This is a genomic window from Catalinimonas locisalis, assembly GCF_038039535.1.
In the GTDB taxonomy this organism is placed as follows: domain Bacteria; phylum Bacteroidota; class Bacteroidia; order Cytophagales; family Cyclobacteriaceae; genus Catalinimonas.
Genome location: NZ_JBBPHP010000025.1, coordinates 57,672 through 103,863, shown reverse-complemented (window position 1 = coordinate 103,863; position 46,192 = coordinate 57,672). Strand labels below are relative to the sequence as shown.

Here is a 46,192-nt window from a genome sequence, read left to right as displayed (position 1 = left end):
TGTCGGGGCGGCAGCCCTACACCCAAAATTATAAAACCCTTGTTAATCAGTAGCTTACGATTTAAATAAAATCAATGGACCACGATTTGGACACAATATTATTTGTGGTGATTTGCACCGTTTTAAAGATATAAAAAGAGACATAAAGTACCTAAAGGAATCCTGTCAAATCTATCATGTTATGTAGATATTATATTAATCCTGGTGTTTGTTACTAAAACTTTGAGGCTTAGAAGTACTCGAACCTTGTAGAACATTTTTGCATTGGCTTATCCAATCAACTCAGTAAAGGAAACTTATAATATACTTACGAATTAACATTTAAGCGTTCATTTAATCATTAGTGGTCTAATTCCCCTAGGCTCTGCGGCATCGGCCGTCCGACTCGGAAAGTTGGGTCCAGGGTTCTACCCTAGGGTTTTATACCTTTTATTTAAAAAGATAAAGGATTCATTATCAACTGGCTTTTATCCTCTACAAGAGTTCTGAATGCTGATTAAATTCTAATATTAATTCTCATAACATAAAAAGCCTCCCTAGCTATTCGCTCAATAGGAGGCCTTCATAGTCTTTTACCGGGATCACGTATGTACTGAATTACTTATTACAGCAGGCAGAGCCATCTTCAGGTTGAGCACAACATTCACCTTCATTCTCTTCTGGTGATTGACTTGGACTGCAACATGATTCACCACTAGCAGGTTGGGCACAACACGAGGCAATGGTTTTTGCAGATACTTTTCGTGTGCCTTTACTTTTTTGTAATACGGGGATGTTTAAAATAGTCTTTTCCATAAGAAATAAATTATAATGTTTTCAGAAGTAAAGACGCGCATCTTTAAGAAAAGACGCATCATCCTTCACAAGAATTACAGCTATTTTCAGCACAATTATTTTTAGGCAAGACCTCCAGAATTTCCCCTCTTTTATTGATCTCTATCTGGCAACAATCGGTAAGCATCTGCTTTAATTTATTTCGCCCTCTTTGTACCCTTGACTTAAGCGTAGAATAAGGCATGTGGTATTGTTGAGCAAGTTCGTTCTGCTTTTCACCCTTTAATTCAGAGGCAATTAAAAGATGTTTGTCTGTATCAGGAAGTTGGTCTATGAAGCGTAGCAAACATGCCTCTAAGCCTTGAGCAGGAGCAGTTGTATCAGTGGTGGCGAGGTTATTTGTAGAAACTTCCCCAAGCTTCTCATGTTGCCCAATGCCTTTGCTGCGATAATAATCATAAACAGCATTTCGGGTAATGATGAATACCCAATTTTTTAGATTTTCTTTCTGAGCCAATATGTCTTCATGACCTGCGATCTTAACAAATACATTATGCAATATATCTTCCGCATCTTCTTTAGAATCTGTTTTGCTTCTGATATAGGTCAGGAGCGTTTTATGAAAATCTGTATATAAAGTGGCTAATTCCATGACAATAACTTTTTAAGTAAATGCTTTGAGTCTTTGAGATGCAAGCAGAGTACCATCAGTAAAAGCATCACTGCTAGCATAAATATACGATGAAGGTGATCGGATGATAAAAGCAAGCCTCCTGCCAATGCTCCTAAGGCAGCTCCTATGTCTCTCCAAGTGGCGTTCTCTGCCACAGCTTGCACTTTATCTTCTTCTCCCTGTGATGCTCCACCCGGAGCAAGAGAAGCGTTAATGCTGTTGGCAATGAAAATGATGGAAAGACCAAGAAATGAATGATTAAAGCATAACAGTATAAATCCTAAACAGATCAAAATTACAGATCCGCTGAAAAGCCTGTCCAATCCCCACTGATCTGCCAGATAACCTCCAGCCGGAGCAAATACCAGAAAACTTACTCTTCTGAATACTAGCCAGGCTGCGGCTAGTGCTATAGCAGAAGTTGCTGTTAGATGATGATCTGTTTCCAGCAACAGCTTGCCAAGTAAGACAATCAGCATACCTTCTACCAGAAAAGTCGTGATCAAAGTGAGCAGGTTAAAAGTAGATGGTATACTGAGCAAAGGATATTTTTTAGTTGGTGGAGCATGCTTCAAATCAGGCAGATGCCAGGCAAAGTAAAGCGCAGGTAAAGAAGCTGCTGCCAGCATCAGAAAAGTAACAGCAGGATTCCATGTTTTGATCAGGAGCGGACCCACCAGCAAGGCAAACATAGGTCCCAGCTCATAAATGCCTCTGCTAATTCCCAGCGAAAAGTCCGCACTTGGATGTTGTAAAGCATATCCCAAAGAAGAGAGGCGTAAGGCAGAAAAGGAAATGCCCCACAAAACTCGTAGCATGAGCCAACCCATCATCTCTAACCCCATGCCATAACCTGCCGTAGAGATTATGGCCAGGATAACAGCCACTAAAGTCATCCACTTAAAACCATAGCGGCTGAAAATCTTTACCAGTAGGGGATTGGAGAAAATGCGGATGAAACGGTTGATGGACAGCAGTAAGCCTACCCAACCTATTTGTATTCCTATCTCTTCTGCATGAACCGGTAGAAAAGGGTAGAAGAAAGCATCGCCAAAACTGGCAAAAGCCAGTGCAAGAGAAGCGTACACTGGCGTTTTGAGATTTGTCCATGGCTTGCTGATCACCCGCAACATGCAGAGGCTAGCTTTTCAGGTTCAGCAGGGGTTCCGCAACAGGCCTCTTCTGCATTATTCAGACTGCATACGCCTGTTTTGGGTAATTCCAGCTCTACTTTTCTGGCTGTTTCCCAATCTCCAGCAATAGCAGCAACCACCGACCTTACCTGTTCATATCCGGTAGCCATTAGGAAGGTAGGCGCACGCCCATAACTTTTAGAGCCTACGATATAAAAGCCTTTATCAGGATGACGGAGCTCCAGTTCTCCATGAGGCCGGACAGTGCCGCAACTATGGATGTTAGGATCTATGAGTTCTGCAATCTCTGCCACACTTTCCAGGGCGGAATCAATGCTGAGCCGGACTTCTCTTAAAAAAGAGAAATCAGGACGGGAGCCTGTGTTGCTGATGATTTCATCTATGCCGGGTAAAGCCCTTTGCTCATCATATTGAGAACCAATAAGCGTAAGCTTACCCTCTTGTCCTATGATTTGCTGCACCTGAAAGGGAGTGTAGACATTTACCCTGTTCTCATTGACCAACTGTTCAATTTTAATACCCAAAGCCCCTCTTGCAGGTAAGGTGTCATCTTCCTTTCCACCATACACCTCACTGACATGCTTCTTGCGCAGCACCCAGTGAATTTGTGTGTCTGGATAAGAGTCTTTGAGTTTATTCAATTCCAGAATGGTGTTGATTGCCGAATGACCACTGCCTACCACCAGCACGCTTTTGTTTATGTATCGCTGCTGGTGTGTAGCTGCTATGTCAGGAATGCCATTAATGATATGCTCACGGTGTTCTGTTTCCCCTACAGCATAGACCCCACCAGAACCGACAGGATTGGGTGAGTTCCAGGTACCTGAAGCATCTATGACTGCTTTGACCTCATAGTGTTTGATGTTTTCATTTTGATGAAGTACCTGCAAGACAAAAGGTAAAGCTTCTCTGGCCTTGGTTTTGACTTTATCCAGATTCTTCCGGCCAATCGCAATCACCTTGCTATTCAGTGAGACAAAAGGCTTGATGGCAGGAAGCTGAGAAAAGGGAAGAAAGTATTTTTGATACAGTGCTTTGCCGGTGGGCAATGCTTCATCATCAGGAGCTTGCCAGGGGGAGGTTTCCAGTAGTTGCCGTGCTGCTTTGTCTATATTATAGCGCCAGGGAGAAAATACCTGCACATGCTGCCAGGAAAGAATACTACTGGCTACCGTAGTGCCTGCCTCAAAAAGTAAAAAAGGTTGGTTTCTTAAAGTTAAATGGGCTGCAGCTGCCAGACCTATCGGCCCTGCTCCAATGATGGCTACAGGAAGATTATTCATAAGATTCATGTCTTTTTAAACTGAAGACTGGACCGCAGGTAAAAAGACGCAAAAATCTGAAGAATTTTTAAATGCCTACCGTAGTGCTCCTTTTTTCATAGATTACCGTATCTCTCCAGATACTATCGAGTTGAGCGATTTTCTCCCGGTAACCTACTTTTCTAAAGCCAAGAGATTCATGTATACGTGCACTGGCCGTGTTTTCCGGAAATAAAGAAGCAAATAAGCTCCAGATTCCTGCCTTTTCACTTTCAGTAATGAGATGCTGCATCAACTTTTTACCTATGCCATGTCCTGCAAAATCAGGATGCATATAAATACTTACTTCAGCCACACCTGCATATACTTTTCTCTCAGATATGGGCATAAGAGCTGCCCATCCTACTACCTGCTTTTGCTGAACAGCTACCCAGCGCAGGTGTGGATGGAATTTTTTATCCCAGACTTCAAAGGAAGGGACTCCAGTTTCAAAGGTTGCATTGCGGCTTAGTAGCCCATGCTGGTAAATTTGAGCAACTTCAGACCAATACTCAGGTTTGAAAGGCTGTATCTGTATATCCATAAATGATGACTAGGTAAATGTTTCTTTGGTCAATGGTGTGTCTGATACTTAAACAAATTTATGCAAGATAATTTTGCTATTTCAAAATACTCATCGTTACTTTACGATAACAAAAGTTCATTATGGGAATCAGTAAGACAGCAGTATTTAATGAGCAACAGAATAAGGTTGCTCAGTATGCTAAAGCTTTAGCACATCCAGCCAGAGTAGCTATTATTGAGTTTTTGCTCAAACATGAAAGCTGTTTTTGTGGAGAGTTGGTAGAAGAGTTGCCACTTTCACAATCTACCATTTCTCAGCATTTGCGTGAGTTGAAGAACGCAGGTCTTATCAAAGGAGAAATTGAAGGACCTAGAATCGGCTATTGTATCCATGAAGAAGCCTGGGAGGAAGCCCGTGATATGTTGATCAACCTGTTTGCTTCTTTGACTCCTAAGAAAAACTGCTGCTAAAAAAATTTATGTGTTCTTATCGTAAAATTACAATAACACAATCAAATGATGTTGACTATGAAAACTTTTTCCCTAAGCCTGTTTATGCTTTTAATCTTAAGCGCTATGACTTCTAAAGAAATCACTCCCAACAAGTTGAATGCACCGCTACAACCTTATGTGCAACAAGTAATCTCTGAATTTGACCAAATCCCTGAAGAGCGGAAAAGGGCTCTGACCAAGCTGGCATTGTATATCAAAAGCAAGCAAAGTTCCAAAGAGGAAGTACAGCTGACTTTTATTTGTACGCATAATTCCCGTCGCAGCCATATGTCTCAGCTCTGGACACAGGCAGCAGCACACTACTATGGTGTGGAAGGTGTGGAGACCTATTCAGGAGGAACAGAAGCTACTGCTTTTAATCCTCGTGCCGTAAGAGCCATGAAGAAAGCAGGTTTTGATATCAATACTGTCAAAGAAGGAGATAATCCGGTGTATGCTGTAAATTATGCTCAAGGTGTTCCTACCGTGGAAGCTTTTTCCAAAAAGTATGATGATGAAATCAATCCTCAGAAAGACTTTGCCGCCATCATGACATGTTCTGAAGCTGATAAGAACTGTCCTTTTATTCCTGGTACTTCATTGCGTATTCCTATTCCTTATGATGATCCCAAAGACTTTGATGGAACAGCGCAGGAAGAAGCTAAATATGATGAGCGTTGTCATCAGATCGCAAGAGAGATGTTCTTTATGATGTCTAAAGTGAAGTCGTAGTTTTATGTTTAAGAAGCTCATTCTTACTGCATTGATGCTGTACATGCTCATCCCTGTGCATGCACAGTCAGTTTTTGATACCATGAACAAGTGGGTAGGAGAGGAACTGGCAGCCTCTTCTGGCATAGGCAGCTATTTCTTCTTACTGCTGGGAGGAGTGCTGGCAAGTCTGCTGCCTTGCGTGTACCCTGTCTATCCTTTGACGGTAAATTTCCTTAGAGGCAGGCAAAGCAGCCTTGGAAAATTTGCGCATCCTTTGATCTATTATATTGGATTGGCAGCCATATATTTTCTATTTGGGGTTTTAGCCTCCCTGAGTGGTGGTATGTTCAATGAAGTTTTTCGGCTGCCTATCGCTAATCTTTTGATTGGGATACTGCTCTTTATCATGGCGCTTGCCACGGTTGATTTGCTGCACCTCCCTTTGTTTGGTGGTCAAGTAGATAGCAAGCAGCAAGGTTTAGCAGGAAGCTTCCTGATGGGTGCCGGGGCAGGCATGTTATCTTCTGCCTGTGTAGGTCCTATTGTGGTAAGTATTCTCTTAGCCATTGCAAGTTCATCAACTATAGTCACCCTTGGCATGACCTTAAGTGCAGCATTCAAGATGTTACTGTTTGGAATGGGCGTAGGGCTGCCGGTATTATTACTTGGTGTATTCGGTTTGGGTCTGCCTAAAAGTGGTAAATGGATGCTGTATGTACAGTGGATATTTGCTTTGCTTATTGGCTACTTTGCTCTTGGCTATGTGGTAAAAGCACTAAACATATGGGGCTTTGAAGATACTACAGCTACTTATCTGGTATTGAGCGCACTTCTTTTTGTCTGGGCTATCTACAAACTACAAGCTGATTCAGCAATGAAACAACTCAGAATGCAGAAGTCTCTATTTGCTTTGGCAGCTGTACTTGGTTTTTTCCTGATGGGTTCACAAATGTTAGTGCTACCGGTCTCAGCAGGTAAAGCTGGTAATGATGCTGCGATAGCCAGTACTTCTTCCATTGAGCAGAAAGGAGCGTTAAGCTGGTATTTGGATAAAGAATTAGCCTATCAACAGGCGGCTCAAAGCGGTAAGCTGGTGTTTGTAGACTTTCATGGCGACTGGTGTACCAACTGCAAAGCATTTCAAAAAATGACGCAGGAAGACAAGGCGCTCAACGAGGCACTGCAAAACGCAGTACTCTACAAAGTCTACGATACCTCTGCTGAGTTTGAGAAATACAGAAATGATGAGCGTTTTCCTGAGCTAAAGATTGGCATACCTTTCTTTCTCATTACTGATGCTGAAGGTAATGTCATTTACAAAACCAATGACTACACCAAAACAGAAGAGATGATGCTCTTTCTGGAGAGTAGTTAACAGACAAAACACGATGAAAACGAAAACCACTATACAGCAAAATCAACCCAAAAGACTTTCCCTGCTTGATAGATTCCTGACCCTCTGGATCTTTCTGGCTATGGCTATTGGTGTGGCTTTAGGCAACCTCGTTCCTGATATAGAAGGCTTTTTTAGTCAGTTTCAAGCTGGTACAACCAATATCCCTATCGCTATTGGTCTGATTGTGATGATGTATCCACCGCTTGCCAAAGTGCGCTATGAGCATTTGGGTAAAGTCTTCAAGAACCTGAAAGTTGTAACTCTGTCATTGGTATTGAACTGGATCATTGGTCCGGTGCTGATGTTTCTGCTAGCCGTTACATTTTTAAGAGACTATCCCGAATACATGATCGGCCTGATCCTCATTGGCCTTGCCCGCTGCATTGCGATGGTGCTGGTCTGGAATGATCTGGCACAGGGAGATAAAGAATATGCTGCAGGACTGGTGGCTTTGAACAGCATTTTCCAGGTCATTTTCTACAGCTTCTTTGCATGGTTATTCATTACTGTGCTGCCGCCTTATTTCGGTATTGAAGGCTCAGTGGTAGATATCAGCATGGGAGAAGTAGCCGAGAGTGTATTTCTCTACCTTGGCGTTCCGTTTCTAGCAGGTTTCTTGACACGTTACTTCTTTGTCAAGACAAAAGGAGAAAAGTGGTATGTAGAACATGTCATTCCCAGGATCAGTCCACTGACCCTGATTGCGCTGCTCTTTACCATAGTGGTGATGTTTAGCTTTAAGGGGCAGACGATTGTAGATATCCCACTAGATGTACTGCGCATCGCAATACCTCTGGTGATTTACTTCGGGCTAATGTTCGTGCTGAGCTTTCTTCTGGCCAAAAAGCTAGGCGCCAATTACGCAGAAAATACTTCCATCTCCTTCTCAGCTACCGGCAACAACTTTGAACTGGCCATCGCAGTGGCCGTAGGGGTATTCGGCATAGAATCCGGGCAGGCTTTTGCCGGAGTAGTAGGCCCGCTCATTGAAGTGCCGGCATTGATATTACTGGTCAATCTTGCTTTTTGGTTTAGAAAAAAATTGTACGGAGCCCAGCCTTCTAAAGTAGAATCTTAATGGAAATCTACGATGTCATCATCATTGGTGGAGGACAAAGTGCTTTGGCAGTTGGCTATTACCTGCGAAGAACTGATCTCAAATACCTTATCCTGGATAAAGAGGAAAAGCCGGGAGGAAGTTGGCAACACTACTGGGAGTCCCTTTGGCTGTTTTCCCCGGCAACTTTTAGTAGCCTTCCCGGAACAATAATGCCCGGAGGGGCGGATTACTATCCCAGTCGGGAGGATACGCTGAATTATCTGCGCAAATACGAAGAGAAATACCAGTTGGCAGTACAAAGACCTACCCATGTGGAAAAGGTTGAGAAGGTAAAGGGCCTTTTCCAACTGAAGACTAACCAAGGTGTTTTCCAGACTAAAGTAGTAGTGAGTGCTACGGGAAGTTTTACCAAGCCTTTCATTCCTCAGATTCAGGGAATGGATGATTTTGAAGGTGAGATTTTACATTCTGCTGCTTACCGTTCTGCTGAACCTTTCAAAAATCAGCAGGTGATCATCGTAGGAGAAGGTAATTCTGGAGCACAAATCCTTGCTGAAGTGAGTCAGCTTGCACAAACTAGCTGGCTTACTTCCAAAAAACCTTCCTTTCTTCCCGATGACGTAGATGGAAGAGTACTCTTTGACAGGGCTTCTGCTTTATATGAAGCCCAAAAGCAGGGGAAAGGCTATCGTCCTCCTTCTTTAGGAGATATCGTCATGGTGCCCTCGGTTAAAGAAGCCAGAGAAAGAGGAGTGCTTAAAGCTAAGCCCACCATTGAGTATTTTGAAAAGGATGGAGTAGTACTTCAGAACGGAGAATTTATAAAAGCAGATTCGGTCATCTTTTGTACCGGTTTTCGCCCTGCGCTGGAGCACCTCAAACCATTGAATGTTATAGAAAACAATGGCCGGATACTCAATGAAAATACCAAAGCTTTGAAGATAGAGGGTTTATGGCTGGTAGGCTACGGTAGCTGGACTGGTTTTGCTTCCGCTACATTAATTGGAGTCGGACGAAGTGCCAGACAAATAGTGCAGGAAATTGAGCAGTATTTATCAATATCAACTTAAACTATGGTTGAGATATTCATCATTGGAGGCAGTGATGCCGGAGTAAGTGCTGCTCTGCGTATCAAAGAGGTTGCTCCTTCTTTTCAGGTTCATATGTTACTCAAAGATGAATATCCCAACTACAGCATCTGTGGGATTCCTTTTTACTTAAGCAAAGAAGTAACTCAGCCAGATCAGTTGGCTCATAGGTCACTGAAAGAATTAAAAAGCGCAGGTATTGACGTGCTGCTGCATCATGAAGTAGAACAGATTCATCCTGAAGACAAGAAATTAACAGTCTCTACTCCTTTAGGTAAAGAAGTATTTGCTTACGACAAGCTGCTCATGGCCACTGGAGCAAAATCTGTTACTCCTGCTATAGAAGGGCTTGACTTAGTTGGTGTTTTCCAGTTACGCTGGATAGATGATATGCTCATCATAGCATCTTACCTGCAAGAGCATCAAGTAAAAGAAGTAGTGATCATTGGTGCAGGATACATTGGTGTAGAAATGGCAGAAGCATTTACCTTAAGGGAGTTAACTGTCCATATGATTGAAGCGTCAGATTATCCACTACAGACTTTCGACCCGGAGTTGGGGTTGGTGGTTCGTGATTATTTGATGTCAAAAAAAATACACCTCTATCAAAACCATCTGGTCAAGAAGATAAGTCAGCGTAATGGAAGCCTATCTGTGGAGACTAACAAAACCGAGGTAAGAGGCCAAGTTGTACTGGTGGTAACTGGTGCACAGCCTGCTTCCGAACTTGCGCATCAGGCTGGAATCCATACAGGAGCCAGGGGTGCTATCAAAGTTGATGGATTGATGCATACGAACCTGGAAGATATTTATGCAGCAGGAGATTGCTGTGAAACTTATCACAGACTGTTACAGCAATATGACTATTTACCCCTGGGAACCACCGCCCATAAGCAGGGAAGAGTAGCCGGAGAAAATATAGCAGGTGGTAAACGCTATTACGGAGGCTCTCTGGGCACGCAGGTAGTCAAAGTATTTGATCATGTGGCAGCAAGAACAGGCTTGAGAGAGGGTGAAGCCAGAAAAGCCGGAATACCTTGCTTTTCAGCAGTGTATGAAGCGTATGATCATAAATCGTATTATCCCGGAGCCTCTTCTATCCTGATCAAGCTCACGGCAAGAAGTGATAACCAACAGCTTTTGGGAGTTCAAATGTGGGGGGCACAAAAAGCAGAAGTGGCCAAACGCATAGATGTGGTAGCAACGGCTATTCACCAATTCTCCACAGTAGAGCAGCTCAATGATCTGGATCTAAGTTATAGCCCACCTCTGGGTACTCCGTGGGATGCTTTGCAGATGAGTGCTCAGCATTGGCTTAGAATCTATAATACTTCTATACATGCATAGTTGGAAACTTATATTAGTGTTGTGCTCAGGCTTGTTTTATCAGGCCAGTTTTGCCCAGGAGATTTTGGAGCTGCGCTATTGTGTGCTCTTTGATACTTACCAGGAGCAGCAAGTCTTTCATGACTGGCAACAGGGAAAAGGGGTAGATTTACTTTCCATGCTGTCTGCCTATGATCCTCATTTAGACAGCATTACTTTCTCAAGTTTTTCAGATAAACTACAAAAAGAACTGTTGAAGCTACAAAGGAAACAAACCCAAGTAAACGACACGCTTTGGCTTATCAAGAGATTATTTTATCAGCTGCATCAGAAATTTCTCAAAAGATACCAGGCGCAGGCCAGCTTTGCAGATCTTATCCGCAAGGGAGAATATAATTGTCTGAGTGGAACGATGCTCTACGCTTATGTACTGGAATATTTGAATATACCCTATATGATTTATGAAACCCCTCAGCATGTTTTTCTAAGGGTATTTCTAGAGGAAGAAACACTTGTCTTTGAGGCCACTGATCCTATGCATGGTGTACATACTCAACAAAAAATGCTTTTCAAAGGAGAACAGGCTGTTTTGTGGATCTCCCTCATAGGATTGCAGTACTTCAATGTAGGAATCAAATACTATGAGGAAGGGCAGTATCTGAATGCCCTGCGTTCATTTAGAAAAGCACAGTTATTATATCCAGCATCGGAAAGGATCAGAAAACATCTGGCATATACATTTAACGTCTATGAGCAAAGTGATTGGCTGAGTTTAAGAAAGAATTAAAGTTTATCCCTGATCCACTATTGTAGAATATTCTAACTTAATTTTTCAAGATGAAAAGCTTAAGCAACTTCTTTACTTTTTTGAATTCAATTCAATTGAATCGGCTAAAAATTGCGTTATAGAATATTTATATATTAAAAATCACAAGAATATCTGCACTCCAAGTCCCACTGCCACAGTAAAAAACAGACAGCAAATCCATACAAAAGACACTAACCGAGAATAGGTATGCTTATCGGAGGCATCCTGCTGAAAGTACATGGGAACAATGATGCGCAGATACACTGCCAAAGAGATGACGCTATTCAATATAGCAGCAATGGCGAGCCAGGTAAACTGGCTGTCAATGGCTGCGCCAAACAACAGGAATTTACCGGCAAAACCTGCTAAGGGAGGGATACCTACCAATGAGAACAAAAATATCGTCATAGCTACGCCAGGCCAGGGAGATGATTTTCCAACCCCCTTGAGGTCTTCTATCTTTTGACCATTGGCTAAGACAATGGCAAAAGCTCCGGTATTCATCACAGCGTACGCAATGCCAAAGATCACCAGCGACTGCTCAGCCAGGCTGCTTTGCTGCATAGCTACTACACCTAACAAAAAATATCCTGCCTGAGCAACTGTAGAATAGGCCAATAGTCTGATGACATTTTGCTGCCATAAAGCTACCACATTACCGAATGTCATGGAGAGCACAGCAAGAATAGCAAGCATAAGGGGCCAATCTAAAAGTTCTGTAGGGATCTCACGGGCTACCTGAGCCAGTGCATAAATAGCACCTATTTTGGGGATCACAGACAGATAAGCTGCAATGGAAACGGGTGCTCCCTCAAAAGTATCGGGAGTCCAGAAGTGAAAGGGAAAAATAGACGCTGCATAGCTGATGCCTACTACCAGTGTTACGAACCCAAAAATCACTGGCAAAGGGGGTAAAGCCGGATCATTTAAGGCTGAAAGCAGGGTACTACCACTAATGCCTACCCAATAAGTTAAACCGAAGATCATAATTGCACCGGTCACTGATCCGTATACAAAGTATTTCATGGCACCTTCCGTAGCCTTGTCGGTTTTGGGGTAGGCAGCCAGGGCAAAACCGCTCAGGCTGTTCATCAGAATCCCCAGTACAATAAACATCACATCTCCGCTTCCCGCCAGTAAGAGAGAACCTAGGGTAGAAAAACCCAGCAGGCTGTAGACAGTTCCTTCACGATCTGTGCCTCGGAGTTCGCTCCGGGCCAACAAAGCGAAAAGAACAGAGGCAGGGCAAAGGATGATGACTGACCAGTGATTGAGCGCATCTATCCTGAAAGTTTGGGAGAAAGCAGTAGTGTCTAATCCTAGTCTGCTGATGCTCAGAATGGAAGCTGCTATCATGCCAATTGACAAAGTAAGCAGACTACCCAAAGGTTTTCTGAACATTTCCCATATCAAAGCTACCACTGCGGTGAGCAGGACGATGATCTGAGGCAGGATCAGGATTAAGTCTCTGGCCATCTGGCTCATATTCCAAGTATTTTTGTGGTTTCATGAATTACTGAAAGTAGAATTTCAGGAAAAAGACCAAGGGCCAAAATGGATAGTATTAGGGGGACAAGTGCCCATAGTTCATAAGCATGTAAATCATCCCGGCTTGTTAGCCCTTCCGGATTTTTGCCCATAAATACTTTTTGAATCGCCCTCAGGTAAAGCCCGGAGGTAATGAGCAGCCCGATGATGATAAAACCTACAGCTATCGGATACACGCTGAACCCACCCAGGAAAATTTGAAATTCGGCAGGGAAATGCGCTAGTCCTGGAAGGCCAAGTGAGGCAAAAGAAGCCAGTATAAAGAGTCCTCCCAACACGGGAGATGTATGCAGGATGCCATTGATGTCAGCGATCTCACGGGTCTTTATCCTATCTTGCAAAGAGCCTACTAAGAGAAAAAGCGCCCCTGTCACTACGCCATGGCTGACCATTTGCAGTATAGCCCCATCTAGTGCTTGTGCACGGGCGGTGTTTCCTGCTACGGCAGCTACCGCCACACCAAATACAAAATACCCCATATGGTTTACACTGGTGTAGGCTACCATCCGCTTTATATCTGTCTGTGCCAGGGCTACAAAAGCACCGTAGAGCGCCGACACTACAGCTATCACCATCACATAGGGCGCAAATTCACGAAAGGCTTCAGGTGTCATTTGCAGAGCAAAGCGGATGAAACCATAAGCACCCAATTTCAGTAAAATACCTGCCAGGATAGCGCTACCGGGAGCAGGGGCTTCAGTGTGAGCTGTAGGCAACCAGGTATGAAAAGGGAAAAGCGGCGTCTTGATAGCAAAAGCTAGGAAAAATCCCCAGAAAGTAAGCGCTGCTGCCAGTCCCTTAAGCACAGGTGCGGCTATAAACACTCGCATATCAAAAGTGTGCGGATCTGCATGCAGGTAGAGGGAGAGAAGTGCCAGCAGCAGGAAGAGGCTCCCTACCAAAGTGTAGATAAAGAATGTCAGGGCCGCTTTCTTGGCATGTTCATGTCCCCAGCCTGCAATGATAAAGTACATGCCTACCAGCGTGATTTCAAAGAACACATAAAAGAGAAGAAGGTCCAAGGATAAAAATACGCCCAGGCAGGCCGTTTCCAGCAGTAATACCAGGGCGACATAGGTTGGGGCTTTGTCTTTGATCTTGGTGGAGAAAATAAGAGAGGTCAGAAATAGCAGAGTAGTGAGTAGCACCAAAGGAAAGCTGATGCCATCCACGCCCACCCGATAGGCTGCTCCCAGGGAAGGAATCCAGGCAAGCTCTTCCACTTGTGAAAAGCTACCTTCCACACCTTTGATCCATATCAGGATAGCGCTTAGCAATGAAAGTGCGGAAGAAGTGATACCGATTCCATAGGCAGGTTTAGACTGATCAGGTTTGGTAAAAAGTACCACCAGTGCCCCGATAAGAGGGAGAAAGATGGTGATAGAAAGTAAAGGAAAAGAAAAATCTTCCATAGTTTATATCATTGAAAAAATGAGAATTATCATAAGTGCCAGCATGCCGCCTACTGACCACACCAACTCTTTGTGCACCATACCGGATTGGGTTTGTTTGCTGTACTTACCCAGTTCTTGCACTGATGAGGTAAGGGAGGCTATCCACTGCTCTATACCACTTTCCTCCAGCTTACGGGATAGGACGCCCAATTTTAGGTTGAAGCTGCCGACCTGGTTTGTGAGTTTGCTAAAAAACTGGTCAATCTCCTGGGCAAAGTGGGAGATACCGGCAAAAGAAGTTCCTACTTTAAGCACTGTAGCATGAATCGCCTGATCAAGCCGGTCTGTCCAGAATGCAAATTTGAGTACAGGCTTTACAATGATATACTGGTAACCCCCTGCCAATTGGTAATTGTTGGCCAGAAAATCACTTGCTTTCCCGAAAAGAGACTGCGTATTCACAAACCAACCCGCTGCAAGACCAGCAATTGCAGCGGCCAGTCCGCTATATTTGGCTATTTCATTTTTAGGAATTTCGTATTCTGCAAATTTCACTAAAGGCTCCAGCCAGAATCCTCCGATAGCCACTACCAATACCAGCACGAGCAAACCCGCCCGCATCCAGTTAAGCTTTTCAATAGAATGGTCATCCGGTTCGTGCTCAGGAGCATCACTCCATAAAATTCGGATGGCCCTGCCCATATAGATTGCAGTAAAGAAAGCCCCGATAAGGGCTACCGGAAAATACCATCCGGTTGCTGAGGCTTGAAGTCCTGCAGCCAGTATACCATCTTTTGACCAGTAGCCGATGAAAGGAGGAATACCTGCCAAAGCAATTCCAGCTATAGCAAAGGCGAAAAATGAAATTTTAAGTTTCTTCCCCAGTCCTGCGATATCGGCAAAAGCGGTGGAATCTTTTGCATGCTGATAAATGCCCGATCCAAGAAAAAGACTGCTTTTCATAAAAGCATGTGCCAGCAGGTGTGCGAAAGCAGCGCCCGGAAACCCGGCTCCTACCGCTACCAGCATAAAGCCAAGCTGACTGGAAGTGGAAGCTGCCAGCATCTGCTTAACATCTCTTGAGACAATAGCTGTCATTCCGGTCATAAGGATGGTGATGCCGCCTACGATGCCTATCCAAAGCATAGCGCCTTCGGACAGCAGGGGAAAAGCTCTGAGGAGTAGGATGGCTCCCGCAGCGACCATAGTGGCAGAGTGCAGCAGAGCAGATACAGGAGTAGGTCCGGCCATGGCTCCAGATAACCAACTCTGAAAAGGTACCTGGGCGGATTTGCCCATCACAGCCAGTAGTATGGCCAAAGCTCCTAGTGTAGAAATTCCTTGCGTAGATGTTGCCGAAATCTGGCTTGTGCCCTGTGCGATAATGATAATAAAAATACCGATGTACAATCCCAGATCTGTGAAGCGGGTAAGTAAAAATGCTTTGTTGGCACCCTCTTGGGCCTGCTTTTCCCAATGCCAGGTGCCTATCAACAGATAGGAAGCAAAACCCATGATTTCCCAGCCGGTAATGAATAATATCCAGTCTCCTGCCATCACCAGCAGTTGCATGGCAGCCACAAACAAAGACATGCCTGCCCAAAACCATACTTTCCCTTTTTCTGCTGCCATATACCCTCTGGCGTAGAGGAAAATGAAGAAAGCAACGACAGCGACTACCACCGCAAGTATGGCAGAACTTTGGTCGGCTTCTAGCAGAAAAGGCATTTCAGGCAAACCAGTTATTTCTACCTTGACCGTACTTCCGCCCTTTACCCTGAATACCAAAAACAGGGAAGCTACCAGACTCAACAGTGCTCCTGCCAGGGCGAATACATCTGCTTTTCTTCTGAAAAGATAGATGCCTATGCAGGCGATGAAAGGAGACAAAATTAGTGTTGTTATCATAGCTATCCTTTTAGATCGCTGGCTTCTTCAGATTCTACCGAACCTTTGGTGCGAAATCGCTGAGTAGCAATCCCAAATCCCACGGCTGCTTCCAGGGCCATGACGGTCATCACCACCAGCACAAACATTTGTATGGAGAAGGTTTCAGGATGCAGAAAGCGCCAGAAAGCCACCAGATTGAGCATGCTGGCCCCTAGCATCAGTTCTACGCCCATCATGATCATCACGAGGTTGGTCTGCCCCAGGGCTCCATAAAGTCCTATGCCAAATAATATGGCGCTTATGATTAAAGTAATGGTCAGTTCCATCGTATTACATTTGATTTTTTTTGTAAGGCAAAGCAGTTGCCGTGGCAGCAATCATAGCGACTAAAATACTTACCCCGGCTGATTCAAAAATCATCATAGACCTCTTCATAACTTCAATGCCCAAATCATGATTCTGCTTTGACGGCAAGGGGGCTTCCAAAGCCATTCCTCCCCAACTGGTGAGTACAGTTACCCCGATCGCAAATGCTCCTACCAATATGCCACCGCTGATGGAAGCTGATTTCTGGTGGCTCATGTCCATGCCCATCAGGCCACCGGGGTCCATCATATACATCATCATAAAGATGGCCATGATGCTCATTTCCGTAGCCATCATCATGATTTGCAGTACGCCCAGAAATTCTGCTTCCATCGCAAAAAACATCGCACCTATGGCTGCCATAGAAGCCAGCAGGGAAAGGGCAGAGCGTACCATAGAGCTGGTCATGAATACCCTCCAGCCAAACCAGATAGCCACTAAGCCAAAAAATATCAGGAATATGAGACGTGTTTCATTCATAACAATAAAAGTATACCTACCCAAAGAATATTAAATAATGCAGCAGGCGTGGCAAATTTCCAACTCCATTCCAGCAGGCTATCGAATCGGATACGTACGGCAAAGCGGCTGACCCCGAAAAAGCTTGCGGCTACTGCTAATGTTTTCAGAAAAGTCCAGAGATAATCCGGCAGCCAGGGCCCATGCCAGCCGCCTAAAAAAAGTATGGTAGTAGCAAGTGAAAGCGTCATGATCAAAGCGAGCCTGCCTATGCGAAAAACCAATAAACGTTCAGCTGTAAACTCAGCCCATACTCCCCCGGCTAAGGTTCCTGGAGCTGTAGGCAAGTCAAAAGGGGGTAGAAAGGCCATAGCCATTGCTGACAGATAGAACAACAAAAATCCCACTGGTTGATAGATGATGTTCCATAAACTTTGCTGGGAATTTACTATTTCAGTCAAAGCCATAGATTCAGCCCGCATCACCGTGGCGGTGATCGCCATCACGATAGGCATAGAGTATGCAATAAGTTGTCCCAGAAACCGCCATCCACCGATCATAGCATATACTCCGTTAGGTGCCCAGCCAGCCATTAATATAGATACCATAATGTAAGCCAGGGCTGCATTGATAAATAAAGCACCGGTAGCTAAATCTATTGCCGGGCTTCCTTTGCCAAAAGGTAATATCATAGCTGCCATCAAGGTAGCTACGATAAACAGCAGTGGGGCCGTTTCATAAAATACTTTATCCATTTTGCGAGGAGTAACAGACTCTTGTCCCAGTAGCGCCAAGCATCTTCTGAAAGGAGCCAGCAGGTCAAATCTGCCATAGGTTATCCAGCGTTCCATCACAGCCAGCAGGTACAAGCCTGCTACAAATAAAATTATGGTTACTATCCAGTAAATAGTTTGGCTCATTGTGGTATATTTATAAATCTATTTCCCAGGGGGCAATGTCCAGGGAGGCTATGCCTATCAGCGCATCACCCAATTCCTGGCCTTTTGCTACTTCCGGAATAAATGCCGCATGGGAGGCAGAAGGAGTGGTTAGATGAAATTTTTTTACTTGTCCTGCACTGATTTGAACGGTCATTTCTGCTACGCCTCTGGGAGTCTCTACTCTTGCCCTACCTTCGCCCGAACTTTCATTATAGGGTATTGCCTTTTCATGTCCGGTGACAGATAGTTTTTCATTTGCTTGAATTAGCTTAAGACTTTGTTCTATCTCAGCCAACCTCATCAATAATTTTCCCCACGCATTGTTGTGCTTACCTTGCAAGGGGGAAAAGGAAAAGTTCTCGTAAGTTTTATCCTGCATTCTGGCATCATGAGTCACCCCTCCGGCTCTGGCGATGCTTCCGCTGGCATGATGAAGCAGGTTTTTAGGAATCATACCTACTGGCTTCAATCTCATTTTCAGATGGGAAGATTTTCTAATTTGTTTTATGAGCTTTAAAATAGCCTGTTCATTATCCCTCCCTCTTTGATACTGCCGGTGTAAGTCTATAGCTTTCAAGTGCATGACAGGGCTACCTATTGTTTGACTGAAAACTGCCAGCCAGTTCAGGTGACTTAAAATTCTTTCCTTTTCCAGCAGGACAAGATCGTTTATACCTTTCTGCTCATCATCTTCCATTTTCAAGGCATTGGCAACAGCTTTTTCTGCCAGTATACGGAAGGCTACCGGGGCTAAAGGGTTGATTGTAGCAATATGCCCTACAAATGCCTTGGGTTCTGAGGGGAAAGTCTCCATCAAATTCCTGCACAGAAGCCCTTTTTCTATTTCTGCCTGCATCACCGTATCACCATCCAGCATCATGGAAATACTTAAGCCTCCCGGAAATCCGGGGAAGAAAGGACCGAAATGGACGGGGTTCATTTCCATAGCCAGACCATCCATACTGCGAGGCATATCTTTGGTCATGGCTACCATAGACATGAAGCCTCCACCACCATGATTATGTCCACCGCCTCCGCCATGCTGATGCTCATGCTCTTCATGATCGTGATCTTCATTTTCTTCCTGCTGGTGTTCATCCTGCTCATCTCCATCATTATTTTTTTTATGATGTTCATGTCCATCATGCTCTTGATGCGTATGCTCTTGGTTATGTTGATGCGAAGCATGTTTTTTATTCTGCTCATTTTGCTGGTGAGCATTTCCATGCTCATGCTCTCCTTGTTTTTGATGGTGCTCCTGATGTTCTTCTTCCTCTCCATGCTCCTCATCCTGCTCTCCTTCATGTCCATGATGCATGTGGCCGTGGTCTTCATCTTTATCTTCTACCGCTTCTTTTATTTTTTCTGTAGCAAATGGTTCGGTCTCTTTTCTCCAGGCATGTTGGGTCAATAGCTTTTTGATTTCTTCCTGTAAATTTTCAGCTTGTAAAGAAAGCTTTATATCTGGTTCTGGAAGAGGATCAGCTTTATCAAGTCCGGCAAAGACCAATACCCTGGGCCGGGGAATTTGAGCATAAGCCATAGCTGCTTTTTCTGCCAGAATTTCAGAAACAGGGCCCACGAGAAGGAGCACACTGGCTTCACGGGGCGTAGCTGCAATGTTAATACCTTTTTTTTCGAGATGAAGACCATAGCTCCTCAATACATCTGATCCGGGCACAGGAAATACATACAGCTCATGAGCCATCGCTTTGGCAGCCCATCGCTTTAAAAAATTCCAAGTGCCTTTTCTGGCACCGTATTTCATCCTGTGTTCCATCATCAAATATTATTGGCGTTTTAGGCCTCCCTGATTCCAGGTGTAAATCAATCCCAGAAATAAAATCATCAGAAACACACCCATGTCCAGCAGGGCCATGATGCCCAACTCCTTATATACTACTGCCCAAGGATACATATAAGCCATTTCCATGTCAAAGGCCAGAAAAAGTAAGGCGAAGCTATAATAATGGACATGATAGCGTCCCCAGGCAGGCTTGGGCGATAAGTTGCCACTTTCAGCAGGCACTATCTTTCCAGGCTCTTCCATGGTTTTGCCCAATGATTTTTTGATCAGGTAGATCATGCCTACAAACCCGGCGGTAAATACCAGCATGCCAAATAGAATCAGGTACTGCTTAAGAGGAGACATAGTTTGATAAATTATTGATACGTTTTGAAGTTCATGTTTTCAATTCCCACACCGAATCTGTAAAATATCGCTTGCTATCAAAGAAATTATGCACTACCTGAAAGCCCGTAGCCTGAGCTAATTGATCAATATTCTGGAGACTGAATTTCCGGGATTGTTCCATATATATTGCTTCCCATGCCTCAAAGTGGACAGTAATATCCAAAGCCTTGATATGTACTTCCTGCGCTTGCTGGCTTACCAGATAGCTACGGACAACTCCTTCCATAGGATCGTACATGGGGAAATACTGAAAAGATTGAAGGTCAAAATCCGCATCCAACTCTTCGTTAATTCTGTGTAACAGATTGAGATCAAACCTCTTGGTAATTCCCCCTTTATCAAAATAAGCATTTAGAATTGTAGTTGGATCTTTTTTTAGATCAAATCCAATCATCAGGCGGTCACCGGGTGAAATATGTTCGGAAACCTTATGCAAAAACTTCTTAACTTCTTCTGCACTAAAATTGCCTATGTTGGCTCCCAGAAACAACACTACTTTACGTATTCCTCCTTTATATGTGTGATTGAGTTGCTCAATGGCGCTGAAATAATCATCACTTATGGCTTGGACTTCTAATGCTGGCAAATGGCGCTGTAATTCCGAAGTGAGTTCTGACAGTATGTTGGCCGAAATATCTATAGGGATGTAGTGGAAGTTAGCCTGCTGTGCCACAAAGTGCTGCAGTAAAACTTTGGTTTTCATTCCATCACCTGCACCGAATTCAATCAGTTGGAATTCCTCTGCTCCCTCACTGAATTTTTCCAGAATTTCAGACTTCTGACTAGAGAAAATTTCGTACTCTGAGCGTGTCAGGTAGTATTCAGGCATAGCCATGATTTCCTGAAAAATCTGATCTCCTTGTTTGTTGTACAGGTACTTTGAAGGTAAGTACTTTTGCTCCGCAGTTAGTCCCTGTGATACGTCTTGTGCAAATTCCCGATGGGTCTCTTTTGGAAATTTGATTTCTTCAACAGCTTCTGTTATTTCTAAAGACATAGTGATTAAAAAATTACTCTTTGTAGTAAAAAATTATGTCTCACAATCTATGACTGTAACAAATGAACCTCATTACCCAAATCTAGAGCTATCTGGATAATGAGGTAGTTGTATTGATTAGAAATAGATTAGCCTAAGAACTGTTTGCAGGCTTCCTCACAGGCCCGACAAGCTTCGGCGCACTCTTTGCAATGTTGAGCTTCATGCTTGTCACATTCATCAGCGCAAGCTTTACAGAGGGTTTGGCAAAAGCGAACTGCTTCTTTTGCATGGCTACTTCCCCTGGCGACGAAATTAATCGCTACATGGCAAGAGTCTGCACAGTCATGGTCTGTACGTATACAGTCAGCCATTTTAGCAATATCATCTTCATTTAAACATTGGTCAGAGCAGTACTCGCAGGCTGCGGCACACTCGGCTAATTTCTGGATAAAATCCTGATGTTGTCTCATGGTAAAAAAATTATTAAATGTTAAAAAAATGTATTAAAAAATAGACCTCTAATTTAAAGACTTGTTATTGATAAGCTGTATAAAATTATGGTTTTATGTTTAGATATATTGATTTTCTACAGGCCTACGCGGCCAATTATTCTTTTCTTTTATATTCTACTTCCATATTCATCATATTTACGACTAATCCGGCCCATGTGAAATCATTTGCACCATAGCCTTCACCTGTAAAAGGGTGATAATACTCCCTGAAACCGCTTTTTTTGATCAGTTTTTGGATACTTTCTACCAAGAGGTGAGCTTCTTCTTTATAATTTTTTTCTAGTAAGAATTGGTGCATAAACCAGTTAAATAAAATCCAGGTAGGCCCTCTCCAGATATATAGGGACTCTGTAGGATTGAAAGAAGGATGGTTTTTAGCCACTGAAGGAATTGGAAAAGGCACGTCAAATTCTGTTTTGTTAAAAAAATGAGTATCTATTACTTTTTTGCAAATTTCATCAGGCATGCCTTTGATCACTACTGGAAAAAAAATTGTGGGAGTCAATATCCGGATTTTTGTATTTGCTTTGCCATATACATCATAAAAAGCTGCTGTCTTGTCTTCATACATGATACTGATCATGCTTTGTATGGTTTGGCTAGCCCTGGATCTGAAGGTATCTGCATCCGGATCATCAAGCTCCTCGCATAGCTCAGCTAATGCCCTTAGGTTTTGGGCATAGATTGTATTGAATCCTGCATCTTTGACTATGAAATAATCTTTATTGTAGAGTGATTCAGTATTGTAGCGATGCCAGAAATTACGCACATCTACCCATATCACTCTCCAAAATAGCCTCCAGTCTGCTTTTTTCTGCGGAAAACCTACCACTACATCAAAAGTTGGTTTCCAATCTATTCCTGACTCAAAAGGAGAAATAATAGAGAGCAATCCATCGCCCTCAAAATCTCTGTTGATAGCCAGCCAGTGATAATATTTCTTTAGTTTGGGCAGCATAAGTTCAAGAAATTCGCGATCGCCAGTGTCATGATAAACTTTCGCTACAGCCTGAGCTACTAAAGGAGGCTGGATTAAAGCACTCATATGGGTTTTGAACAACTTCCATTTCAGGCCGGGGCGAGACTGAAAGATATCGGTAAATCTACCGGGTGTTATATTGTTCCAATAGATCATATGTCCCACAAACCCATTTTCTTCCTGCAAAGCAAAGAGACTAATAAGGTGTTTTTTAGCCATATCATGCTCGCCTAAAGCAGAAAGGATGAAAACATGCAGGCATGTGTCCCAAAAAAACTGAAAAGGGTATGTGCCCGGTGAAGGTTTGGTATAATGAAAATGAGTATTGGTTGACTTGGAATAACCAGTGACCATATTTTCATACATCACTTCCCTGGCTTTCTTACGAATTTCATTTTCTGTCATTTTATTGCTCGTTTTCTGAAGGGTAAATGTCTTGCCAATTCCATCCGCCATTTTGTAATAAACCGGAAAGCAACATTCTTCTTTGTTTTATAGTATCATAATTATTTTTTATCTCATCTGCGGATATAGACGGTTTAATGGGCATTCCCTCTAATGAAGAAAGGTTGGGAAAAGCCTGTTCACCATCAGTGGCTTGAATGAAAGGGCCTTTTAATGAAGCAAGATAAAAGTACAAAGCATCTCTCAAAGGATGTACATCATCCCTAAGCCCTTGATTGGTTTTGTCAGGTTCACCAAATAACAAAACTATACTGAGTGCTTCATCCAGATTAGTGATATTGACAGCTATAGCATCTTTCTTCCGGCCGGTATGAAAAAAATGTAAAACCGGAAATGCCATGTGATTCTGAACATGACTGTTGATCTGCTGCTGAAGTTGAGGAACATAGGTGAGCAGGCGGGAGAAATCATTTCCATTCCAGGTATTAAGCAATATTTGCTGGGGGGTGTTACCCAGGTTACTGATGGTAAGGCTCAGCGTTCGCTTGTTGATGATAGCAGAAGAAACAGAAATGATGTAGCTGATACCGGTGGTGATAAAAATGAAACCTGCAAACGAAAAAACAGCAGTAATGACCTGCCAAAGTTTAGCTCCCGGTTTGAAGTCGCCATTTCCCATGGTTGACAAAACATAACCACTATAATAAAACTTATCAAGCAGGCTAGCTGATAGTTCTTTGCTAGAGGTGACTACGGAAATTTCTTCACTGATCAGCATGACAAACAAACCTATCCAGAGCAGTATGATCCACATGCTAAATAGAAATAGCATGATGGTAATCCCAGAGAATTTCAATACGCTTCTGTTACCCCATAGCTTGCTTACTTTTAGAAACAAGCTCCAGATAGCTTTAGTGATCTTATGCGTGATTATTCCAGCTCCATTGGAAGAAAGGGTAGTATAAAAAAAGTCGTGTGCGGTTATCAATATGATGCATAAACCCACTAAAAATATGATCACATTCATTGGTATGGAATCTTTTTATCCGGAAATTTACTCTTCATTGGTAGCGCAAACTACAACGCCTTTCCAGAAAAAAGTAATCTTAAATTTTTCACTACTGATAATTTTAAAACCTGCTCTTCCAAGAATTTCTTGAATTTGATGAGGACTATAAACTTTATGATGCATGTTGTCTATGCGTTTGATAGCCCATTCAAAGTACTTTGCTAGAAATCCGCTTTTTATATAATCTAACAAGATCAACATGCCGTCTTTTTGCAAGTGTGCTTTAAGGTTGACCATCTCTGAATCAGGGTGCTGAAGATAATGGAAGACACTTGTAGATACTATGAGGTCATATTTATTCTCAAAGTTTTTTTGATTTTGCAGTTTTACCTTATCTCTTAAGTACCCAGGGAGATGTTGAATTTTCTTCCGGGCCTGTTGCAACATATTTTCTACAGGATCATAACCCGTAATATGACCCAGATTAGGATGTTTTTCCAATGTCCTTCTGATCAGCTCACCTGTGCCACAGCCAAAATCAAGTATGGTTTTTCCTTCCAACGATTCAGGGAAGTACTGAAAGGCTTTTTCTAATGTATTGTCTGTATAGCTCTTCCATTTCTTATCATAGGAGTCTGCTATATTTATGAAGTAGTTGACTGACATTTTTATTAGATGTCTTTTGCGCTAAAAAGCTGCAAGCTTCAGTATAATGATACACAGAGAGCTTGCAGCTAAACTCCAAAACTATTTTACATACTTATCCCATAGGCCATAGCTTTCTTTTTTAGGACCTCGTGGTATAGCAAGTCCGGCGACAAGCAGCCCTGTAATAGCACTGCTCAGGTTTAAAGCAAAATTACTATCCTGCAAAAACCAGGGAATTACAGCTAATGCTAAGCCCAACAAGACATTAAGATAACGCCCCCTTCTCACTACTTCTCCCATACATATCACAGAGACCACTATTATTAATGAACCTCCCAGATGGTTGATGTCGGCTGCTGAAGTTTCTATGCTAACTCCAAATGCAGCCGGAGCAAACATTAACCAGGCACCGAGAAGGGTAGAAATAGCCAATGTCCAGGGAACAGACATGCCCCACACCGAGGCTTTAAATACTTTCCAGGGACTTTGAGGAAGATCCATCAATTTAGGAGAACGTTCATCCTGATTATGTTCTACAGGTTCACCACCTTTCCAGAATACTTTCCAGAAGTTATCGCCTCTTCGTTTGGCCTGCACCATGTGCTGCCCCATTGCTATAACCTCATCAAACTCCAGCGGAATCATGGGCAACATGATAGCTGCGGCCAGCAAACAGGGGGTACACCAGTACCCTACAATTACCGGTTGAGAAATCACCAGGAAGATATGAACCAGGCCGAGAGGAATTACCAGAATACCAAATAAAGCTACCATCCAGGGCATGGTGCGCCAGCGGGAAGGGCTTCCCATCCAACCCATCAAAAACTCAAAGGTATAAGCTAAAGAACCTAATGCACCGTCAGAGACTGGCAATGAGTGAGACATGTTGGAGTTGAGTACCAAACGGCTCCCTTCACCAAAGAAAGGGTCCCATACCTGATCTATATAACCCAACTGAAAAGCCCCCAGGTAACGGGATACTATCCATCCGGCAAAAGCAAGTACAATCATAATCCAACGTTGGGGCCAACTGGAAGGGTTATAGCTCCACCCTGGAGGTACCTGTGAACCCATTTTCATGTACATAATCATGTTGGGCATTCCTGGTATCAGGATAGTCAAGGCAATTACCAAAGCACCAACCAGGGTATCGTTGAGGTAAGCTACTGCTGTAGGTGCCCAGAACAAGACCGGGGCTATGTTGAGCCAAACCCCAATAAAGCAGCAAAGCCATAAGCTCACAGGGCGGTTAGGTGTGAGTGAGCGCCAACCAAAAAAAATCAGCAGTAATCCACTGATGATGTCGCTCCATTTAAGTACAGTAATTCTTTGAGATAATGAAAGCCAAACTTCCCGCCCCCCGCTGGGCTCTACTGTTCCTGATCCATAGCTGAAAGTCAAGGGCGACAAAACCAGCCAGAAACCTAAAAGTACGAGCATCCAGTAGATCCACAAAGTTTGCTGGTGGTGCATGTGCAACATTTGCAGCCGTTGTTCCTGATCCATCTTATGATGTTCGTGGTCACCATCTTCATGGTTCTGATGGTTGTTGTTATTTTGATGCATATCCATAGGGCGGACTACTCCACGGGAACCCATACCTCCGGAGTGCTTGTCACCTTTACTTGTCATAAAAATCAGTTTATATAAGGTTAAAAAATTAAATGCCTATTATAAGATAAACACTATTTCCTGATTTGCTTTATCATCCACATAATCAGCAAAACAAGCACGATAAAAATCAAGATGCCAAACACCCACATCCAGATTCCACCTCCCATACCCATATCGTTTTGATTCATCATTATTTATGAAATTTTTTGTTATAACATCTTATTGCTCGTATCCATCAGGTAAAGGAGTAGCTTCCATAGCACGGGACATACCCTGTTCTACAAATTCACTTACTGCTCGCTGGGCGTGTTGTTGTATCAATTTTACTACCTGAGGATTATCGGAGGTTTCCAGTACATATACGCCTCTTTCTGTATTTTCAATTTGCATTTTAATCTCATCAGCATGTTCAAAAATTTGCCTGAAAAGTGGGTCCATCTGCCGAATCGGGCGATTGTTCTCTACTCTTTCTTTCATTTGTCGTACATGAGTTTGTATAACTGGTACCAGCTCAGGATCATTGGATTCTGTCCAGGTTTTGACGCCATTGTCCAGGTTTTCAACCCGGCGTTGGATTTTCTCATGATTTGTTAACAGCTGATGAATGTTGCGCATATCACCCATCATACTCTCGTCCATCTTGCCAGACATCATGGCCTTTCGCATTTCTTCATTCATCATTTCATTACCCCCTACCATCCCTTCCCCCATCATTTCATTCTCTTTCTGTTCCTGCTCTTTTTCTGTTCCAACACAATTCGCTACGATAATGGTAAAACTGATAACAATGACGATGTAAATACCTGTATATGAGAGCTTCATGAGCTAGAAGTTAATTATTCTACATAATTCAAAATGGTCTCAAATTGTCTTTTTATCCTGTCATCTTTTGGGGTAGTAGCTTTAGGATTACCCATAATTGCCAGAGCATTTGGGCCAACTAATGTTATTTCAACAAACTGTCTCTTTGCTTCCTCTATGATGATATCATTGCATGATGAAAGTGCTAAATCACTTATTTCAGATAATTCCGATTTATCTGCTGCAAGTACAATAGAACGACCTACTTCCTCCTCAATTAGCTGATAGTAATATTCATCCAGTATATATTCATGGATGGTGTCAAACTCTGCCTGTATCAGTCAATATTTTGATTTGCGTACCACTTCATCAAAGCTAAGTTTACTGTACCTTCTGTTTATACTATGATTGTATTCCATAGAAATACATGATTCAGCGCGGTAGAAATGCTTCTGCATTAATATCTAAACCATTAGCTCAGAGCATAATAAAATAATAGCCACTTAATTGTTTGGTAATTTGCCTCTAGAAATGTTCAGAATTCTGTATTTTTTGTATGAAATTATTTTAGATCCTAAATCTAGGAGGCTTAAAGTCAATTGCCATGTTTAGTGGCTGTGTGCTCCTGTTTCTAAAAAATCTCCCTGTGGCCCTACTCCTTCAATGTATACTAATTGTGAGCCATAATGTGCTGCATGACTTACAGTATATGCACCTCCGATAAGAATAAGAGCTACTGCTACCATAGACCAACGTTTTCCTTTGATTATAAAATGGTGGATTAGCTGTGCTATCAAGGCAGCAATTGACAGATAAATTGTCCAATCAGCATACAAATCATGTTGCTCCAGCACCAGTTTTGCTTGTGCTGTGAGGTCATGGGTGTGGGGATGATACCAACGCCCTGCTGCGTAAGCACCTAAGGTAGCTACGAAAATTACGATGGTTAAGACCCAATTCAACTCCTGTTTCAGGAAAAAAATGTTAAATATTCCCAGGATAGCTGCTAAAATTAACAGTACTATCGGAAAGTGAACAAGAAGGGGGTGCAGATTAGGAAAATCATCAAAATCAGCGCCGACCTTTCCTGAACCAGAGTGTTCGGCACCTCGTTGTTTTGTTTCATCTTTAGAATGATGGCTTTCCTCATGTTCTGTAGTTTCTTGCTGAGTTTGTTGATGGTTCTCACCTTCGTGTGCATGAAGTGGATATGTACATAGGAATAGGATAAATAAAGAGAATATCAAAGTAGCTTGTGTCTTCATGTTAAGCTTGCAAATAATGGTTTTTATGTGATTATTATATTTTATAGATTTTTATCCAGTCTATTTCTCAGAAGCCTCCATATTTGTACTCTTGGGCATGTTACAGAACCATAAGTACAGAACACACAGCATTCATACTCTTTTACTTTGATGGTTGAGGAGCAGTTCAAGCATACAAACTCCGAAACTGATTTTTCCAGAGGCATCCTTTTCAAAACTTGATATTTACAAACCGGACATGTAAGGGTGGAAAGTTTTTTTACCTTCATAACCAGAAAAAAATACCTAAATCAAGGTAAATGATTATAAGAGAAATCAGTAGTCTAGAGCATAAAACATTGTATGGTAATATGTCTTTATTGTATGTTATTTTATCTCTAGGTAAGGGCACACAAAAGCTTTTAGGCATGGCCGGAATCTGATACATCATACTATAATACCACCGGAAAATTAATGGCTATGGTGTTATCTCACTACTCTATACTGTATTCACCAATCAATGCACTTTCTCCTCCAATACTCGCATTGTTGATGGCAATATCCAGACTTCCAAATTTGTCCTTGATAATTTTTACCCCTTGAGAAACATCTTCAGCACTGAATGTATCCACTTTGACAAAAAGCGAGCCCACATCGTGGGGCTTCAGCTTTTCTACTACTGCTTTCTCATCAACCTCGGCTACTAATTATCTATATTGATCCCGTTTTTGGCGAGAAGTATTGCAGTACTTTTACCAATTCTTTATGAAGCTATTGTGATTATTGTGGAGTTTCCTTATGATAATTGTTCCATTTTTCTGTTTTTTTAAATATTCAAAATGTGATTAAAGATTCTCTATTACTGACTTTAGCTTAGACTGAATTTCTTTGGCTATTTCGGCCAAGTCTTTGTTGTCAACTGCCTGCATAGAAGCCACCGGGTCCACAGCCGCAACTTCTACGCTATCAGCATCTACCTGCTGTACAATTACGTTACAGGGCAGCATCGCCCCTATTTTATCTTCAGCTAACAATGCTTTATGCGCAAAAGGCGGATTGCAGGCACCCAGGATCTTGTAAGGTCGAAAATCTTCATCCAGCTTTTTCTTCAGGGTTTCTTTTACATCAATCTCGGTAAGGATTCCGAACCCTTCTTCTTTCAGGGCGTCTGTTATTTTTTGGATCGCTTCTTCGAAGCTTGCGCCTTTCAATATTTTTTCGTGGTAGTATTTCATGGGTTTATATTTTTTAGTGTTTCGTCCTATGAGATTATAGTGATTTGAATTGTAAAACGATGTAACAATTGTTACACATCTGGATAGCTAACCCTTAGTAAATGATCCCTATCACTTTGAGACGATCAATTTTTACCTCACAAGCTTAGGTCAGGCTGCTATTCAGTCAGGTTTCGTGTTTCTTCTTCAAGCAAACCTTCAAACTCAGGCAAGGGCCTGTTTTTCTTTTCCTCTTCTGTTTCTACCACACCATTTTCTCTGATGTCATTGATCAACCATTGCATTTCCATAATTTCCCTACGCTGGGCTTTGATGATCTCATCAGCGAGTTCCCTTACCCTTATATCCTCAATTTGAGCACGCTCACTCGTCAAAATAGCAATTGAATGATGGGGAATCATGCCTTCCATGTAGTCAATACCCGTAACAGTGACCTGGCTTCTTACCAAACCTATACCACCGGCAATCAATACGATACCCAATCCGATGGTCGCTATGTTTGCCCCTCGATTTTGATACATATTCAGCATAAACAGGAGCATTATGATGATCATGGAACCAGTCATGATCAGCGTCATAAAAAGCCTCGTTTCACTGAACCAGAAATGATCAATAATCTGATAAGAATGGGTATACATTAAAAAAAACATTGCTACCATAGCGGTTGCAATCATTGCGAAAAATTTAGTGTAATTGTTGCCGTGTTTCTGTTCGCTTTGCATCTTTTTAAGTTTTTCTAATTTAATTGTTTTAAAAGTTTATTTTTAGTCAAAATCTTAAGGATAAACCTCCACCTGCTCCAAAGCGGTTGTCATAGCTACCCATTAATGAAAAATTTCTGTTCAGGAAATATTCCACACCAGCTGACCAGGTGTTTTCTCCCTTATAATCTACCGGCACATCAGTTCCTTCTTCAGTTAAAGTGTTTACCCAACCAAAGTCTGCCTGATACTCATAGTTCCCAAAAATAGCGGTACGGGGAAATATCATGATCTCTCGGCTTATTCGGATTTCAGGCCGTAATTTATTATCCACCCTGAGGTCAAGATTGAACATGTAGGGTGTAAAGAATCGGATACCGGCAATAGCGGTTGCTGAAATTTCATCCAGGCTATTTTCTATCTCGTTTTCTACGTTCATCCCAGCAAATACCCTAAAGTAATCATACAGATAGTACTCATAGGTAAGTTCGGCTTCCATATTTTGGTTGTATCCATACTCGGCATTCAAATTGAATTGGTTTCTGATGTTGGAAGAAACGAGGTTCAACTCTGACATATGAGAGGCGACATCAGCCAATCCCCAACTATAAAAGTGGTTGCCTTCCCCAAATAAAATTTTGGCTGGAAATTCTTCCATTCGTGGATCGCGCTCTGTATCGTAGCTTACGGCTCTGGCCATACCTCCTATCATGTGATAGAGTACGTGGCAGTGCAAAAACCAGTCGCTGTCTTCAGTGGCATCAAATTCAATCACCGTTTTTTGCATAGGGGGTACATTGACGGTATGTTTTAAAGGAGAGTATTCTCCATGCTTATTAACCACTCTAAAAAAGTGACCGTGTAAGTGCATGGGATGATGCATCATCGTCAAATTGTTAAAAATAATGCGCACCTTTTCTCCCTGGGAAATCTTGATCATGTCCGCTTCAGACAAAGGGACACCGTTCATGCTCCATATATAGCGCCACATATTACCTGTAAGGTTAAGGAGGATATTTCTTACCGGTTGATCTTCGCCTATAGTGGTACTGGTAGGGGCTTTTAAATAGTCATAGTTGTATTCTGCGAACATATCCATACCTGCCATCTGATCACCTGATGTCGACTCGTTCATCTCTATACTATTTTCATGATTCATTTGAGCATGATCCATTTGTTTGGGTGTATCCTCATCAGGCATATCCATGTCCATGTCTTCATTTTTATTCATATGGTGGTCCATGTCAGCATGATCCATACCCTCCATGTCCATTTCGCCATACATCTGCATGCCCCAATTATTCATCATTTCCTGTGGTTCTTCTTCACTTGGGTTATACTTCATAGCCGGAGCTCCCATCCGCATATCCATTTTTGCCATCTGTTGCATCATTTTGATTTTATCAGGACGTGGAACTTCCGAAGCAGGAATAATGTCACCGGTCCCAAGGTAAGCCACAGAGTAGCCGGAACCATCTTGTGCAGTGGCTCTAAACTCTATCTTCCCTTCATCAGGAATTGTAACGATAAAATCATAAGTCTCAGCAATGCCAATAAAGGTTTTACTGCGTTTCACCGGTACCACGTTTAAACCATCTGCTGCTACCAACAATGGGTCTTCTCCACCAAAGGTCATCCAGAATTGCGATGAGGCTGCACCATTGATAATCCGCAGACGAACCTTATCTCCCGGCTCAAACTGGGGATATTCCTGCACTACCTGACCGTTATTGAGAAAAGCCGGGTAATAAATATCTGCTATATCTGCGCTTTCCATCCTCTGTCTCCAGAAGTTCAGCTGGGCACCGAAAGCACCCCGGGCGATCACCTGGTTCAGCGGTGTGGCCGTCCCTTTCTTGATATTGTACCACTCATTGCCACGTTTTAGGTTCCGCAATACATTCATTGGCTTCTGGTGAGTCCAGTCAGACAGTATCATCACCAACTCCTTGTCATAATCCAGGTTCTCTCCCTCCTTAGGTTCAATCACGATAGAACCATAGACCCCGCTCTGCTCCTGCAACATGGTATGAGAATGGTACCAATAAGTGCCCGATTGTATCAGCGGAAACTCGTATTTCTGCGTCTGACCGGGTTCAATAGGAGGAGTAGTTAAGTAAGGTACACCATCATAGAAGTTGGGCAACAATAGCCCATGCCAGTGGACAGATGTTTCTACATCCATCTCATTTTTTACATAAATAACAGCATAATTTCCTTCCTTAAAGCGAATTGTAGGACCGGGAATGCCCCCATTGACCGTCATACCCATAGATTCTTTTCCAGCCTTCTTCACCATCTCTTGTCTGATGGTAAGATTATACACTACTGTATCTTGTGTATCCTGGCTATAGACAATATGTGAAGTGAAAAGTAATAAAAATGATAAGGATAAAAAGTAAATATGTAATTTCATTATGCTAATTGTATATCTAGTATAACAATCCCTCAGATAAGGAGCTGTTTAAAGTGAGCTTGAAATAAATGTTAGAAATTCTGTATTTTTTTTATGAAATAAATTCAAATCCTGTTGAGATAAGTCCTACCTATCTTTTCTGCGTTCTTCTTATAATCAGAAATTGACATGCCGGTAACTTTCTTAAATTGGGCGGATAGATAATGTACGCTACTATAACCCAGTTTTCTGGCTATTTCACTCACATTGAGTTCACCATAATCCAAAAGTTCTTTAACCCGTTCTATTCGCAAATGGATGTAGTAACTTTCCAATGTCCTGCCTTCGTGCTTTGAAAAAAACTTGCTTAGATGCGCATAGTTCTTTCCTATCTGAGCGATGAGAAAGGCAGAAAAAATTGGTATTTCTTTTTTCGGCCCTGCCACAGTTTCCTGAAGCAATAAGAAATCAAGGACGGCAGTTTTTAATTGTTCAATCAACTTGCTCTCCGGGTCGTTTAACAATTCAAATCCATGATTGCAAAGTTTTTTCTCCAAAGTAGTGAGGTTAACTGAATCAGGGATTACGACTGTAGCATAACCGGGCCTGAAGTCTATCACTTTGATCCCTAAAGATTTCATTTCAATGCGTATGACTGTTTCGCAACGCGGACAGATCATATTCTTTATATGCAGTTTCGTTTTCTTCATAACAGTATCATTTAACCAGTGCTTTCTGCTTAGGCTTTTGTAGTTTAAAAAAGACAATGTGATAGCCAGACGGGATATGGAAGAAAATATTAGGATGCTTTGTAACCAACTATCTTATTAACAGCATATGAGCCGCGAGAACACCCGCACCTTCTATAATGCATCTGTGGTTAGCAATAAAAATTTACTTCGCTATGAGATATAGCAATCCCAGGCTATCCAAGAAATGATATAGCAATGGCTAATTGAGAAAAGATTGGATAAATATCCGTATGTCAGGCACTTTAGGAGGAGGATATTTGTACCTGATGTTTGGAATATCAGATCCCAAACTACTATTACGCTTTATCCGATAGGACAGAATGAAAAGAGGAAGAAATGCCTTATAGGTTTTTGTTCTTTCAGATGAATTGTCTTTAAGTATCAGTTCCTTTCCGAGAAGTGATTCTGAAAACTCACTACAACACTTTTCAGTATGATCATATGGAAGCTTATCGTCCATATCTCCATGAGCATGGGTGGTATCATGACCCTCCTCAGAAACGCTTGAATGAGTATCAGACTTTTCAAAGATCTCATTATGACAAAAACATATACCAATAACACAGTTAAAACTAATGCTCCCAAAGCAAGCATAAAGAACCAGTAAAGAACTGGCAATATTTATTCGTGATATGTTATTTTTTCTTCGCAACCTCTGTACAATTGATTATTATAAAACTAAAGGGGGCGATAAAAGTTATATATCTAATTTAATGTAAACTAATCTACATTTCAATTATAAATCCCTTTAATCTTAATTACTACTTTCTTCACAAAATATGGAGATGACTTACAACAAATAAAAATAATATCTAAAATTCCACTCTAGTATTGTCATTTCCTGTCAGACTAACTGAGCCTATCCATAGGCTTTCAAAAAGTATTTACTTATCAGGTAAATCCAAATGGGTAAAACTAAAAATTGTAAGAATGGGGAAAGACCAACTTCAACAACAGGAATGATGGGCATGCTTTCTGCGTAAGCCCAATGATCAGCAGAGACATGGCTCATTTCAGATAGAATTGCCCCCGTTCCACCAACCAACATTACTAATACAATACGTAATTTTTTCAATTTTTGAATCCAAAAAAAGTCTCTGTAAATCAGGGCAAAAAGATTGTAAAGTAGCATCACCCACATAGCATCTGCCACTGAGGCTAGTGCACAAATTGAAATATGCTTAATATTGTATTGGAAACCTTCATAAAGAGGCCCTTGTAGAACTTCTCAAACTAGATTAAACAGAAAAGCCAAAATCAGTATATGGATTACCAACTTCTTATATGCTGTTTGATCAGACACTTTCCTTAAGAAATACACATAGCCTATTACCAAAAGGATCAGGGCAGCTACTGGTACGATGAATATGTCAGGTTTTATTTTATCCACTTATTGGAAGATTATAGTTAGTTTCATCTTTTTTATTTCTGAAGGCATTATTGAGTTCTTTTGTGAAAATTTTTGCTCCTTTTTCATTTAAATGCTCTTCATCAAAAGAGTACTTCTTCTGATAAAATGATGGATAAAGTTCCGGTGAAGAAAGGTCAATTACCTGACCTCTTACAAAAGCTCTCATTGTAGCGATGTAAGCCAGGTCATAAGGTTTTCGCCGAGGAGTTATAATATAAAAAACTTCGATATTCCTATCCATAAGGCGCTTTTCTAGGTGGAGCCAATCATCAATATAAGCGTCACTAATAGCTATCTGTTTTGAAATGACAGGTTTGGATTGGCGGATTATGATTTTAAGAGTTTGTTCCGGGTTTTGTAGGAATTGTTTTCTTCGTGCCTTTACATTTTCATTTAATACGGGATCATCCTGATAAGGCTGAAAGCCCCTGGTTTCTTCTAAGCTATAAGATAAAGGTTCTAATTCTGTTTCATAGTCACTTATAATAAGCCCGATATACTTTTTTAAACCAAACCCTAAATACTTGTAGAAGAAAGCCTGTGAATATCTAAGTAAGTAGTAAACTTTAAATTGTATAGGGTAATTTGATTTTATGCTAAAATCCCATATGCTAAAGTACTTATCATAATCAATAGAAAATAATGCAGGATTTGCATTGTAATTGCCGCCAATCCTTGAAGGAGGGATAAGCTCAATAAACAGGTATTTACATGAACTGTCAATTTCCAGGTACTTGATGTAATCAAAAGTTCGGTAAGGCCTTAAGTTATCATAAGCAGCATTGTATGAAACTGTAGCGCCATGATTCAAAGAATCAAATAGTGCTGGTGTTATCTGCCGGTAAATTCTACTGGTTCCAACAAAAAGTGTATTAATCTGATTTTTATTTTCCTGGTAAAAGTTGATTTTATGGAGGATAGGATCTTCTTCATAATGAACATACGCATTCTCTACTTGTATGGAATAAATGAATGTGCTAAAACTGAGCATAAATATTAACCCAAAAAAAAGATAGAGGAGGGTTTTGATTATTGTTGTTTTCATACTTCTGACATTTCACTCCTAGAATTGGAAATAAATAAATTCTTTAAGGTCATTAGGCGTATAGATAATGATCATACAAAAGACCAGCATGTATAAGGGCCTTCTTAAGTACTTGGGGGAATCATCTAGATATAAGGGGCAGATTTTATCTCTTTTCCACCATTCTATGGTTAGAAAGAGAATAAGTAAGGGCAGAGGAGTAAAAAAGTATACATCCGGAAGAGAAAATAAAGAAGTACTCCACATCCCCTTAATATATGACCATGACTGCTGAATATTTTCAGCTCTGAAAAAGACATAGGTAAGTGTTTTTAAGACAAATGTCAGGGCAATGAGCGCAAAATCTTTTACAGATGGGAAGAATCTCCCTTCAGCAATAGGCCCCATATGGTTACGGTGTACACCGGAAAGAATCAATGGTAAAAAGTACAAACCATTGACAAATCCCCAAATGACAAAGGTCCAATTGGCTCCATGCCAAAAGCCACTAACCGTAAAGATGATGATGATGTTGCGAATGATCATCCACTTTCCCCCCCTGCTACCTCCCAAAGGGATGTACAGATAATCTTTGAACCAGGTAGATAAAGAAATATGCCATTTCCGCCAGTGCTCAGCTATGTCCCTGGCAAAATACGGATAGGCAAAATTTCTCATTAGCTTAAAGCCAAACAGCCTGGCTACACCTATGGCTATGTCAGAATAACCGGAGAAGTCACAATAGATCTGGAAAGCAAAGAAAGCCAGTCCGATAAATAGCTCACTTCCTGAGAGTTCAGGATGATTATCAAAAATTTCAACTACAAATGTGCCCAGATAATCTGCAATCGCTATCTTCTTAAACAACCCCCATAGTATCATCCGCAAACCTGCTTGTCCATCCTCATAACTAAACGTCCTTTTTTCGTCAAATTGGGGAAGCAGATTAGCAGCCCTTTCTATAGGCCCTGCTACCAGTTGTGGGAAAAAGCTGACAAAAGTAAGGAAGTTGATAAGATCTTCGCTAGGCTTTAAATTTCCCCTGTAGATATCAATAGTATAGCTCAAAGTCTGAAAGGTATAAAAACTAATACCCACAGGTAGTATAATGTATAGGGTATACACACTGGCATTTGTATAACCAATAGTAGCGAAGGCATTCAGTAGCGAATCAATAAAAAAGTTGTAGTACTTAAAGAAGCCCAGTAACCCAAGGTTGCTTAGCAAGCTGATCCATAAAAAAAGTTTCTTTCTCTTTTTCTGTACAGACTTGTAAATAAAGATACCCATGGTGTAATCCACCAGAGAGCTAAACGCAATCAGCGACAGAAAGCGCCAGTCCCACCAGCCATAGAAAAAATAGCTGGCAATGAGCAGCATTACATTCTGTTTTTTGATACTGTTTTTGAATATGAACCAGTAAAAGAAAAAGCAGATGATAAAGAACAGGATAAACTCCAGTGAATTAAAAAGCATTCTTATTTTGTCAGGGACTGGTGATGAAGATGAAAAGTGGCTTCTGATTTATAATAAGAGACTTGATTGTCACTGCTGGGTTGGAGTATAATAAAAGCCTCTGATTTGTCTATCATCTCTCCCGAATAAGGGTCAGTGGCGTATCTTACCTGAGCATCATTTTGAATTCTGCCTACACACATCTGACAGCAGCCATAGTATGTTTTTCCTTCATAGGCGACAGGAATCTGCTTCTTACCTCCCATATAGGCATCATTGACCATGCATACCAGTTCAGGAGAAATTCCCTCCTGCTCTATATCCTGTGCTTGTTGAACAGGTAGGATCTGCTTATCTTCATTCAGCTTAGTGAAATTGAAATAGGTGAAGCCAAATAAAGCAATAACCAAAACGGATAAAGCTGCAATGGTAGTAATTACACCGCTTGTGTTGTTCTTTTTGCTTTTTTTCATGATAACAGGATTTTATAGGGTGGATTAAGAGGCACAAAAAAGAGTGCCTCTTTGAAATACTCAGCCTTACAGGCTTTCTTTGACTGTTCCACACTTCAGCATCTTATCACCGAAGTAAGGATTGCGGATTTCCTTATTGTCGCTGAGCCAGTAAGCACCTTTGTTGTTATTAGCCATTGGGCAGTACTGATAATAGGCTTCTTCATCACCTATACCAAAGGCTTTAATGCTTTGATAGAGTGCTTCGCTAAAATGGGTGAAGCCTTTTCTCTGCTCATCTATAGCATTGGATTTTTCTACGGTTTCCAAATTACTTTTAATTGTTTTGAGGTGAGCCATCCAGTCCATGTGTGCCTGGTCCTTCAGAAGCTTCATGTCCACTTTAGATAAAGCTTCCTGCACGGGTTTTACAGCCTCTTTCACCTGGGTCTTGCTGGAAGCTACAAAAGCTTCTTTTAAATCCAGACTTGCCTGGTAAACTTCAGCAAGCTGCTGCTGAAAAGCTTCAGGCGTTTGATAAGTTACACTTGTGCTGTGATGGTTTCCTTCTGTCATCCTACTATGATCATGGCTTTGTGCCTTTGCACCAAATGCCAACAGACTTAATACGAGTGCTACACTTAAAATTTGCTTTTTCATGATGTTAAAATTTATTGGTTCAAAATTTGAATAATAGATAAAGTAATGATGATGATGAATAGTACCGACCATAAGGCCCGACTAACAGTTTTCTTTATTTTTGAGGGCTTTTGTTCACCTCCTGTTTTGCAACATTCCTTCATTTGATTGTTGATTTCACTTCACCACATGTAAGCATAGATGCCCCGAAGTAGGGATTGCTGATTTCCTCTTCGGTACTCAACCAATTCGCTCCCTTATTATCATCTGCCATAGGGCAAAACTGAACGTACAGTGTCTGATCCAATGGATTAAAAGCTTTGGTCAAATCAATCATCCCTTCAGACACTTGCTGAAATGTAGTGCGTAGTTCCTCTATTGTTTTGAGATGCTGAACATGTTGAAGCGCATTTTTCAGATCGCTGCTATAGCTCATCCATGCATCGTGTGACTCACCGGTAAAAGCAGACATATTCACCTTATCCAATGTTGTTTTGAGATCGGAAGCGGCTTTTTGAGCCTGATCAAATTCATCGGCCGTTAAGGCTTCCTTAAATTTGAGGTACTCAGTATAAAGGGGCCGCAATGCTTCTTTCGCCTTCTGACTAATTGACACTGGCTTAGTCTCTTTTTTCTTAACCTGTCCTGAGGAAGTCGGCATCTCCATACCCCCATGGTTATGCCCTGTCATAGCCGGGCCTCCTTCAGGGTTCATCATGCTTGGCTTACCAGCCAGTTGTGCTGCCGCATCAATGCTGAAGGTACCATTGACCGCTATTTCTTCCCCTTCTTCAAGGCCACTCTCCACGATAAAGCTGTCACCTAAACCCGGCCCAAGCGTCACATCACGCATCATGAAACTTACTCCACTACCTGTAGTATTTTTCACATAAACTACCGAACGTTTGCCTGTCCACATTACGGCTGTTTTCGGAACAATTACATTGTTGGACTTTTTCGGCAATGTAGCTTCTACCGTACCGGAGACAAACATTTCAGGTTTTAGCTGATTGTCTTTGTTGGGCACTTCTACCCGGGCTTTGGCTACCCTGGTTTTTGGATCAATTACCGGATCTAAAAAGCTTATCTTGCTTTCAAATGTTTGGCCCGGCAATGATTGAACTGTAAACTGCACCTGATCTCCCTTATTTATCCAGGGCATATCCGACTCATACACATCAAACAACACCCATACGCGAGATAAATTTGCAATCTCATAAATGGGCTCCCCTCGCTTAATGTAGTCACCCACATTTACATTTTTGCTCAACACATAGCCTGAAATGTCTGCCGTGATTGGAAATTCATCGGAAGGGTTGCCACTTTCTAATATTTTATCTATCTGGCTGTCTGAAAGCTTCCAGTTTTTGAGTTTTGCCCGGGCTGATTTAAATAATTGTGGCTGTGTCTCTTTAATTTTTTGCGCTTCAAATAATTCCTCTTGAGCAGTAACTAAATCAGGGGAATAGATATAAGCTATTACCTGTCCCCTGCGTACATATTCACCTGTGAAGTTAACATTCAGTCGTTCAATTCTGCCTGGAATGTGGCTGGATTGAGAAGAAACAAGCCGCTCATCTTCCTGCACCTTCCCGTTTAATCTAACCGACTTCACGGGATCCATGGTACCTACAGCAGCCGTTCTGATATCAGCCAATTGCATGGCGGTTGGCGACATACTCACCGCCATGGGATCAAGTACTTCATTCTGATCATCCTCCAAAGGAATAAGGTCCATGCCACATATGGGGCAGTCTCCTGGTTCGCTCTGGCGGATCTGAGGATGCATAGAACAAGTCCACACGGTCTCTCCGGCTATTTCTGTAGTGTGCTGGTGCTCATCATCCATTTTACTTTCGGATGATGAACCACCAAAAATCAACCAACCCAGCAATAAACCTATTGCCAGTGTTGACAGTGCTATGATTATTATTTTTTTATTCGTGTTCATCTTAATATGTTTTTGCAGTTAAGTAATTGAGTTTGGCCAGGGCAATTTGATATTGCGTTTCTGCGGTTGCCTTCATCTTTTCATATTTTAACAACTGTTGCTGCATACGCAGTACCTCTTCAAATTCATTTCCTGAATTTCCATAAGCAGTAAACAATAGATTTAAAGCCTGATTGGATTCCTGAATTTGTTGATCATATAACTCAAGTAATTCTTGCTGTTGTTGAATTTCAAACCAGGCCATTTCGTAGCTTGACGTTAGGGTATTGGCAAAATCCTCTTTTTGGAGTGAATAGCTTTCCTGCATGAGTTGCGCTTCCTTAACAGCGGCTTTGTATTTACTCCTGAAAATGGGGATGCTGACGGAAACCATGGGCATCATCGCATTTTTGCCATTGTCTTGCGGAGCAGCCATGTCGGAGGCTAAATCTGAGCGATCTCCAACCAACACATAGTCCAGGCCCAGGCCAAACTTTGGAAGCCCTTGTTTGTAAGCGACCTCCTCACTTGCCTCACTGGAGGCTATTTTTAAGTCCAGTTCTTCCAATACCGGATTACTATCAAATAAAGAATCTTTTCTATAATCTGATTCTAACACAGGGGTGGGCAATATCTCAGATACCTCTACCTCTTCGGATTCGTTTCGGTTGAGCAGGTTATTAAAAGTGACTCGCAGGGGCTTTTCTTTTTTAGAAAGAATTTCCAGATTGGTTTGCGCCTCTTTGAGCATGATATCCACCCGAAGTACATCCACCATCGGTCCCTCTCCATTTTCAAACTTTTTAGTACCAATGGTTTTATAAGACTCCAGTATTTCAATATTCTCCCGCTCAATCTCTTTCCATTGATTAAGTTCATAAAGCGGATAATAGGCTGCTGCCACCTGGTAGTACAACCTATTCCGAGCGTCTAAGAAGGCTTGATATTTTGCCTCTGCCATTAAAGCTGCGGCATTTCCCTGTGCCCGTAGCGTCCCAAACCAGGGAAACATCTGGGTCAGGGAAAACCTTGCCTTTTGTGGCCCTACCCTCGTTTCCACCGGTGAAATGAAATAACCAAAAGAGAAATTAGGGTCCGGTAAAGTATTTACCTGCTCCACCTTCTGTATGGCCGCTTCAAATTCCCGATATTTCGCCTGTAATCCCGGATTGCTTTCCGCTGCTATTTTAAAATAGTCATCCAGGACCTGCGCCTGACTTACGCTGGTTCCGAGAAAAACAAGTATTACAATATTTACAATAATCTTCATGGTTGTGTCTTTTTAAATTTTCTTTCTTCCCTCATAGCGTATAAAACCGGCACGATGAAGTAGGTGACGGCTGCGAAGAACATACCTCCGAATGCTGGAATAGCCATTGGGATCATGATGTCTGCTCCGCGACCCGTTGAGGTAAGTATAGGCAGCAAGGCAATGATGGTGGTGGCGGATGTCATCACGGCAGGTTTTATTCTTCGTTGACCAGCTTCCACTGTTGCCGCTCTTATTCCTTTCAGACTGTCTGTTTTATTACGATTAAAACTTTGATCTAAATAAGTAGCCATTAATACCCCATCATCAGTGGCTATACCAAACAAGGCAATAAACCCGACCCAAACAGCCACGCTCAAATTGATAGTATGTATTTGGAACAAGTCTCGGAAATTCGTACCGAAAAGGGAGAAGTCCGCAAACCAGGTCTGGCCATACAACCATAGCATGATAAAGCCTCCACTAAATGCCATGGCAATACCAGTAAACACCATTAATGAAGTCGCTACAGACTTAAATTGGAAGTAAAGGATGAGGAAGACGATACCCAATACCAACGGAACAATGATTGAAAGCCTCTTTTCAGCCCTTACCTGATTTTCATAGCTTCCTGAGAACTTGTAGCTGACCCCGGCAGGAACGACTAAATCACCTGTATCTATTCTTTCCTGAATAGCTGCCTCGGCATCATTGACCACTCCAACTTCCGAGTATCCGTCCCTTTTGTCAAATAGTACATAACCCACCAAAAAGGTTTCCTCACTTTTGATCGCCTGTGGCCCCCTCACATACTCAAAGTCCACCACCTGGCTAATTGGTATCTGTGCTCCTGTAGGTGTAGGCAAAAGAATTTTACCCAATGATTCGGGATCGTCCCTGAGTTCGCGCGGGTAGCGTACCCTCACCGGAAAACGTTCGCGTCCTTCCACGGTAGAAGTAATTTTCATTCCTCCAATGGCAGTTTCAATGGTCTGCTGTACATCTTCCACATTCAGCCCATAGCGCGAAATCTCATCCCGGTTGATGTTGAGATGGAGATAAGGTTTGCCCACAATACGATCAGCAAACACCGCTTCCTCTTTTACAGAAGGAACATTTTTTAGTACTTCCTCTAGTTGAAGGCCAAAATCCTCAATAGTTTTAAGATTAGGACCATAGACTTTGATACCCATGGGAGCCCTCATGCCTGTTTGGAGCATGACCAGCCTGGTTTCAATAGGCTGCAGCTTTGGTGCAGAAGTAACTCCAGGAATTTTAGTGACCTTTACAATTTCATTCCAGATATCATCTGGAGATTCTATCTGCGGCCGCCAGTTGCGGAAATAATTTCCGTTATCATTAGGGATGAGTTCCTCTGTTGTAACCCCACGCTTAATGGCTTCTTCGTTAGAAAGGCTATCTCCGCTGTTGAGTATGAAGCGATCTTCCTTATCAACTTTGAACCTTACCCGGTGCCCTTTTTCACTGAGCATGTACTCCGGTTTATAATTAATGATATTTTCATACATGGAAATAGGTGCCGGATCTAATGCGGATTCTACCCGTCCTAATTTGCCTACCGTTAATTCTACTTCCGGGATGTTGGTCAGGAGCATATCCAATTGACCTACTACTTTACGGTTGTATTCAATGCCGGAATGCGGCATTGAAGTTGGCATCAGCAGGAAACTTCCTTCATCCAGAGAAGGCATAAATTCTTTTCCTACACCCGGGAAGGTATGGGTCAAGCCTGACCAAACTGTAGTTGTCCGGACATCCCAGCCGAGATTGTCCAATGCTTTAGGAATAAACCCGAAAATGGTATTAAAACCCAGCCAAACATTAGCGCCAAGCAAAATCAAGAAGGTAGGTATCAATAAAAAAGTTACTTTATTATCCAGGCACCATTTTAATATAGATTTGTAGTAATATTCTAAAAGCGTGAACGACCCCAGGATAAATCCTACCAATAAGGTCACGAAAATAAAGTTGAGTAACAGAGACTTCGAGGCTCCCAGTGGTAGCCAATATTTAGCTAAAAGCCAGGTTACGCCAATGAGTACAATGATCAGCTCGGCATAATTAAAGAGAAATAATACAGGCCTGGAAAAGCGTTCCTTTTTAGTGTCAAAAAAATTCTTTGCAATTCCGATTGCACCAAATAGTACCAGCAATACACCCCCCCAGATCTGACCGGTAAAGAGCCCTATAATTCCAAATAGTACTAATGCATAGCCACCATATTTCTTAAGAAACTTATTATTGATTTTGAATCCAAAGAACCAATGTGCCAAGGTAGGCATGATCAATAGACTCACCAACAGCGCAGCTACCAGGGCAAAGGTCTTGGTGAATGCCAAAGGTCCAAAGAGCTTTCCTTCAGCAGCTTGCATGGTAAAGACCGGAATGAAGCTGACAATGGTGGTAGAAACAGCAGTGAGAATAGCGGTACCCACTTCCGAAGCTCCATTGTAAATGGTATCTATCAGTTTTTGACCAGGAGGAGCCTCATCTATATGTTTAATAATGTTTTCGGAAAGTATTACTCCCAAATCCACCATTGTACCAATGGCAATGGCAATACCGGAAAGTGCAACTATATTGGCATCTACACCAAAATAGCGCATGGCGATAAACACCATCAATACTGCAATGGGCAGGATACTTGAAATGAGAAATGAAGCCCTGAGATTATACACCATCACGATCACTACCAAAATGGTAATGAGCACTTGAAGCGAAATGGCTTCTTCCAGGGTTCCCAATGTTTCATAAATAAGCTCGGAGCGGTCATAAAACGGAACGATGGTTAACTGGCTTTCCCTTCCATCTGCCAACGTTTTTTTCGGCAGTCCCGGGGCTATTTCTTTGATCTTATCCTTGACGTTGTTAATGACCTGCAAGGGATTGGCACCATAGCGGGCCACCACTACGCCACCTACCACTTCAGCACCGTCTTTATCCAGCAGACCTCTACGGGTGGATGGCCCCAGGGTGACTACACCAATGTCTTTAATACGGACGGGAACATTTTCCTGAACGGCCACCACGGCCTTTTCAATGTCTTCTACTTTTTTGATGTAGCCCAAACCACGCACCAGATATTCTGCCTGGTTGATCTCAATGGTTTTAGCCCCTACGTCTTTATTTGATTTCTGTACCGCCTGCATTACTTTATGCAAAGGGATATCATAGGCTTTAAGGGCATCGGGGTTAACATCAATCTGATATTCCTGTACAAAGCCACCAATGGATGCCACTTCTGAAACTCCTTCTGTTGCGTTTAATCCATATTTGACGTAGAAGTCTTGTACGGTACGGATTTCGTGGAGATCCCATCCTCCCGTAGGGTTTCCATCCTTATCTCTGCCCTCAATGGTATACCAATACACCTGGCCCAGCGCAGTGGCATCAGGCCCGAGTGCGGGTTGAACCCCTTCCGGTAATAAGCCGGAAGGCAAGGAACTTAGTTTCTCTAGAATACGGGAGCGTGACCAGTAAAACTCTACATCTTCACTGAAAATGATGAAGATACTGGAAAAGCCAAATATAGAAGAACTCCGTATAGATTTTACGCCCGGAATACCTAATAAATAGGTAGTCAGCGGATAGGAAATTTGGTCTTCTATGTCTTGTGGTGATCGGCCCTGCCACTGGGTAAATACGATCTGTTGGTTTTCTCCTATATCCGGAATAGCATCTACCGGAACGGGATCAGAAGGTAACGCACCTATCTGCCAACCGAAAGGGGCAGTCACAATGCCCCAGGCAATGAAGCCAATTAAGATGAGAACGGTAACTAACTTGTTCTCAAGAAAGTATTTAATGATTTTATTAAGCATGTTATTTACATTCAACTTTTGAATTGATTTAAAAAGGCATAGCAATAATGCCCCAAGGCTCTAAAGGGCTAAGCCTTGATCACGATCAATTGAATGAAATGCTTAAATAAGGAAGGATTGAACGAGTACTGGTATATCACGCTCAATCAGCGGTGGGCTATATTGATGATATTTGGAAAAATGCGGAGTGTACTCAGCAATGGCTGCAAGGAAGAAGCTACTCACTACCGCAATGAATTTGAAGTCAGGCTTGAATATTTTGGGCACAATGCTTCCCGCCAGAGAGTCTTGCTGATCACTGATTACAGACATATCTTCACAGCATGATTTCTTTTCTATTTGGCTGTGAGATTCCTGCTCATGTTGACAAGGTGGCAATTGCTTGGTATGCATTTCGCAAGATTCAGCCTGGCCTAAGAAAGCAATATGCTGAAGTTCACCTGCACAGAAATGTGCATTCATCGTGAACCCTGTCGTTGCGACCAAGATCACCATAGCCATGCATACTGCGATTAATTGAGGGATGAACTTCATGTGAATAAAATCAATTTCTTTGCAAGTTTACGTGTCTCTTAGCAAAAAGGTGTTACAATATTTTTGTTTTATTTTATGTAATTTTTGGTTTGTCAGCACATGGCACACACACCTCTGATAAAATCAACGGAGGTGTGTGTTAATTATTATCCTACTTTCTCTGCTTTGAAGCCAGCTTTCTGCACTGCTTCTCTGATCTTTGCCTCGTTAGTTTCGCCAATAATAGTAAGCACTTTTTCAGGATTTTTAAGGTCTACTTCCCACTTCTTAATACCTTCG

The 46,192-nt window shown here is 42.0% G+C and carries 43 protein-coding genes and 1 pseudogene (1 of these 44 running past the window's edge); 7 read left to right on the top strand and 37 right to left on the bottom strand.

Annotated elements, in window-relative coordinates; translation table 11 throughout:
* Positions 1-597 precede the first annotated feature (597 nt).
* The 5 genes from WJR50_RS23215 to WJR50_RS23195 all read right to left on the bottom strand — a co-directional run bounded on the left by WJR50_RS23215 (position 598) and on the right by WJR50_RS23195 (position 4,446).
* Entirely contained in the window at positions 598-795 is a 198-nt protein-coding gene (locus WJR50_RS23215; protein WP_341295687.1) for a hypothetical protein, read from the bottom strand.
* A 58-nt stretch (positions 796-853) separates the two neighbouring features.
* On the bottom strand, positions 854-1,426 hold the full coding sequence (locus WJR50_RS23210; protein WP_341295686.1) for a sigma-70 family RNA polymerase sigma factor: 573 nt from the start codon (positions 1,424-1,426) through the stop codon (positions 854-856).
* Positions 1,417-2,580: an MFS transporter gene (locus WJR50_RS23205; protein ID WP_341295685.1), complete on the bottom strand. Its 1,164-nt coding sequence runs from the start codon at positions 2,578-2,580 to the stop codon at positions 1,417-1,419. Before WJR50_RS23205 ends, WJR50_RS23210 begins: the two co-directional genes overlap by 10 nt.
* Positions 2,568-3,884, bottom strand: a complete 1,317-nt coding sequence (locus WJR50_RS23200) for an NAD(P)-binding domain-containing protein (RefSeq protein WP_341295684.1) — start codon at positions 3,882-3,884, stop codon at positions 2,568-2,570. Before WJR50_RS23200 ends, WJR50_RS23205 begins: the two co-directional genes overlap by 13 nt.
* Positions 3,885-3,951: 67 nt before the next feature.
* Complete coding sequence (locus tag WJR50_RS23195) at positions 3,952-4,446, bottom strand: GNAT family N-acetyltransferase (protein WP_341295683.1); 495 nt, start codon at positions 4,444-4,446, stop codon at positions 3,952-3,954.
* 122 nt (positions 4,447-4,568) lie between these two features.
* On the opposite strand from WJR50_RS23195, the gene WJR50_RS23190 reads away from it, so the two are divergent.
* The 7 genes from WJR50_RS23190 to WJR50_RS23160 all read left to right on the top strand — a co-directional run bounded on the left by WJR50_RS23190 (position 4,569) and on the right by WJR50_RS23160 (position 11,290).
* Complete coding sequence (locus WJR50_RS23190; RefSeq protein ID WP_341295682.1) at positions 4,569-4,898, top strand: ArsR/SmtB family transcription factor; 330 nt, start codon at positions 4,569-4,571, stop codon at positions 4,896-4,898.
* 105 nt (positions 4,899-5,003) lie between these two features.
* Entirely contained in the window at positions 5,004-5,651 is a 648-nt protein-coding gene (locus WJR50_RS23185) for an arsenate reductase/protein-tyrosine-phosphatase family protein (protein ID WP_341295681.1), read from the top strand.
* Between the two features lie 4 nt (positions 5,652-5,655).
* Entirely contained in the window at positions 5,656-7,008 is a 1,353-nt protein-coding gene (locus tag WJR50_RS23180; protein WP_341295680.1) for a protein-disulfide reductase DsbD family protein, read from the top strand.
* 13 nt (positions 7,009-7,021) lie between these two features.
* Complete coding sequence (gene arsB, locus WJR50_RS23175) at positions 7,022-8,107, top strand: ACR3 family arsenite efflux transporter (protein ID WP_341295679.1); 1,086 nt, start codon at positions 7,022-7,024, stop codon at positions 8,105-8,107.
* Positions 8,107-9,159 (top strand): ArsO family NAD(P)H-dependent flavin-containing monooxygenase, encoded by a 1,053-nt coding sequence (locus tag WJR50_RS23170; protein WP_341295678.1) that lies wholly within the window; start codon positions 8,107-8,109, stop codon positions 9,157-9,159. Before arsB ends, WJR50_RS23170 begins: the two co-directional genes overlap by 1 nt.
* Positions 9,160-9,162: 3 nt before the next feature.
* Positions 9,163-10,524 (top strand): FAD-dependent oxidoreductase, encoded by a 1,362-nt coding sequence (locus tag WJR50_RS23165; RefSeq protein ID WP_341295677.1) that lies wholly within the window; start codon positions 9,163-9,165, stop codon positions 10,522-10,524.
* Positions 10,517-11,290 (top strand): hypothetical protein, encoded by a 774-nt coding sequence (locus WJR50_RS23160; protein ID WP_341295676.1) that lies wholly within the window; start codon positions 10,517-10,519, stop codon positions 11,288-11,290. Before WJR50_RS23165 ends, WJR50_RS23160 begins: the two co-directional genes overlap by 8 nt.
* Before the next feature lie 141 nt (positions 11,291-11,431).
* On the opposite strand, the gene WJR50_RS23155 is transcribed toward WJR50_RS23160, so the two are convergent.
* From WJR50_RS23155 to WJR50_RS23005, 32 genes and pseudogenes are all read right to left on the bottom strand, one after another.
* Positions 11,432-12,796, bottom strand: a complete 1,365-nt coding sequence (locus WJR50_RS23155) for an NADH-quinone oxidoreductase subunit N (protein WP_341295675.1) — start codon at positions 12,794-12,796, stop codon at positions 11,432-11,434.
* Complete coding sequence (locus tag WJR50_RS23150) at positions 12,793-14,271, bottom strand: complex I subunit 4 family protein (protein WP_341295674.1); 1,479 nt, start codon at positions 14,269-14,271, stop codon at positions 12,793-12,795. The genes WJR50_RS23155 and WJR50_RS23150 overlap by 4 nt, the downstream gene beginning before the upstream one ends.
* Before the next feature lie 3 nt (positions 14,272-14,274).
* Positions 14,275-16,161: an NADH-quinone oxidoreductase subunit 5 family protein gene (locus WJR50_RS23145; RefSeq protein WP_341295673.1), complete on the bottom strand. Its 1,887-nt coding sequence runs from the start codon at positions 16,159-16,161 to the stop codon at positions 14,275-14,277.
* Between the two features lie 2 nt (positions 16,162-16,163).
* Positions 16,164-16,469: an NADH-quinone oxidoreductase subunit NuoK gene (gene nuoK / locus WJR50_RS23140; RefSeq protein WP_341295672.1), complete on the bottom strand. Its 306-nt coding sequence runs from the start codon at positions 16,467-16,469 to the stop codon at positions 16,164-16,166.
* A gap of 4 nt (positions 16,470-16,473) precedes the next feature.
* Complete coding sequence (locus WJR50_RS23135; RefSeq protein ID WP_341295671.1) at positions 16,474-16,989, bottom strand: NADH-quinone oxidoreductase subunit J family protein; 516 nt, start codon at positions 16,987-16,989, stop codon at positions 16,474-16,476.
* Positions 16,986-17,888, bottom strand: coding sequence for a complex I subunit 1 family protein (locus tag WJR50_RS23130; protein ID WP_341295670.1), 903 nt, complete (start codon positions 17,886-17,888; stop codon positions 16,986-16,988). Before WJR50_RS23130 ends, WJR50_RS23135 begins: the two co-directional genes overlap by 4 nt.
* Before the next feature lie 10 nt (positions 17,889-17,898).
* Positions 17,899-19,692 (bottom strand): NADH-quinone oxidoreductase subunit D-related protein, encoded by a 1,794-nt coding sequence (locus tag WJR50_RS23125; RefSeq protein ID WP_341295669.1) that lies wholly within the window; start codon positions 19,690-19,692, stop codon positions 17,899-17,901.
* A gap of 6 nt (positions 19,693-19,698) precedes the next feature.
* A complete protein-coding gene (locus tag WJR50_RS23120; protein ID WP_341295668.1) occupies positions 19,699-20,061 on the bottom strand; it encodes an NADH-quinone oxidoreductase subunit A in 363 nt (120 codons plus the stop codon).
* Between the two features lie 31 nt (positions 20,062-20,092).
* Positions 20,093-21,100, bottom strand: a complete 1,008-nt coding sequence (locus WJR50_RS23115; RefSeq protein ID WP_341295667.1) for an L-histidine N(alpha)-methyltransferase — start codon at positions 21,098-21,100, stop codon at positions 20,093-20,095.
* Positions 21,101-21,228: 128 nt separating this feature from the next.
* Positions 21,229-21,552, bottom strand: a complete 324-nt coding sequence (locus WJR50_RS23110; protein WP_341295666.1) for a four-helix bundle copper-binding protein — start codon at positions 21,550-21,552, stop codon at positions 21,229-21,231.
* A gap of 136 nt (positions 21,553-21,688) precedes the next feature.
* Entirely contained in the window at positions 21,689-22,978 is a 1,290-nt protein-coding gene (locus WJR50_RS23105; RefSeq protein ID WP_341295665.1) for an amylo-alpha-1,6-glucosidase, read from the bottom strand.
* A gap of 1 nt (position 22,979) precedes the next feature.
* Positions 22,980-23,999, bottom strand: a complete 1,020-nt coding sequence (locus WJR50_RS23100; protein ID WP_341295664.1) for an ion channel — start codon at positions 23,997-23,999, stop codon at positions 22,980-22,982.
* A 33-nt stretch (positions 24,000-24,032) separates the two neighbouring features.
* Complete coding sequence (locus tag WJR50_RS23095) at positions 24,033-24,653, bottom strand: class I SAM-dependent methyltransferase (RefSeq protein WP_341295663.1); 621 nt, start codon at positions 24,651-24,653, stop codon at positions 24,033-24,035.
* Between the two features lie 81 nt (positions 24,654-24,734).
* The gene (locus WJR50_RS23090) at positions 24,735-26,267 is read right to left on the bottom strand and encodes a vitamin K epoxide reductase family protein (RefSeq protein ID WP_341295662.1); all 1,533 of its coding nucleotides are present in this window, start codon (positions 26,265-26,267) and stop codon (positions 24,735-24,737) included.
* 201 nt (positions 26,268-26,468) lie between these two features.
* Positions 26,469-27,071: a hypothetical protein gene (locus WJR50_RS23085; RefSeq protein WP_341295661.1), complete on the bottom strand. Its 603-nt coding sequence runs from the start codon at positions 27,069-27,071 to the stop codon at positions 26,469-26,471.
* A gap of 587 nt (positions 27,072-27,658) precedes the next feature.
* Positions 27,659-28,315: a DUF2231 domain-containing protein gene (locus WJR50_RS23080; RefSeq protein ID WP_341295660.1), complete on the bottom strand. Its 657-nt coding sequence runs from the start codon at positions 28,313-28,315 to the stop codon at positions 27,659-27,661.
* A 41-nt stretch (positions 28,316-28,356) separates the two neighbouring features.
* Positions 28,357-28,584 carry a GDCCVxC domain-containing (seleno)protein gene (locus WJR50_RS34235; protein ID WP_445223483.1) on the bottom strand — a complete coding sequence of 76 codons (228 nt, stop codon included), beginning with the start codon at positions 28,582-28,584 and terminating at the stop codon, positions 28,357-28,359.
* Positions 28,585-28,788: 204 nt separating this feature from the next.
* A pseudogene (locus tag WJR50_RS23075) lies at positions 28,789-28,971 on the bottom strand (short-chain dehydrogenase); the annotation flags it as partial.
* Positions 28,972-29,139: 168 nt separating this feature from the next.
* Complete coding sequence (locus tag WJR50_RS23070) at positions 29,140-29,529, bottom strand: DUF302 domain-containing protein (protein WP_341295659.1); 390 nt, start codon at positions 29,527-29,529, stop codon at positions 29,140-29,142.
* 158 nt (positions 29,530-29,687) lie between these two features.
* Positions 29,688-30,251: a DUF305 domain-containing protein gene (locus WJR50_RS23065; RefSeq protein WP_341295658.1), complete on the bottom strand. Its 564-nt coding sequence runs from the start codon at positions 30,249-30,251 to the stop codon at positions 29,688-29,690.
* Positions 30,252-30,297: 46 nt separating this feature from the next.
* Positions 30,298-32,646, bottom strand: coding sequence for a multicopper oxidase domain-containing protein (locus tag WJR50_RS23060; RefSeq protein WP_341295657.1), 2,349 nt, complete (start codon positions 32,644-32,646; stop codon positions 30,298-30,300).
* A 104-nt stretch (positions 32,647-32,750) separates the two neighbouring features.
* A complete protein-coding gene (locus WJR50_RS23055) occupies positions 32,751-33,335 on the bottom strand; it encodes a helix-turn-helix domain-containing protein (RefSeq protein WP_341295656.1) in 585 nt (194 codons plus the stop codon).
* Between the two features lie 901 nt (positions 33,336-34,236).
* Positions 34,237-34,530 (bottom strand): hypothetical protein, encoded by a 294-nt coding sequence (locus WJR50_RS23050; protein WP_341295655.1) that lies wholly within the window; start codon positions 34,528-34,530, stop codon positions 34,237-34,239.
* Positions 34,531-34,759: 229 nt separating this feature from the next.
* Positions 34,760-35,833: a hypothetical protein gene (locus WJR50_RS23045; RefSeq protein ID WP_341295654.1), complete on the bottom strand. Its 1,074-nt coding sequence runs from the start codon at positions 35,831-35,833 to the stop codon at positions 34,760-34,762.
* Between the two features lie 18 nt (positions 35,834-35,851).
* Positions 35,852-37,288 carry an MBOAT family O-acyltransferase gene (locus WJR50_RS23040; RefSeq protein ID WP_341295653.1) on the bottom strand — a complete coding sequence of 479 codons (1,437 nt, stop codon included), beginning with the start codon at positions 37,286-37,288 and terminating at the stop codon, positions 35,852-35,854.
* 2 nt (positions 37,289-37,290) lie between these two features.
* Entirely contained in the window at positions 37,291-37,740 is a 450-nt protein-coding gene (locus WJR50_RS23035; RefSeq protein ID WP_341295652.1) for a hypothetical protein, read from the bottom strand.
* A gap of 66 nt (positions 37,741-37,806) precedes the next feature.
* Complete coding sequence (locus WJR50_RS23030) at positions 37,807-38,379, bottom strand: DUF3347 domain-containing protein (protein ID WP_341295651.1); 573 nt, start codon at positions 38,377-38,379, stop codon at positions 37,807-37,809.
* Between the two features lie 139 nt (positions 38,380-38,518).
* Positions 38,519-40,309, bottom strand: a complete 1,791-nt coding sequence (locus WJR50_RS23025) for an efflux RND transporter periplasmic adaptor subunit (protein WP_341295650.1) — start codon at positions 40,307-40,309, stop codon at positions 38,519-38,521.
* 1 nt (position 40,310) lies between these two features.
* The gene (locus WJR50_RS23020) at positions 40,311-41,558 is read right to left on the bottom strand and encodes a TolC family protein (protein WP_341295649.1); all 1,248 of its coding nucleotides are present in this window, start codon (positions 41,556-41,558) and stop codon (positions 40,311-40,313) included.
* Positions 41,555-45,379 carry an efflux RND transporter permease subunit gene (locus tag WJR50_RS23015; RefSeq protein ID WP_341295648.1) on the bottom strand — a complete coding sequence of 1,275 codons (3,825 nt, stop codon included), beginning with the start codon at positions 45,377-45,379 and terminating at the stop codon, positions 41,555-41,557. The genes WJR50_RS23020 and WJR50_RS23015 overlap by 4 nt, the downstream gene beginning before the upstream one ends.
* 102 nt (positions 45,380-45,481) lie before the next feature.
* Positions 45,482-45,913, bottom strand: coding sequence for an HYC_CC_PP family protein (locus tag WJR50_RS23010; RefSeq protein WP_341295647.1), 432 nt, complete (start codon positions 45,911-45,913; stop codon positions 45,482-45,484).
* A 146-nt stretch (positions 45,914-46,059) separates the two neighbouring features.
* A protein-coding gene (locus tag WJR50_RS23005) for a heavy-metal-associated domain-containing protein (RefSeq protein WP_341295646.1) crosses the window boundary here: on the bottom strand, positions 46,060-46,192 show its 3' portion. The gene runs 77 nt beyond the window's last position; 133 of the gene's 210 nt are visible here — the last part of the coding sequence; the start codon falls outside the window, past its right edge; its stop codon occupies positions 46,060-46,062.

Coding starts and splice junctions, on each gene's coding strand:
- WJR50_RS23215 (WP_341295687.1), bottom strand. CDS start 795: ATGGAAAAGACTATTTTAAACATCCCCGTATTACAAAAAAGTAAAGGC.
- WJR50_RS23210 (WP_341295686.1), bottom strand. CDS start 1,426: ATGGAATTAGCCACTTTATATACAGATTTTCATAAAACGCTCCTGACC.
- WJR50_RS23205 (WP_341295685.1), bottom strand. CDS start 2,580: ATGTTGCGGGTGATCAGCAAGCCATGGACAAATCTCAAAACGCCAGTG.
- WJR50_RS23200 (WP_341295684.1), bottom strand. CDS start 3,884: ATGAATAATCTTCCTGTAGCCATCATTGGAGCAGGGCCGATAGGTCTG.
- WJR50_RS23195 (WP_341295683.1), bottom strand. CDS start 4,446: ATGGATATACAGATACAGCCTTTCAAACCTGAGTATTGGTCTGAAGTT.
- WJR50_RS23190 (WP_341295682.1), top strand. CDS start 4,569: ATGGGAATCAGTAAGACAGCAGTATTTAATGAGCAACAGAATAAGGTT.
- WJR50_RS23185 (WP_341295681.1), top strand. CDS start 5,004: ATGACTTCTAAAGAAATCACTCCCAACAAGTTGAATGCACCGCTACAA.
- WJR50_RS23180 (WP_341295680.1), top strand. CDS start 5,656: ATGTTTAAGAAGCTCATTCTTACTGCATTGATGCTGTACATGCTCATC.
- arsB (WP_341295679.1), top strand. CDS start 7,022: ATGAAAACGAAAACCACTATACAGCAAAATCAACCCAAAAGACTTTCC.
- WJR50_RS23170 (WP_341295678.1), top strand. CDS start 8,107: ATGGAAATCTACGATGTCATCATCATTGGTGGAGGACAAAGTGCTTTG.
- WJR50_RS23165 (WP_341295677.1), top strand. CDS start 9,163: ATGGTTGAGATATTCATCATTGGAGGCAGTGATGCCGGAGTAAGTGCT.
- WJR50_RS23160 (WP_341295676.1), top strand. CDS start 10,517: ATGCATAGTTGGAAACTTATATTAGTGTTGTGCTCAGGCTTGTTTTAT.
- WJR50_RS23155 (WP_341295675.1), bottom strand. CDS start 12,796: ATGAGCCAGATGGCCAGAGACTTAATCCTGATCCTGCCTCAGATCATC.
- WJR50_RS23150 (WP_341295674.1), bottom strand. CDS start 14,271: ATGGAAGATTTTTCTTTTCCTTTACTTTCTATCACCATCTTTCTCCCT.
- WJR50_RS23145 (WP_341295673.1), bottom strand. CDS start 16,161: ATGATAACAACACTAATTTTGTCTCCTTTCATCGCCTGCATAGGCATC.
- nuoK (WP_341295672.1), bottom strand. CDS start 16,469: ATGGAACTGACCATTACTTTAATCATAAGCGCCATATTATTTGGCATA.
- WJR50_RS23135 (WP_341295671.1), bottom strand. CDS start 16,989: ATGAATGAAACACGTCTCATATTCCTGATATTTTTTGGCTTAGTGGCT.
- WJR50_RS23130 (WP_341295670.1), bottom strand. CDS start 17,888: ATGAGCCAAACTATTTACTGGATAGTAACCATAATTTTATTTGTAGCA.
- WJR50_RS23125 (WP_341295669.1), bottom strand. CDS start 19,692: ATGATGGAACACAGGATGAAATACGGTGCCAGAAAAGGCACTTGGAAT.
- WJR50_RS23120 (WP_341295668.1), bottom strand. CDS start 20,061: ATGTCTCCTCTTAAGCAGTACCTGATTCTATTTGGCATGCTGGTATTT.
- WJR50_RS23115 (WP_341295667.1), bottom strand. CDS start 21,100: ATGTCTTTAGAAATAACAGAAGCTGTTGAAGAAATCAAATTTCCAAAA.
- WJR50_RS23110 (WP_341295666.1), bottom strand. CDS start 21,552: ATGAGACAACATCAGGATTTTATCCAGAAATTAGCCGAGTGTGCCGCA.
- WJR50_RS23105 (WP_341295665.1), bottom strand. CDS start 22,978: ATGACAGAAAATGAAATTCGTAAGAAAGCCAGGGAAGTGATGTATGAA.
- WJR50_RS23095 (WP_341295663.1), bottom strand. CDS start 24,653: ATGTCAGTCAACTACTTCATAAATATAGCAGACTCCTATGATAAGAAA.
- WJR50_RS23090 (WP_341295662.1), bottom strand. CDS start 26,267: ATGACAAGTAAAGGTGACAAGCACTCCGGAGGTATGGGTTCCCGTGGA.
- WJR50_RS23085 (WP_341295661.1), bottom strand. CDS start 27,071: ATGAAGCTCTCATATACAGGTATTTACATCGTCATTGTTATCAGTTTT.
- WJR50_RS23080 (WP_341295660.1), bottom strand. CDS start 28,315: ATGAAGACACAAGCTACTTTGATATTCTCTTTATTTATCCTATTCCTA.
- WJR50_RS34235 (WP_445223483.1), bottom strand. CDS start 28,584: ATGAAGGTAAAAAAACTTTCCACCCTTACATGTCCGGTTTGTAAATAT.
- WJR50_RS23070 (WP_341295659.1), bottom strand. CDS start 29,529: ATGAAATACTACCACGAAAAAATATTGAAAGGCGCAAGCTTCGAAGAA.
- WJR50_RS23065 (WP_341295658.1), bottom strand. CDS start 30,251: ATGCAAAGCGAACAGAAACACGGCAACAATTACACTAAATTTTTCGCA.
- WJR50_RS23060 (WP_341295657.1), bottom strand. CDS start 32,646: ATGAAATTACATATTTACTTTTTATCCTTATCATTTTTATTACTTTTC.
- WJR50_RS23055 (WP_341295656.1), bottom strand. CDS start 33,335: ATGAAGAAAACGAAACTGCATATAAAGAATATGATCTGTCCGCGTTGC.
- WJR50_RS23045 (WP_341295654.1), bottom strand. CDS start 35,833: ATGAAAACAACAATAATCAAAACCCTCCTCTATCTTTTTTTTGGGTTA.
- WJR50_RS23040 (WP_341295653.1), bottom strand. CDS start 37,288: ATGCTTTTTAATTCACTGGAGTTTATCCTGTTCTTTATCATCTGCTTT.
- WJR50_RS23035 (WP_341295652.1), bottom strand. CDS start 37,740: ATGAAAAAAAGCAAAAAGAACAACACAAGCGGTGTAATTACTACCATT.
- WJR50_RS23030 (WP_341295651.1), bottom strand. CDS start 38,379: ATGAAAAAGCAAATTTTAAGTGTAGCACTCGTATTAAGTCTGTTGGCA.
- WJR50_RS23025 (WP_341295650.1), bottom strand. CDS start 40,309: ATGAACACGAATAAAAAAATAATAATCATAGCACTGTCAACACTGGCA.
- WJR50_RS23020 (WP_341295649.1), bottom strand. CDS start 41,558: ATGAAGATTATTGTAAATATTGTAATACTTGTTTTTCTCGGAACCAGC.
- WJR50_RS23015 (WP_341295648.1), bottom strand. CDS start 45,379: ATGCTTAATAAAATCATTAAATACTTTCTTGAGAACAAGTTAGTTACC.
- WJR50_RS23010 (WP_341295647.1), bottom strand. CDS start 45,913: ATGAAGTTCATCCCTCAATTAATCGCAGTATGCATGGCTATGGTGATC.